This is a genomic window from Picosynechococcus sp. PCC 7117, from assembly GCF_001693275.1.
Classification (GTDB): Bacteria; Cyanobacteriota; Cyanobacteriia; order Cyanobacteriales; family MRBY01; genus MRBY01.
Window position 1 is genome coordinate 1,717,884 of record NZ_CP016477.1, and the last position, 56,254, is coordinate 1,774,137.

The window sequence follows — 56,254 nt, forward strand, 5'->3', positions numbered from 1 at the left end:
CAGAACTGGTTTTGTAGGGTTTGCGGTAGGTGGCGAGGTCGCTATCACCAATCACGAAGCCACTACCTTTTTCGAGGGTGCGGTCTACCAACAGCGGATCCTGGGTGAGCATCTCCCCAGCGAGGGGTAAGCCCCACTGCTGCATCACCCAGGGCAGTTTACTCCCCGGCAGGATCGGACTATTGAGAATCACCAGGCGATCGCAAATTTCTGGTTCGTTGAGGGCAAATAAAACCCCCACATGGCCGAGAAATCCCTGGGTGACAATGTGGCAACGCTCAATTTTTAAAGCAGCGAGAAAATCCTTTAACGCCCCTTGGAACGCCTCGGCTCGGTAGGAAAATTCCCGACTGCTGGGGTAGCTCGAAAAACCAGATCCAGGCCAATCCGGGGCAATACAGTGAAAATTTGCGGCCCCTAAACGTTCCAACACACCGCGCCAACCGTAACTGTGGGCGGGCAGTCCATGGAGAAAGAGGATCGGCAGGCGGCCATTGTCTTGTTTTTCGGTCTCGCGGTAGAACCAAGTGAGGTTGCCGACGGTAATTTTTTCTGTGGCGATCGCCATGGTTTGATTAGCCCCCATAACAGTTAAATGAAATTTTCACTGTGGCATACTCCTCGACCAAAACAAAGTCCCCTGGGTGAGGCGAGATAGAGCCAGGGAGATGCTATCTTTTTGGGGAGTTTGATCAACGCCAAATAACCCCGTGGAAAGCAAATCGTTACTGCCTCTCTTTTTTCAGAAACCCTCTGGCACCCAACTGCTAGGTCTCTTGAGCGTCCTGCTCGTGGGCCTTGCTGTGTTGATTAGCCATCAGCCCCAACTGAACCCTAGCAATATTTTGCCCCTGTGGATTCCGGTTTTGGTCTCGGCGATTGTGGCGGGGATCTTTGGGGTGTGGATCGTGCCCCTATTGCGGCGGCTGAAGACGGGTCAAATTATTCGCGAAGAAGGCCCCCAGGCTCACCTCAAAAAAGCAGGAACTCCCACCATGGGCGGCCTCATTTTCCTGCCCGTTGGTCTAATTGCTGGAGTAATCTTTGCGGGGTTCGATCCAGAGGCGATCGCCGTGGCCCTCGTGACCCTCGCCTATGGTGTCATCGGTTGGGTGGACGATTGGCAAGTGCTGCGTCTCAAGTCCAATAAAGGCATTTCCCCCCGGATGAAACTGATCCTGCAAATTGTGATCGCCGTGGTGTTTTGTATTTGGCTTGCCCTCACTGCTCCAGAACTGACGACAATTACCTTTTTTGCGGGACTGAGTTTACCCCTCGGTGTTTTCTTTTGGGCCTTGGCTGGCTTTGCCATGGTCGCCGAAAGTAATGCCACGAACCTCACCGACGGTGTCGATGGGCTGGCCGGGGGCACAGGGGCGATCGCCTTCCTGGGCGTGGGTGCCCTCGCTTTGCCCGCACATCCTGGCCTGAGCTTACTTTGTGCTTGCTTGAGTGGGGCTTGTCTCGGTTTTATTTACCACAACCGCAACCCCGCAAAAGTTTTCATGGGGGATACCGGTTCCCTTGCCCTGGGGGGAGGGTTGGCCGCAGCGGGAATCCTGAGCGGCAACATTTGGGGGCTGCTGATTATCAGTGGCATTTTTTGTATTGAAGCTGTCTCTGTCATTGCCCAGGTCACTTATTACAAAGCCACCAAAGACGAAACCGGTCAAGGGAAACGACTCCTCAAAATGGCCCCGATTCACCATCACCTAGAACTCAGTGGCTGGCCCGAAACCCAGATTGTTGGCGCTTTTTATCTGATCAACCTGGGCTTAGTCCTACTCAGTTTCGTCTTGACCTAAAAAGCCTAATGCGCACGCTAAAATTAGAATCAATTTCCCTTTTCTCCTAGGCACCCATGACCCTCATTTCTCCCCTTGCAAAAGCCTCACGCAAAGAATCGGGTCGCACCGTTGGCCGGGGTGTTCGTCCCTGGGGAATTATGTTTGCCGTTAGCTTGGCACTCCTGGGCGGCATTGGTTCCCGCTTGGCTTTTTTGCAACTCGTTAAGGGAGATGAACTGCGACAAACGGCCCGGAACAATAGCGTCCGCATTGCCCCCAAACCACCGATCCGGGGCAATATGTTTGACCGCCATGGCAAAGTACTAGCCACCACAAAGCTTGCCCATGCTGTCTATGTGTGGCCCGTAGCCCGCACGAGACCCGATTGGCCAAAAACAAAACAATTGCTCTCCCAGTTGGTAGGCATCGCCCCCGCCGAAATTGAAAAGCGCCTAGAATCCCAAGATATTTATGCCACTGAACCCTTGGCGATCGCCCGCAATTTGACCCTTGCCCAAGTCACTGCCATCGAAGAACATCACCAGACCCTTGCCGGAGTAGAGGTGATCATCGAACCGGTGCGTTATTATCCCGAAGGTGATACGGCCTCCCATGTCCTCGGTTACACGAGAGAATTAACCCCCGAAGAATTTGAGACCCGCCAAGCAGAAGGCTATCGCCTCCAGGATTACATCGGTAAATTAGGTCTAGAAGCGTCCCTAGAATCCCGTCTGCGTGGGGAATGGGGAGGCCAAGAAATTCAAGTGGACCGCGATGGCCGATTTGTGAAAATCCTGGGAGAAAAACCAGCCCAGGCCGGGGAAGATCTGCGTCTTACCCTAGACGCTGAACTTCAAAAGGTTGCCCAGAGGGTTTTGGGACGACGCAAAGGGGCGATCGTCGCTCTCGATCCGCGCAATGGCGATGTCTTGGCGATGGCGAGTTACCCCAACTTTGATCCGAATATCTTCTCTGATCGCATTTCCCCCGAAAAATGGGCCGCCGTCACTGCCCAGGGCGATCCTTTCATTAACCGTGCTATTCGTGGGTTTCCGCCAGCATCGACTTTTAAAGTTGTGACCGCCGCCGCCGGGATGGAATCCGGCAAATATCCAGCCAATACAGTGTTGAGCACCAGTCCTTACCTCGCCGCTGCCGGGGTTCGTTTCTATGAGTGGAACCGGGCTGGTTTTGGGGCCGCTGGCTACGTGAAAGCGATGGCCTGGAGTAGTAACACCTTTTTTGGCCAGGTGGGGCGGGGTGTTGGCGGTGAAACCCTGATTGATTGGTCGCGCCGCTTTGGGTTTGGTGCCCCCACTGGCATTGAACTCAACGAAGAAACCAGCGGTCTAATTCCGGATGATGATTGGACCCAAGAGCGCCTCGAGCGCCCCTGGAATGTGGGAGACACCGTAAATATGTCCATCGGTCAAGGCTTAACGTTGGCGACCCCCCTACAGGTGGCCCAGATGTTTGCGGTGACAGCGAATGGGGGCTATTTGGTGCAACCCCACCTCGTCCAAACCGATACTCCGGTGAAAACGTCCCTCAACATGGCCCCCAGTACCCTAGAAACTATTCGCCAAGGCTTGCGGGCCGTGGTCACTAACGGTACTGGTACAGTGCTCAATATTCCTGGGATTCCGACGGCAGCGGGAAAAAGTGGCACGGCTGAAGCTCCCCCCCGGGAAAACCATGCTTGGTTCGGTGCCTTTGCTCCCTATGACGAGGCAGAGATCGTTGTCGTCGCCTTTGCAGAACATTCCGGTGGTGGTGGTGGCTCTGTGGCTGGGCCGATGGTGCGCGATGTGATGGCGGCTTATTTTGAATTGAAGGAAAAGGCCGAAAATCCTGAAGCCACAACCGCAACCCCAGAATAGGCAGCTTATCGCTTGGCTGCATTCAATAGTCTCAGCAGAATATGGCACAATAGGCAGGTTTAAATTTCCACAATTGAGTTAACAAAATCCCCTGTGAATATGTCTGCGAATCTTGAGTGGCTAACCCGTGGCACCAGCGAAATTTTTCCGGATAATCCTGAAGAAAATTTAGCCCAGGTTCTCCAGACAGGCGATCGCCCCTTGAGGGTCAAATTAGGCATTGATCCGACGGGTTCAGATCTCCACCTCGGCCATAGTATTCCGTTCCGTAAACTGCGTGCATTCCAAGATGCGGGCCACACCGCAGTGGTGATTATTGGCGATTTTACCGCCCAGATTGGCGACCCCACCGGCAAATCAGAAGTGCGCAAACAGCTCACTGCTGCCGACGTGCAACAAAATGCCGAAACTTACCTAGAGCAACTGCGACCAATCCTCGATTTTGAGACCCCAGGCCGCCTCGAAATTCGCTATAATTCCGAATGGCTCAAGGATTTAGATTTAGCCAAGATCCAAGCACTGCTGGCGACAATGACGGTGCAGCAAATGCTAGCTAAAGAAGGCTTTGCCAAACGTTACCAAAGCGAAAACCCGATTTATATCCATGAATTTCTTTATCCCCTAATGCAGGGCTATGACTCGGTGGCCGTGGATGCAGATGTAGAACTTGGGGGCACTGACCAAAAATTTAATATTGCCGTGGGGCGGGATCTGCAAAGACACTTTGGGAAAAAGCCCCAATTCGGCCTATTGCTGCCTATCTTGATCGGTACCGATGGCAAAGAAAAAATGTCCAAAAGTCTCAATAACTATGTGGGCCTCAAGGACAATCACCACACCATGTACCAAAAGTTACAGAATACCCCCGATAGCTTGCTGAAGGACTATTTTGAACTGCTCACTAAACAAGACCTGCAAACCTTGCCGACAAACCCCCGTGACCAGCAGAAACTCCTGGCCTGGGACATTGTTACTCAGTTCCATGGGGCTGAAGCGGCGGTAGATGCGGAGAAAGCTGTACAGGATGTCGCCGCCGCCAATATTCCCGAATTTTCCCTGGGCGCAGTGGAATTCCCCTCGCCTCTGTTTTATATTTTGGGGGCTTCTGGCCTGTGTTCCAGCGGTGGGGATGGTCGTCGCCAAATTAAAGGAGGTGCAGTTCGCCTCGATGATGAGCGGATCACGGACATGAATCTCGCCTTTGAGAAGCCGGAGCAATTAGTAGATAAGGTGCTCCGGGTGGGGAAAAAGAAATTTGTCCGCCTCGTGCCCTAGGATTGGGACTCTGATTTTTGGGGATTTCGTGAACAGTTGTAACATTTCCGGTTGTTCTCAGAAAAAATTCTGCGATTAGGGACGGACAACGCGATACCCTAGTTTGAGTCAAAATTTTAAGATCATTTTTATAAATCCGAATTGATATGACCGCTGAGACCCCTTCGAAACGCACTGTGCGGATTGGCTCCCGCAAAAGCCAACTTGCTTTAGTCCAAACCTATTGGGTACGGGATGAGCTCCAAAAGGCTTACCCAGAGATCACCTTTGAAGTCCAAACCATGGAAACCCAAGGGGATAAGGTGCTGGATGTGGCCCTCTCGAAAATTGGCGATAAGGGGCTATTTACCCAAGAACTCGAAGACGGCATGCTCAAGGGAGAGACAGATTTTGCGGTGCATTCCCTGAAGGATTTGCCCACGAATTTGCCTGAGGGGTTGATGCTCGGCTGTGTCACGGAACGGGTTGACCCGGCGGATGCCCTGGTGGTTAACGAAAAGCATCGGGATAAAAAGCTAGAAACCCTCCCAAGCGGTTCGGTGATTGGCACTTCTTCGCTACGGCGTCTGGCCCAACTGCGGCACCACTTCCCCCATTTAGAATTTAAAGATATTCGCGGCAATGTGAATACACGTCTGGCGAAGTTAGACCGGGGCGAGTATGATGCGATTATTTTGGCGGCGGCGGGTCTCCAACGGCTTGATTTTGGCGATCGCATCCACCAGATTATTTCCAGTGATATTTCCCTCCATGCCGTGGGCCAAGGGGCCTTGGGTATCGAATGCCGGGATGGGGATAAGGAGATTTTGGGTCTGTTGCGGCCTGTACTCGAACATGCCGAGAGCCGCGATCGCTGTTATGCAGAACGCTCTTTCCTGCGTCAGTTGGAGGGGGGCTGCCAAGTACCGATTGGGGTCAACACAACCATTGAAGGCGATCGCCTAACTTTAGTGGGGATGGTTGCGAGCCTTGATGGCCAAACCTTAATCCGCGATGAGGTCAGTGGTAGCCGCGCCGATGCGGAGAAATTGGGCATTGAATTAGCCCAAAAGGCGATCGCCCAGGGAGCAGACAAGATTTTGGCTGAAATTAATGAGGCGAACCGCGCCTAATTCCGTAGTTGAGTGATCAATTGCCCCCTCCTCCAGGCGAGGGGGGATTTTTATTACAGCTTTATAACTGGGGTTCTGGTCGATCGGCGGGAATTTCTGGCGATCGCAGTCGATTGTGTTCGCCGTAGCCAAGCTGATTCAGGGTCTCGATATCCCCCTTGGGTGATGGAGACTTGGCAGCGGATGGATTTTGGGCGATCGCTTTACGCTGTTTTTTTAGTTTAGATTTTCGTCCCATGGTAAAGATTCCCTCACAATATGCAGTGCCGCTTTCAAACGTTCATTGAAGATGACATCGGCTTGCTTTCAGTTACTCAAACGCCCTTCATTCAAGACTTGTTTACCGATTGTCGGTGGGCATCATGATCAGAATGGTGGCCCACAAATTTAGAGCCTTGCAGATGATTGGCAAAATCTATCCCTCGACAAGCCATTCATAAAATTGGCACAATGGTTTGTGGTTTCAAGTTTTTCTAGAAAAATTTTACCCTTGTTTCCGGAGGCTTGGTGAATCCTCGTCTTTCTTCTGTTTGGAATATCCCGCAACTGTCCTCAGCCGATGTGGCCCTCAGCCAGAGTACCCTGAGTATTCGGCCTGCTACCCTGGAGGATGCCCGCGCCCTGGCAACGGTCTTGACCCATAGTTTCCACCACTACCAAGGCACTTGGGGCTGGCTGACGCCTCTCCTGCGCCTGGGGGTCTATGAAGATTTACACCATCGTCTCAAACAGACCAAAGAGCACCACGCTTGTTTTGTGGCAGCAATGCAAACGGCGACAGCCCAGGAAATTGTCGGCACAGTGGAAATCTCTGTACGTTATTTAAATGCGCTGGCGATCGCCCCCGCCAAAGCCCCCTATATTTCTAATTTGGCAGTAAATCCCCAATACCGTCGCTTGGGCATTGCTCGAAAACTTTTGGCCCGTTGTGAAACCCAAGTGCGTTACTGGCACTATGGCAGTGTGGCCCTCCATGTTTTGGAAAATAATGAAGCTGCCAAACAACTCTATCTCAGTTGTGGGTATGATATTAAATATGCAGAACGTCCCCTAAGTGCTTGGCTCCTGCGTCGGCCGCGCCGTCTCTTTGTCCAAAAGAGTTTATCTCCCTAAGTCTTTTTGTTTCTTAGTTCACCGCCGCTGATGTGGCGATCGCCACTGTTCTTTATCCTTTGCCATGGGCTCTACTCCCCCCTCAACGACAAATTCTCCCATAGACCATCTTGAAATTTTGGCTCAATTGAAGCAGGGAGAGCTTTTGATGGTGAACCCCCGCCGTAAAAATGGACTGATTTTGCGCAAAGCCTACCACGGCGATTTTGCTGGCCCAGGGGCGATCATTGGTGGCGTTTTTGATCAAGATGTAGAATCGGTAATTCCCGTGGGGGCTCTGTCCCTGTTGGTGCCAGCGCCCGGTACTGAGCGGGAAAAAGCCTACCTCATTCGGCGGCAGTGGGTCCGACTCCTGAAGCAGATCACCGACAAACCCGTACCAGAACAGCGGGCCCAAATTATTTTAAATCAGTTTGAAAATTGGTTTGACCTCGACACAGCCGCCCAACTGTCCGATGATGTTTTTGCTGAGTTGGTCGGGGTACTGCCCCAAACCATTGCTAAAGTGCGTAACCGTGTTAACCGCTCAGAAATTTGACAGCAAAATGTTCACCTTTAGATTGTTGTGAACCTCACCTTTAGGGGATGATAGAAACCAGTCACCAAGAGGAGAACAGTTGCTATGGGGGAGAGCATCCCAGAACAGCAGGCGATCGCCGAAACGATTGCCCTCTTAGAATATTATGGCTTTGAACTCAATGGTCAGACCGCTGCAGCCACCATTGAGCAATGGTGTGCCCATAGTCCCGTCGCCTGGGTTCGTCTAGCTGTCCTCGAAGCCCTATATCGGGGGCGCTATAAAAAAATTTCGGTCACGGCAATCCTGCGGGTTTGGCAGCGCTGGGAAAAGCCCCAAGTCCAGTTCAATCGAGAATTTGAAAGCCTGATCTGTGCCGAACTGCCGACCAAAGTCGCCCCCACTCCGCCTGTACAATCTCGCCCCGAAGCCTCTATCGCTTCAGCACTACCGTCCCCAAGTTTAGGCATTGCCACCTTTTCGCCACCACCGGAGTTAGCAAATTCCGATGCCTATCAAAAACTCAAGGCGATCGCCACCCAGCCAGACACTAAAAAACCCTAGGAATACACTAGGGCTGAGTGCAAAAGCCGGATGTTAAATGATGCCGTTGCTGTCTAGGAGTGCGTTGAAGTTCTTAAGAGAATTTTTTTAAAGTTCTTTATCAATCGCAGCAGCGAGGGTTGTTTTGGGCACAGCACCGACTACCATGCTGACCTTTTTGCCCCCTTTGAAAATCATCAAGGTCGGGATGCTCCGAATACCATATTCGCTGGCGACACCAGGGTTTTCGTCAGTATTGAGCTTAAACACCTTGATTTGATCTTGGTATTGTTCGGCGATCTCCTCCACGACGGGAGCAACCATACGACAGGGACCACACCAAGGAGCCCAGAAGTCGACGAGTACAGGGACGTCACTTTCGAGGACTTCTTCTTGAAAGGTTGCGTCTGTGACTGCGGCAGTTTTTGACATGCCTCTAAATTCCTAATTTATACAAGATTTTTCTAAGGATACCTAGGGATTCTAGCATAAAGGCTCCGACCCATCTGGAACTTTAGGCAAAATGATAGAAAATTTTGCGTTTGATGCTTTCTTGAAAACTGAAGGAAAACCAATGCTAGGATATAGCGAGCTTTTTCTATGCTCCATCGCTTAGGGGAATATGACAGCAGCAAACCCTACCAAGAAATGTGATTGATCCCAGGGAGAGTCGGCAACTTTGAGCGCAACAATCTGGTTAAATTACTGACAAAAAAAACGCCCGAATACTATGGCGATTCGGACGAAGTATGGTGTGAGGAGTGAACAAAAACTTTCATTCTTTGTCGCAAAAGTTTTTGCCCACCTCTATTGTAAAGGAAAAAAGAGCGTTTGTTCAGACCCACTCGGCGAGCTGTGAAATTTCTTTAAGGGATTAAATGAATGGGGAAAGAAAGGGTATTTTTGCAAGCGGTGAGGGAGATGGAATAATGCGCATCTTAGTACTCAGTTGGGAGTTTCCCCCCCGGGTTGTGGGTGGAATTGCTCGCCATGTGGGGGAACTGTATCCAGAAATTGTCCGCCTGGGCCATGAAGTGCATATGTTGACCTTGGCCACAGGGTTAGCACCAGCCTATGAAATTGTCGAGGGCATCCATGTGCATCGGGTCGTCGTGCCGGATCACCCTGATTTTTTCCAGTGGGTGGGGGCGATGAACCGGGAAATGCTGGCCTATGGTGCTGCTTTTTTAGAAAAAACAGGCTCCTGTGCATTGATCCATAGCCATGATTGGTTAGTCGCTGATGCGGCGATCGCCCTCAAACATCAGTTTAAAATTCCCCTATTGGCCACCATTCACGCCACGGAATATGGTCGCCACAATGGCATTCACACCGACACCCACCGCTACATCGCCCGCAAGGAAAAAATGCTGTCCCACGAGGCCTGGCGGGTGATCGTTTGCAGTCAATACATGCGCCACGAGCTGGAGCGGGCCTTGCAAACCCCCTGGCCGAAAATGGATGTGATTTTTAATGGGATTCGGCCAGAAAAAAAACAACATGCGGTTAGTTTTGACCGTCAGTCTTTTCGTCGTCAGTTTGCCCCCGATGACCATCGGATTGTCTATTATGTGGGACGTTTAACCTACGAAAAAGGAATTAATGTGCTCCTGAGTGCAGCGCCTCGGATTTTGGAGGTGATGCGGGGGAAAGTCCGGTTTGTGATTATTGGGGGGGGCAATGGCGATCGCCTCAAGGAACAGGCCTGGAATTTGGGCATCTGGGAACAGTGTAATTTCACGGGATTTATGTCCGACGAGGATTTAGATAAGTTCCAAACCATCGCCGATTGTGCTGTGTTCCCTAGTTTGTATGAGCCGTTTGGGATTGTTGCCCTCGAAAGTTTTGCGGCGAAAGTCCCGGTGGTGGTGTCCAATACGGGAGGCTTACCGGAGGTGGTCACCCACGGCGAAACGGGCATTGTCACCTATGCGAATGTGGCCAGTTCCCTCGCCTGGGGAATTTTGGAGGTCTTACAACACCCGGAATATGCCAAAATCCTCGTAGAAAATGCCTACGCGGATCTGCCCCGGCGTTTTAATTGGGCAAAATTGGCGATCGCCACGGAGCAGGTTTACCAACGTGTGGTTCAAGAGCGGGCTGCCGTGCTTTGGGAGTAGGACAAAACCTTAGCCCAAAAAGAGCTTGTAGGCGGGATTTTGATTTTCGTCCCAGTAACGATAACCGAGTTGGTCGAGAAACGTTTGCCAATCGTCCATTTCTGCCGGGGGCACCTGGACGGCTATCGCAATCCGTCCATAATCAGCACCATTATTGCGATAGTGGAACCCACTGATATTCCAATGGGGGCTCATGGTATCGACAAATTTCATCAACGCCCCTGGATATTCAGGAAATTCAAAGCGATAGAACAACTCATGGGTTGCCTTGGGACTGCGGCCACCAACCATGTGACGCAGGTGCAATTTCGTCAGTTCGTCATCGGTGAGATTGAGGGTTTTAAAGCCATTCGCTTCGAAGGTTTCGGCGAGGGTCTTAATTTCACTGCGGTCAGCAATTTGTACCCCCACAAAAATATGGGCTTCCTGTTCATCGGCAATGCGATAGTTGAATTCCGTTAAATTGCGATCGCCCATGCAACGGCAAAACTTTCGTAAACTGCCCGGTTGTTCCGGGATTGTCACGGCAAAAATTGCTTCTCGCCCTTCCCCTAATTCGGCTCGCTCGGCCACAAACCGCAGGCGATCAAAGTTCATATTGGCCCCACAGGCAACGGCCACTAAGGTTTCGTCCTGAATGCCTTCTCGCTCCACATAGGCTTTCATTCCGGCGATCGCCAATGCCCCAGCCGGCTCCAAAATAGAGCGGGTGTCCTCAAATACATCTTTAATGGCCGCACAGGTATCATCGGTGGAGACCAGAATAATTTCATCGACATATTCCTGGCACAGGCGAAATGTTTCTTCCCCGACATAGCGCACCGCCACCCCATCGGCAAACAACCCCACCTGGGATAACTGCACCCGTTCCCCTGTTTCAAGAGATTGTTTCATAGCATCGGCATCCACAGGTTCGACGCCAATAATTTTGATCTCCGGCCGCACCCGCTTCACATAGGCCGCAATGCCTGCAATTAATCCGCCGCCGCCGATCGCCACAAAAATTGCGTGGATGGGCTGTTGGCACTGGCGTAAAATCTCCATGCCGATGGTGCCCTGACCAGCGATGACATAGGGATCATCAAAGGGATGAATGAGCGTTAAGCCCTGTTCCTCCGAGAGTTTGCGGGCGTGGGCGTAGGCATCATCATAGGCATTTCCATGCAAGATCACCTCGCCACCCCTGGCTTTAACGGCATTGATCTTGACCTGGGGTGTCACCACAGGCATTACAATCACCGCCCTCGTGCCCAACTTTGTCGCGGCAAGGGCCACCCCCTGGGCATGGTTTCCGGCGGAGGCAGCGATCACGCCACATTGCAGTTGCTCTGGGGTTAGGTGCGCCATCTTGTTGTACGCGCCCCGCAGCTTAAAAGAAAAGACCGACTGCATATCCTCCCGCTTCAATAGCACATGGTTGTGCAGGCGGCGCGAAAGATTGGGGGCCATTTCGAGGGGAGTTTCTTGGGCTACGTCGTAAACGCGGGCATTTAAAATTTGGATCAAATAATCGCAATGCATAGGGCGATCGCCAACGGGAATTTTAGGACAGATAAAGTGTGAGGATTTTACTGTAACCCCATCCCGTCAATCCACGAAAGTCTAGTTCAACGAAAAGGTTAATTTCTTGAGGGGCGATCGCCAATCTCGCGTTGTTTTCTTGGGGAGAGGTGGGGCTTGGCATTCCGGTTGTACCACGGGGACTAGGTGCTGCTCTTCAACCACCAGTTGCCCATTATCTAAAGCTTGTCGCCATTGTTTGCCCTGTTTCCAAGCCTGATATTTGCGGACATTCCAACGGGGATTGCTGGGATAACCCGCAAAGCCAGACCGCAGCGCAGGATGACTTTCCCTAGGGATCGCAGTTTCGATGTAAATGCCTTCGGCCAATTCCACCAACCGTTGTACAGCATGGTTTGTCATCATCTGACTCTGCCTCCCTAATGTCAACGAATATTACAAGATCACATTACCCTTTACTAAATGCACCAAAAAACAAGACTGGCTTTTGGTATCAATGGTTGAGAAAAACGCCAGGCGAAATTTCTCACATTCACATATATAACGATGGACCGCCACAAAAAACAAGCCCAGTCCTTTTATTAACGAAAAAGTATTATTCCGGTATCTTCCCTTTAGTCTAGACGGAAAACGTTGTTTTTACAAATTTTTAAGATTGTGAACAATAAAAATATTAGATGGCAATCATTGGTGTGATTGTTGAAATTTTAGGAGGCGATTCTTGCCCCTAAATCAGCCTTGAGAGCCGTGAGGGTTGCTTGTAATTTTCCGGTTTTGACCCAGGTTTGGGCTAAATCTAAACCACTTTGGAGATCTTTGACTTGCCCACAATGCCACAAATAAAAGCCCCCATTCCACACAGCAGAATCGGTTAGCGGTGAAGGCTGTCCCTGGAGAAGCGCGGCGAGATCTTGGTAGTATTTCTCCGGGCTTTCTAGGTGAATGTCTTCACCCCCTAAACCGTAGTCATAGGGATTGGGCTTGAGATAGACAAATCCATCGGCGGATTCGGTTTGATTGGTGACTACAATGGTGGTCTGGGAAATCCGTAGATCGCCACTACCTTCTAAGCCCTTGATCAGGGTGTAGGGAGGGTTGCCCCGTTCTGTAAAAGTATCGCGAATAATCGCTTCGGTGGGGGGGTGTACATAACCCGCGATGGTGTGGGCTTGGCGATCGCCAGAGGGCGACCAGACCAATTCGAGGGTTGCCAGGGACGGGCGTTTGCCCAATTCTTCACGATAGGAAATCAGGGTTTGGCTAGCGGGCAGGAGCGTCGGCGTATAGCAGCAGGCAAAGTGGGTGCGCTGGAAGTAGCTTTGTAGTTGCGCAAAACTGAGGGCTTGGAAATCGAGGCCCAGGGCTTGCCAAATTTCTCCGAGGGGGAGGCCATATTTCGTCGGCAGGCGATCGCCACCATGCATGAGCACGGGCACCCCAGCGGTTTTAAGGATCAAAGCCGTGATTGGGGCAATGGGGGCTGTTTTGGTGCGGCCATCGTAGGGAATCCCTAGGATAAATACTTTTTCTCCGTTGGGGAGGGGGTCTAATTTTTGGCTGCGGCGGTCATAGGCATCGAGCATCCCTGCCAGTTCTACCCCGGTAGGCCGTTTAATCCGTTGGGAAATGAGGAAGGCCCCGATTTGGGCGGGAGTCGCGGTACCATCGAGCATCATGTCTAGGGCGATCGCCGCTTCGGCACGGGTCAAACTTTTGCTGGTGTGTTTACCGCTGCCAACTTTCTTCAGTAGCTCACGAAATTCGGTACTCATGGGGCCTTGCTGTGGGTGGGGAATGGATGTTCTCAGATTAAGAAATAATTAGCTTAACTGATTGGCTTCTAAAAATCAGCTAACTTCGGAACTTGCGGCGATGCCAATTTTTTTCAGGGCGGCGATCGCATGGAGTTGAATCGGTTTGTCGGGGCTTTGGCTAAAGACAGTTAGTAAAGCCTGGGCGCGGGGATCCTGGAGCTGGCCGAGGGCATAAATGAATGCTTGTTGAATCGACAGGGGTTGGGGCTGGGAAACCTTTTGCCAAAACTGCAGCAAAATTGTTGTTCCCTGCCCCCGCAGGTTCGGTTCGGTGATTCGGCCAAATGCCTTGAGGGTTTCTAAAACTACTGCGTCAGCCCCATGGTAAAGCAAGGGTTCGAGCCGGGTTAAACTTTCTGGAATGGCTAACCAACCGAGGGCTTGGATCAGGTTACATTGCAAGGGTTTGGGCGTATGGGGGGATTGCAGCACGGTGGCGATCGCCTCGGCAGCCTGGGGAATCGGGAAACGACTGAGGGTAAACCCGGCCTGGGCACAAACCTCCAGGTTGAAATCGTAGAGCAACGGCTGGACTTTTTCGCATAACAAAACCGGATCAACGGACTGGCCCCAAAAGCCCAAACCCTTAACTGCTTCCCGACGCACTGGGGCCGCCGTATCTGTGAGGGCAGACAACAGGGCGGTAAAAATTTCCGGTTGGCGAAATTGACTGAGGGTTTCAATGGCTAAGGAACGGATTTGCGGATCTGGATCATCAATGACCGTCAGCAGGGGATCAATAATTTGCGGATAGCGTAATTTACAAAGGGCGTTTACGGCGAGGCTACGACTTTCTGGCTTGGCCAACAGCGGCACTAGATAATCCACGGCCTTTCCTTCTAGCTGCACCAACGTTCTCATGATTTCTTCGAGGAGGAATTCTTCTGAACAATGGTCAATGAGCAAGATCAGACGGGCAATCGCCTCAGGATCTTGGTATTGTCCCAAGATACGAATCGCAAACCACCGTAATTCTATTTCGGCGGTGTGATCTTCAGCGATGCTCAGGAGAGGGGTGATCGCTGTTGGGCCTAATTTTGCAAAAACCTTAACCAGTCGCCAGCGTTCTTGAAATGTTCCTTCCCGGAGTAACTGAAAGGCCCAGGCTTGGGCGGTGGGTTCCTGGCGAAGATCCGCCGTTGTACATAACTGCAAAAATTCCTGGAGTGTTGGCTGTTGGGCAACATCAGACAGTGCTGTATTTCTTCGCCCCATGAATTCACTCCCCTTACCAAGACATAAAAAGTTGACAGACCTTCAAGGTAAGTTCCTCTCGCCGGAAAACTGGTATCACAATTTACAGGGTGCCTGAAATAGTTGCAGAAATTGCATGAACCCTATGTATTCAACAAATCTTTTGCTGCCAAATTACGGAAGGCGAGCATCTCTTTAGCCGGAGTGCGATCGCCGTTGCAGGCAATGCGTCGTGGGGCGCTTAAGGTCGTCACGGTAAAACCCAAACTTTGATACAGATCTAAAATTCTGGGCGTGGCTTGGTTAGAGGCAATTGTTGGCGCGGTTTGTGCTGCTAGCCAGGTGGCTAATCGCTCTTGATCGGCCCAACTAAACCCCCCGGCGGCATACTGACGAAACTCCACATCATAGGGCGGATCAGCATAAATAAAACTATGGTCAGCAACTGGAATTTTCTCAAAATCTCCCCATTGAAACTGCCAAGCTTGAAATAACTTTTTGTAGGCAAAAAAATCATCCCTATAGTTAATCGAACGATATCGCCCGAAAGGGACATTAAATTTTCCCTGGGAATTGAATCGACACAAGCCATTAAACCCAGTCCGGTTTAAATAATAAAATAAAATCGCGGCTTCTTGGGTCTCGCTCTGATTATTTTCAATTAATTCATTAAAACGGTCTCGGCATTGATAATATAAATCAGCATTATTTGCCATTAAAATACTACTTTTTAAACCTTTTTTGAGCTGCTGATAAAAATTAATTAAATGGAAATTAACGTCATTTAAAATTGCTTTTTGCGGAACCAAACCCAAGGCGATCGCCAAGCCACCACAGAACGGCTCAATTAATTGATAGTCTTGATAGTCTCGCCAAATTAACCGTAATTTAGGGACTAACCAACGCTTACCCCCAGCCCACTTTAGGGGCGGTTTTAACTGCTCTGAATTAATCATAGCCATAAAAAAGATGGGGCTTTTTGGTCATTGTTCCCCATCCATCGTCTGATTTCACTGTGCAATGGTCGATCGATACTAACGACTAACGGTTTAAAACATCATTGCGGTGCTGCACTGAACCCACAATGGTGACGACTTCATCGATTAAATCTTGGGACACATTTAATTCCTGGAGGGTCAATACTAAATTTTCGGCGATCGCATCGAAATGGACATCCGTTAGACCCGCATTTTTAACTAAGTCTTGATGGGCAACCCGCATCGAACGACCCGGAAATCGATCCGTGCCCCCAAAAGCATAGGTCATAAAATCCTTTTGGTGTTGCTTCTGTTTGGCCATGTCAGTTTTGACAAAAAAACGATTAACTCGTTCATCGGCCAGAACCTTACCGTAGAATTTCTCCACCGCCAGATCAACTGCCGCTGCGCCGCCTAACTTTTCATACAAACTAGCCATGGACGAATCTCCGTTTATTTGGCACCATTTCATTCATCGTAGCAACGAAAACCTAGAGGTCAGCAAAACCTTTTTTCTTTTTCACCTTTTTCTTTTTCTTCGGTGCGCCACCACGACCGGGACGTCCGCCCATCCCAGGCATTCCCCCACCGAACAGATCACCGAGTCCACCCATTCCAGGTAAGCCTCCCCCTTGACCCATTTGCTGCATCATTTTCCGCATCCGGGTAAAGTCAGCAATGAGTTTTGAGACATCTTTTTCTGATAACCCAGAGCCCTTGGCAATACGGGTACGACGCTTGGGTGTTTGGGCTAATACATCCGGATTTTTGCGCTCCTCCTTGGTCATGGAGTTGATCATGGTCTCCACGCGCTTCAGTTGCACTTCCCCCTGTTCGAGCATATTTTTATCAATTTTGTTACCCATGCCAGGGATGAGCTTCAGCATGCCGCCCAGGGAGCCCATATTTTTTAACAGGCGCATCTGTTTGAGAAAGTCATCAAAGTCAAAGCGGGCTTCGAGTAACTTGGCCTGCATTTCCTCGACGTCGGACAGATCAACGGCTTCCTGGGCCTTTTCAACGAGGGTGAGTACATCGCCCATGTTGAGGATACGGGACGCTAAACGGTCTGGATAGAATGGTTCTAGGGCTTCTACTTTTTCACCAACCCCAATAAATTTGATCGGTTGACCAGAGATCATCCGCACAGATAGGGCCGCACCACCTCTGGTATCCCCATCCATCTTGGTGAGAATGGCCCCGGTAACGCCAATTTCTTCGTGGAAGGTGCGGGTTAAACTAGCAGCCTCTTGGCCCGTCATCGAGTCAACGACTAGCAATGTATCGTCGGGATTGATGCTTTCTTTAATTTGCTTCAGTTCGGCCATCATGTCGGCATCGATCTGCAAGCGACCCGCCGTATCCACGAGGACGACATCAACACCGAGTTCTTTGGCTTTTTCAACCCCTTGTTTGGCAATGTCAACGGGATTAGCGTCACTGCCCAGGTCGAACACGGGCACGTCAATTTGTTCACCGAGGGTTTTCAGCTGATCGATCGCCGCTGGACGGTAAACGTCGGTTGCAACCATCAGGGCGGTTTTATTTTGCTTGCGGAGATAGAGGGAAAGCTTGGCGGTGGCAGTGGTTTTCCCGGTCCCCTGCAACCCGGCCATGAGAATTACGGAGGGCTTATTTTCTGCTTCGGCGAGGGGAACGTTGCTTTCCCCCATGATTTTGACGAGCTCGTCGTAGACAATTTTGATGAACTGTTGCCCTGGATTAACACCAGAAATAACTTCTGCACCGACTGCCGCTTTTTCCACATCAGAAATAAAGCCCTTGACCACCTGGAGGTTAACGTCGGCTTCGAGGAGGGCGCGACGGACTTCTTTTAGGGCTTCTTTGATGTTAGATTCGCTGATTTTGTCCTGGCCCCGTAGGGATTTCCAGGCATCTTCTAGGCGTTCGGCTAGGGCGTCAAACATAGGTCTTTTCTCTGGGTGGGCTGTTTAGTGACTGTCTAAATACTTTACCAAGTTGCGGACTGTAGCAGGTTCGGCAATCTCTCTTTATCAGGGGCGATCGCCTTTTTGTCAAGAAAGGCAAAATTTTGGACAATAGGGAAAGGTAAAGAATTGTAACGGATGTTTCGGGATGAGTAAGGGCAAGATTGCGGTCATTGGGGCGGGCATTGGCGGTTTAACGGCGGGGGCTTTGTTGGCGAAACGGGGCTACGATGTCACGGTTTATGAACAGGCGGCGATCGCCGGGGGCTGTGCGTCCACTTTTAAGCGTCGGGGTTTTACCTTCGATGTAGGGGCGACCCAGGTGGCGGGCTTAGAAGTAGGAGGGATTCACCAGCGTATTTTTCAAGAATTGGGCGTCGCTTTACCCGAAGCAACGGTTTGTGATCCGGCTTGTGCGGTGTTTTTACCGGGCGAAACAGAACCCATCAACGTTTGGCGTGATGCGGAAAAGTGGGAAGCTGAACGACTCAAACAGTTTCCCACGAGCAAAAATTTTTGGCATTTATTAAAAATTTTATTTGCGGCGAGTTGGCAATTTCAAGGCCGCGATCCGGTGGTGCCACCCCGTAATCCTTGGGATATTTTGCAGTTAATCAAGGCATTTCGTTTAAATACGTTGATCACAGTTCCCTTTGCTTTGATGACGGTTTTAGACGCGTTGAAATTATGTAATGTTGCCGCAGATCAAAGATTAAAAACTTTTTTGGATTTGCAGTTAAAGCTGTACTCCCAAGTTGATAGTTCCGAAACTGCACTACTCTACGGCGCGACGGCCCTCGCCGTTTCCCAAACGCCCCAAGGTTTATTTCATCTCCAGGGTAGTATGCAAGCCTTGAGCGATCGCCTGATCGAAGCCCTCGAAAAACATGGGGGGAAATTACTCACTCGCCACCGCATTAAGGAAATTAACTTGGGTCAAACCAAGCCTCAATTAACAGTCTTTGATCAGCGTCAAAATGAAATTGTTACACAAGCTTTTGATCATGTAGTCGCGAACACCACGGTTCAAGATTTAATTAAAATTTCAGAGCATCCGCCCAAATCAATTTTTAAAAAAATCTATCAAAAACGCATTGAAAATTTGCCAGATCCATCGGGAGCTTTTGTCATTTACTTAGGGGTTAAGGAAGCGGCAATTCCCAAAAATTGTCCACCTCACCTGCAATTTCTCTATGATTATGACCAAGCAATTGGCGAGAATAATTCCCTCTTTGTTTCGGTGAGTAAGCCGAATGATGGTCGCGCCCCAGAGGGTCACCGGACGATTATCGCCTCCTCTTTTGTCGATCCGGATCCCTGGTTTGGCGAAGGTTATGCCGAACTGAAAGAGCGTTACACCCAGGAGGCGATCGCCAAATTAAATCGCTATTTTGACCTTTCCCCAGAAAATATCATTGTTCAAGAAGCCGGAACGCCGCGCACCTTTGCTTTCTATACGGCCCGACACAAAGGCTTTGTTGGCGGTGTGGGACAGCGAATTTCCACCTTTGCGCCCTTTGGATTCGCCACCAGAACACCGTTTAAAAATGTTTGGCTCGTGGGAGATTCTGTCCATCCGGGAGAAGGTACAGCTGGGGTAAGTTATTCTGCCCTGACCGCTGTACGCCAAATTGAACAGGTCAGCTAAAAGGCGATCGCCATCGAAATTATCTCTTACTATGTACGGTAGTTCCGTACATTTATTTTTGAACACACACAAGTATGGATACAGTCAGCGTCAATCAATTTCGTGAAAACCTGAAATCTTTTGTGGAGACCGTAATTGCTGATCATCTTCCCCTTAAGGTGACTCGGCGGAATGGCAAAGATTTTATTGTGATCAGTGCTGAAGATTGGGAGAGAGAGCAGGAAACGCTTTACATATTGCAAAATAACGTTCTCATGCAACAAATTAAAGACTCCCTCGAAACCCACACGAAACAACAAGGCTATCAACCCAACGCGTAGGAAATGGATGAGATCCTTGGTTTTTGAGGGCAATACATGGGAAATCTACGAAAAATTGCGCCAGAAAAATCCAACCCTCCACAAATCACTACGTAAAGTACTAAAAGATATGTTGCGAGACGATCCAAGCATTGGCATCGGAAAACCAGAACCCCTTAAACACAACTTGTCGGGCTTTTGGTCAAGACGTATCAGTCAAAAAGATCGCCTAATTTACAAATTTGATGACCAAGCCGTCTACATCTTTGCGATTGGTGGGCATTATGAATCGTTCTAGTGCATTGGACTCAATGAAGAGGCGATCGCCCCTGACCACCCTTGCAGTACCATTTGGTTAAAGAGACGACATTTTTTAGGACAAGTAATCGTGAGCGAACAGCCCAACCCCAAAGTATTTTTTGACATCACCATCGGTGGCGAAAGTGCCGGACGCATTGTTTTTGAACTACGGGCCGACGTTGCCCCCAAAACCGCTGAAAATTTCCGCGCCCTCTGCACTGGTGAAAAAGGCATCGGCAAACGGGGCAAACCCCTCCATTTCAAAGGCTCCAAATTTCACCGGGTGATCCCTGAATTCATGTGCCAAGGGGGAGACTTTACCAATGGCAACGGCACCGGCGGTGAATCCATTTATGGAGACACTTTTGAAGACGAAAGCTTTGAACTGCGCCACAATGTCCCAGGTTTGCTGAGTATGGCGAACCGTGGCCCCAATACCAATGGCTCTCAGTTCTTTATCACCACAACCTTAACCCCTTGGCTCAACGGTAAGCACGTGGTCTTCGGTAAGGTTATCGAAGGTATGGATGTGGTCAAAGCTATGGAAGCCCAAGGTTCTGGTAGTGGTGCCCCGAAACAGGAAATTGCGATCGCCGATTGTGGTGAGCTCTAAATCTGGCAGCGCGGGACGCATTTAAAAAAATACTGCTGTTTTTGTTACGAAATGGGGGGAGAATTCCTGTCTATGATTAGGGAGCCAATATTCCCCCTTTTTGTTTTTCTGAAACCATGACCCAAGCTAACGATGCCCCAGTTCTGAATGTTTCTGATCTCAATGTCTATTACGGTGAAAGTCACATTTTGCGGAATGTGGATTTGAATGTGCCCCAAGGGGAGATGGTTTGTCTAATTGGTCGCAATGGCGTCGGCAAAACAACGCTTCTGAAAACAATTATGGGATTGTTGCCGCCCCGCACCGGAAAACTGCGTTTTATGGGCCAGGAAATTAATTCCCTCGCGACGGATCGCCGTGCCCGGTCTGGGATTGGCTATGTTCCCCAAGGACGAGAAATTATTCCCCGGGTTACGGTTAAGGAAAATCTCCTCCTCGGCCTAGAAGCTTTACCCAAGGGCCGTCGCAATAAGAGTAATATTCCCTCAGAAATTTTGAATTTATTCCCAATGCTTAAGGAGATGCTGCACCGGATGGGGGGCGATCTGAGTGGGGGTCAGCAGCAGCAGTTGGCGATCGCCCGCGCTTTAATGGGTCGACCAAAGTTACTAATCCTAGATGAACCCACCGAAGGAATCCAACCGTCGATCATTTTAGAAATTGAAGCGGCTGTGAAACAAATTATTGCGGAAACGGGGATTTCAGTGCTTTTAGTCGAGCAACATTTACATTTTGTGCGCCAAGCTGACCGTTACTACGCGATGCAGAAAGGGGGCATTGTTGCTTCTGGGAGTACCCATGAGTTAAGTCAGGCCGTGATTCAGGAATTTCTTGCCGTTTAATTCAGTAAATCAGTAAACATCCCGCGCCGCCCGATGGAGTAGGGAATGGCGGTATACAAGGTCATGGATATTTTTCGCATAGCCCCCACCAATCACACAGGCCACGGGATAGCCCGCCGCCAAGCAGGTACTCAACACCAGCCGTTCCCGCCGATACAGACCCGTGTTCGTCATCGCTAATTTGCCGAGGCGATCGCCCACATGGGTGTCCACCCCCGCATCGTAAAACACTAAATCCGGCTTCACCTGACTCAAAAGATCTTCTAGATGGTGCGCCAAAATTTGCAGGTAGCCATCGTCGTCCAATCCTTCCGGTAGGCCGAGGTCTAAATCACTGCGCTGCTTTTGGCTGGGAAAATTCACCTCGCAGTGCATCGAAAAGGTAAATACCGTCGGGTCATCTTGGAAAATAAACGCCGTGCCGTCCCCCTGGTGCACATCGAGATCGACGATTAAAATCCGCTGCGCCAAGCCCCGTTGCTGAATTGTCCGGGTGGCGATCGCCAAATCATTCAAAATACAAAATCCTGACCCATAGCCCGGAAAAGCATGGTGTGTCCCCCCTGCCGTATTACAGGCCAACCCATGCTCTAGGGCCAACTGCGCCGTCAAAATCGTTCCTCCCACCGCCGTCAAAGTCCGTTGGACGACCCCCGCACTCCAGGGCAAACCAATGCGCCGTTGGGCCTTTGAGGTCAAGGTTCCCTGGCAATAGGCCGTCACATAATCCGGCTCGTGGACAAGTTCTAGCCAGGCTCGATCTGGCAATTGCGGTTGGTAAACTTGCTCCGGTTGAATCACCCCATCCCCCAACAGCAACCCATGCAATAACCGGAACTTCGGCATCGGGAAACGATGCTCCTCCGGAATCGGCGTCACATAATCAGGATGATAAACAACCGGAAACCCCATACAATGCCCCCCAAATCAGCAACTTATCCTCCCAGGATTGTAAAGAATTTTTGCAGTGAGAGTCGTAGGATTAACTTTTCCCTGCCCAAGACCCTCAAAAATTGAAACATCTGATTAAAAATCAAATCGAGCAGCTATAATCAAACGTAACAAGATAAGGATTTGATCCAGTTAAGTAAGATTGTCTAAAGTTTTCCTGACTGCGTAGCTTTCCGAATCTCTGCCCTCTACGATTCTCCGATTCGGAAGAATATTCGTTAATTATGTCGATTTACATTGGAAATTTGTCCTATCAGGTTACTGATGAGGACCTAAAAGAAACCTTCGCCGAATATGGCAAGGTAAACCGTGTCCAAGTTCCCACTGACCGGGAAACTGGCAGACCGAGAGGATTCGCCTTTGTGGAAATGTCTAGCGAAGACGAAGAAAATGCGGCCATTGAAGCCCTAGATGGTGCTGAATGGATGGGTCGTGACCTCAAGGTTAACAAAGCAAAACCCCGTGAAGACCGTCGTCCGGCTTCCCGTGGGGGTGGCCGTAGCCGCTACTAAAGCATTTTTCGTAGCATTACTACTCGACACAGCCATTTAGTCTAGCTGTCGTCACAAATAAATTAATTTGTTTCCCACTACTATCGGCAGTGGGATTTTTTGTGGAGCTAGGTTGCCGTTTAGCAATCGTAATAAAGGGCAAATTCGTAGGGATGGGGCCGTAACCGGAGGGGATTCACTTCGGCGTCTAATTTGTACTCAATCCAATTCTCAATGAAATCTGTCGTAAAGACACCGCCCGCCGTTAAAAAATCATGATCCTGCTGGAGAGCTTCGAGGGCGGCTTCTAGGGAAGCGGGAGTTGAAGGAATTTTGCTCAGTTCCTCTGGGGTCAAATCGTAGATATCGACATCTAGGGGATCACCTGGATCAATGGCGTTTTTAATACCATCAATGCCCGCACAGAGCATCGCCGCAAAGGCTAGATAGGGGTTGGCCGTGGCATCAGGGCAACGGAATTCAAGGCGTTTGGCTTTGGGGTTTGGCCCAGACAGGGGAATGCGCACCGACGCCGAACGATTTCCTTGGGAATAGGCTAAATTCACCGGAGCCTCGAAGCCGGGAACAAGACGTTTGTATGAGTTGGTACTGGGATTAGAAAAAGCGAGCAGGGCTGGGGCGTGTTTGAGGATGCCACCAATGTAATGGAGTGCCAGTTGACTGAGATTGGCGTAGCGATCGCCCCAAAATAGTGGTTGACCTTCTTTCCAGAGGGATTGGTGGGTGTGCATCCCGGAGCCGTTGTCGTTAAACAGTGGTTTCGGCATAAATGTCACGGTGCGGCCATACTTACGGGCGACATTTTTGATCACATACTTATAGGTCATCAAATAATCTGCGGCCTTGAGGAGCGTTGCAAAGCGAAACCCTAATTCATTTTGGCCCCCGGTGGCGACTTCGTGGTGGTGCTTTTCGATGGGAACGCCGCATTTCGCCATGGTCAGCAGCATTTCTGTGCGCATATCCTGGAGGGTATCCGTTGGTGGTACGGGGAAATACCCCTGTTTGTAGCCCGGTTTGTGGGCGAGATTGCCCCCCGGTTCTTTGCGGCCTGAATTCCAGCGACCCTCGACGCTATCAACGTAATAAAACCCTTTATTCTCCGTCTGGTCAAAACGCGCATCATCAAACACGAAAAATTCTGCTTCGGGGCCAAAATAGGCAGTATCGCCCAGGCCAGAGGCTGTGAGATAGTCCACGGCTTTTTGGGCAATGCTGCGGGGATCACGACTGTACCACTCCCCCGTGCGGGGTTCTTTGATGGAACAAATGAGGCTGAGGGTTTTTTCTTTACAAAATGGATCGATCCAAGCGGTTGTGGGATCAGGCACCATCGCCATGTCAGACTCGTTAATCGCTTTCCAGCCTCGAATGCTTGAACCGTCAAAGGGCACCCCATCAACAAAGGAAGCTTCGTCCAGTTGATCTTGGTAAAACGAGCAATGTTGCCAAATGCCTGGCAGATCAACAAACTTGAGGTCAATAATTTGAATATTTTCCTCTTGGATCAGCCGTAAAACATCGGTTGCTGTCTGGGTCATGGTGGGGTGCCTCACAAACAATTCTTAATCTTCACTGGTAGGATCCGGCAAGCAATGGGATTCACGCCGACACAGTTCGCTTGATCCTAGAAAGAGTTATGGCAGTTCGTTGTAGTCTGGGTCACATCTCCACTGGTTGCGGCCCAGGAACTGTTTACTGTCAGGGTAGGTTAAATTTAAAGCTCCGGGTCAGGCGATCGCCAAAATTTCACCAAAATATTTACAGAAAGTCGCCCCATCTGGCATGAATAGCCACAGCCTCGGTACAGCTTGGGAAAAACAAAAATCGTCTTTTAGATCTCAGATTTAGAGCAGTTTTATTATTTTTTTTAAAGAAATGTAATCAATACGGCCCGAAACCTGGGATTATAAATGCCGTATAAAATTACGAAAGAAAACATCCTCTACTCCTTTGGGCGACGTAAAACAGGCTCGTCCTGGGGTCTTTACCCGAAGGAAAAACCATGTACTTCAGTCATGGGAGTATGTCAATATAAAACGAAGCTTCTCATCCCCCTGGGATGATCCTTTTCTAAACGCGCTTAATAAAACTGCTGTTCGGAGAAAATTTAATGCGGGACGCTGTTACAAGTCTGATCAGAAATTACGATACCACCGGGCGTTACTTTGACCGTGATGCCATCGAGAGCCTCAAAGACTACTTTGCTTCGGGGAATGACCGAATCACCGTTGCGGCGATGATCAATAGTCAATCTGCGGAGATCGTCAAGGCCGCGGCCAATAGTCTCTTTGAAGCGGTTCCTGAACTGCTCTTAGCTGGGGGCAATGCCTATACGACCCGTCGCTTTTCTGCTTGCTTGCGGGACATGGACTACTACCTCCGCTATGGCACCTATGCCTTAATTGCTGGGGATATGGACGTTCTCAACGAGCGGGTCCTACAGGGTTTGAGAGAAACCTATAATTCCCTAGGGGTGCCCATTGCACCAACGGTTCGGGGAATTCAATTCCTCAAGGATGCGATTAAGGAAATGGCGGCGGCGGCTGGCATTGCGAATACGGCTTTTATTGATGAACCGTTTGACCACATGACCCGTGAACTGAGCGAAGTGGATCTCTAAATTAGTTGACGGCAACTAACTTACACCAATGGTGGGCTGTCACCTCAGTTCCTTGCTCTGACCCTGGTCGGGGCAATTTTTTTATGGGTCTTTTTCTAAACCGAGACCTAGGCACTAAGGGTATCGAGGCGCGGTTGAGAAAGAAGTTGGGTAATGAGACTACAAAAATATTGAATTGGGGGAATCTCTAGGCGATCGCTAGTCGTGACGAGGACAACTTCCCGCATATCCATGGCATCGGGCAGAGGTTTGACCACAAGGGCAGAATCAGTGCGGGCTTCGACGAGGGCAGATTGGGGCAAAAGGGCAATCATATCACCCTGGCGTACCAGGCCACGGAAGGCATCGAGGCTATTGAGTTCAACGGTGGCCGTGGGGGCGAGGCCGTGGTTGGCGAGCTGATCTTGCACGTAGCGTTGCATACCGTAGCCGTCCTTAAAGACCACTTGAGGGTAGCTCGCGATATCGATCCAGCTTAATTTTTCCTTCTGGGCGAGGGGATGATGTCTACTGAGGAGGACTTCAACGCTTTCTTTGTAGAGGGGCATCACGACCATATCGGGACTGGCGGTGAGAAAGCGATTATTCATGACAATGGCCACATCCACAAGGCTATCCCGCAGCACTTTTAGGGCGCGATCGCTGCCGAGGGCGGTGACTCGCAGTTGGGTTTGGGGGTACATCCGACAAAATTGTTGGAGTACGGGCGGCAGATGGTAAGCACAGACGGAGTGAATGGCAGCGACGCAGAGTTCCGATTGATTGCCCGCGAGGAGATCGTTGATTTCGGCACGGGCATTGTCCCAACTGCTACAAATTTTGCGGGCGTAGGGCAGAAACCGTTCCCCCGCCAGGGTGAGTTTAACCTGGGCACTGCGGTGAAAAAGGGGCATCCCGACGGCGGCCTCAAGGCTTTGAATTTGGCGACTGACGGTGGATTGGGTGACGCCACATTGCTGGGCTGCTTGACCAAAATTTCCGGTGGCGGCGATCGCCAAAAATGCTTGCAATTGCTCCAGGCGCATGGGTCATCCCCTTGGTTAAATGTTTTCCTGTCATGTGCCCAATGAGTTTACTGCATTGATTTTGGGGCTTTTTGTTCCGGATGTTACAAACCTCAAGAAAGGAAAAGGGCCAGAACTCAATAATCTGACAAAAATCTGGCAAGTCCTGCGGAAGAATCTATCATGGGGACAATTTGCGCCTGTGTTCAATCCGTGGCCGAGTGATTTGCCTCGGTTGCATCCCTAACTATGCCCAATATGAATCGCTCTAATCCTGATCCCCTGGCTCCTCTCTCTGACTATTGGGCCACATCGTTCACTAATCAGTTAGCCACAGTGAAGGGTTTAGGGGCTTGGTTTGGGTCTGGGTTTGATCCGGCTCGACCACTGACCCGGACTGAGTTTGCCAGGGTGCTAGCCCAATGTTTTGATCTGCCACGACCCTGGGGCACTTTTGTGCCGGAATTTCCAGATGTTGCGCGCCAAGACCAAGCGGCGATCGCCCAAGCGGTCTCCATGGGATTTTTGACGGGTTATCCCGATGGCACCTTTCGCCCCCAGGCTGTGCTGAAACGGTTTGAAGTGCTAGAAGCGTTGGTACGGGGTTTAGGGTTGAGTCCAGGGAATCCAGCAGTATTACGGGCTTTTCGAGACTATGCCCAGATTCCTTCGACGGTGATGGGGGCGATCGCCGCTGCAACCCAACACCATTTGGTCGTGACCCAGCCCAAGGTTGATCTGCGACCCCTCCAGCGGATCACCTGGGGGGAAATGGCCGCTTTTTTGCACCAAGCCTTGGTTTTACAGGGGGAATTACCCGTTTTGGCTGCGCCTGGATTGGTCGATCCGCTGCCCTATTTGCCGACCTTTAGCGATGTGCAAAACCACTGGGCCAAACCCTTTATCCAGGCGATCGCCAATCTTGGCTACATTCACGGTTCAGCCCAGGGCCAATTTTTCCCCGATCAACCCCTCAATCGCGCCCAGTTTGCCCTGTGGATCCAGGCCATATTTCACCCTAGTCCCCGACGGCCCCGGAAACGATTTCTCGATGTGCCGTCCCATTTGCCTGTCGCCGAGGCCATTCAACAGGGATATCAAGGCTGTTTTTTCTCTGGTTTTCCTGACCATACTTTCCAACCCCAGCAACCCTTATGGCGCGTCCATCTCCTCGTGGCGATCGCCCAGGGTCTGCGTTTACCACCAGGGGACATTGCCCTGACAGAACACTACGCAGATCAGGAGGAAATTCCCCCCTATGCCCAGGCAGCGGTGGCGGCGGCTCTCCAGGCAAAAATTGGTGTGCTCCCCCAGGAAAAATTAATGCTCAAACCTCAGGCGATCGCCACCCGAGCCGAAGGCCTCGTTTATTGCCACCAGGCTTTGGTTTACGGCCAACGATTACTGCCCCTTACTGAGTGATTTGGGTTGGGCGCACGGGCACTTGATGCTGTTGGAGGTAGGTCTTAATTTCGGCGACGGTCAGTTGACCATAGTGGAGCAACGAGGCTAAAAGGGCGGCCTCTGCTTTCCCCGTCGTCAGGGCTTCGTAAATATGCTGGGTGTTGCCGGCTCCCCCAGAGGCAATAACTGGAATTTCGACGGCATTGGCGATCGCCTTGGTCAGTTCTAGGTCATAACCCGCTTGGGTACCATCAGCATCCATACTCGTCACAAGCAGTTCCCCAGCGCCCCGTTGGGCCATTTCCTTCGCCCAGCCCAGGGCATCAATGCCGGTATTTTCGCGGCCGCCCCGCACATAAACATCCCAACCCGGATTTGCCGGATCTGGCCGACGCCGGGCGTCAATCGCCACCACAATGCACTGATTGCCAAACCGTTCCGCCGCTTCATTGATAAAATCCGGGTTCCGCACCGCCGAAGAATTGATACTGACTTTATCGGCCCCGGCCCGCAGGAGGTTTCTAATCTGGGCCGTGGTACTGATGCCACCGCCGACGGTGAGGGGAATAAAGACCTGTTCTGCGGTTTGGTAGACCACATCGATAATGGTGTCGCGGTCTTCGTGGGTGGCAGTAATGTCGAGGAAAACCAATTCGTCAGCCCCCGCATCGTTATAAACCTTCGCCAACTCCACCGGATCGCCAGCATCCTTGAGATCGACAAAATTCACACCTTTGACAACCCGTCCAGCATTCACATCGAGGCAAGGCAAAATTCGTTTGGCGAGCATTTTAAAGGGGGTCTCCTAGGTCGGGGGGCAAGGTCATATTTTACCCCTTGCTCGCAACACCACAATTGCGATCGCCCCCAAGAAATTAGCAGAAATTTCACGAATCGTTTATTGCGGAAATTAACCGATGCAGCGGCTCGGCTTGACCTTGAGAATTTTGCGGTGATTTAAAATGGGCCTGTGCTGTGTTTTGCTGATCAGTTTCTATGCGTGTTGTAGCTCTCCAGGATGACATTCTCTGTATTCACCAAGATGATCTGCCCCCCTACAAAAAAGGCGGCTCGGTGGTGCGTAACAGTTATTTTTGGGCGTTGAAATCCATTGCTTGCTATACGCCACGCCAGGGAGATTGGGAATTTGATCGGGTGGTGTGGGTTGCTTTAGGGCGGATGTTGATGGCTTTTACCACCTCCGGGTACCTCGGCAGTTCGGAAACAACTTTAGAATTTCCTGAGGCGATCGCCATCCCTGACTCTTTACGCGCCGTTGCCACCTATCTCTAGGGGGTTTCTCGCCAAAAGACAATGGACTCATCCAAGGGTTGGAGGGTGGTGCCAGGATAGTAAAACTGGAGAATCCGCGCCGCTGACCAGCCCAAGTTAGCGAGATTGTAGGAGCCATATTGACTCATGCCGACCCCATGGCCGAACCCACCGCCCACAAAGGTATAGCCCGTGAGTTGATTTTGGGGATTGAGGTTGGGTTGTAGGTAAAACAGGGTACTGCGGGGCGGCCCCAGGGCACTGCGAATTTCATTTTTCAGGAGTTTGACAATGCCCCGGTCGGTGGTGACATCCAACTCCAGGACACGTCCCGAAGGCGATCGCCGCTTAATCTCTAGTTTTTGTACCGTTTGGATGCCCGCGAGGGGATTTTGGGTGCGCTCTAGATAGGTTTGTAGAGTCGTGGCTAATTCCTGGAGAGTGGCGGATCTTTCCCAGCGAAAGACAGTCCGCCCCGTTTCGTTAAAGCCTTGGTTGAGGGCGATAAATTTCCGAAAAGCCTGTTCATCGGCGAGGGAGTTGCCTTTTAGATCCCAAACCGGATTCGGAGAATCAATCACGGCTTTGAGATAAGGCCGCTCTGCCCCATCCCACACATCGCTAAAGGAAGCGGTTACGCCGCCAGTGGTAGAGGAATACAGGGCATCGACTAATTCGTTGTTGTAGGTGAGCACTAAACCTTTGGTGCGGGTGATCGCCTGGTCAATGCGGGGACTGGTGCCCTGGAGACCTTTATAAACCTGGCAATGGATCGTGGCACAGAGTTCGTAATCGTCAGCTTCAAAACGCCGTAAATTGCGCAGGGCGTAGGTGCGGGCAATGATTGTCTGGGCTTCGACGGCATTATCGGGGGCATTGGGGCCAATTTCGTGGGGCACAACACCTCGCAGATACACCTCAATATCGACGTCATTAACAAGGGTAAAAGTGCCGTAGGCGTTGGGCTGGAGCCTCAGTTCCCCGGCAAAGCGACTTTCTGGGCCGCCATCTTCTTGGACATTAAACAAACCGTTGCGCGAACGGATCGTCACATTGGCCCGATTGTACCGGTACCCCCCCACCACAAAGGAGGCGATCGCCTTTTCGGTACGCACCGTCGAACTGAGATAAGGGGTGGTGTAACCCTTCGCTTTTAATTCCTGGAGCAACAACCGCCGGAGGAGAGGCGTTTGGTAGACATCCCGTTTCGCCCACACTTGCCAGCGACCGGGTTGGGTAATTTCTACTTCAATGCCGAGGGAACGCCAAAATTTTGCGCTGTCCTCTGCCGTCTCAAAGGTACCCTGGTCACTGAGGACGATATATTCCGCTAATTCCGCCTGGGGCAAGGGTTGCTGGGCGACCTCTAGGGTGACTTGATTGGTCTGGAGCGTCTGTTGTTGGCCGCCGCTGATAATGTCCGCCTCAAGGCGATCGCCCGGCAGACTGGAGATGGTCAAAGTATCGTTTTGCTCTTCTCCGAATCGTTGGACAATGCCCACTTCGATCTCAACGGCATTACCGGGCAAAGCCCCCGGCCCCCATAGTCCAAGTCCGATCCATAGCCCCAATCCGAGCCACTGCCCCTGAAATTTAGCACTGCGCACCATGGCGAGTCCCCTGACACCTAAAACAATTGATGAAAATATAGACGGCGATCGCCAGCCCAAAGTTACGCCACCACCTTACCATTTTCGTCTAGTAAAATTTCCCCAGCCATTAACCGGGCCGCTGCTTCTAGCAAATGATCTTCCACATAGGGCTTTGTGAAATAGGCCTTTGCCCCCCGTGCCGCCGCAATTTTCCGGTGTCGTCCGGCCCCGCGCGAGGTCAACATCGCAATGGGAATATGGGCCAATTCAGGATATTGTTGAATTTCTTCGAGCAACGCTAAACCATCTAGGCGCGGCATCTCAATATCACAGAACACCAAACTAAAATCGGGATTTTCCAACAACTGCTCTAGAGCCTCTTCTCCATCCCGGGCCCGCTCCACATGGTAGCCTGCCTTTTGGAAGGTAATGGCTAACAATTCTCGCACCGTCACCGAATCATCCACAATCAAAATCCTTGGGGCCGTTATTTTTACCGACGCATCATCTAGGGGTTCAAAATCGCCCATCCCGTCCCCAGGCTCCGAGACCGTGGGCTGTTTCGTACTGCCTGGCAGTAACACGTCCCCTTGGCGCATTTTTTGGGCCGCATCCAACAGCACTTCTTCTAAATAGGGTTTCGTGAAATAGGCACTCGCCCCCAGTTCAGCGGCCATTTGTCGGTGGCGATCGGCCCCCCTTGATGTCAGCATGGCCACCGGAATTTTTTCTAAATTCGGGTCTTTTTGAATGCGAGATAATAGCTCCAGGCCATCCATGCGCGGCATCTCAATATCGCAAAAGACCAGTTCACAGGGTAAGCCTCCCCGCAGTTTTTCCCAAGCTTCCTGGCCGTCCCGGGCTTGCTCAACCCGATAGCCAGCCTTTGTGAAACTCATCGAGAGGAGTTCGCGCACCGTGATCGAATCATCCACAATCAACACAATGGGCTCCGTTTGTACCATCTCTGGCACTAGCAAGTGTAAGGCTGGATTATCTTGCCAGGTGGTAGCCTTGGCCCTGACCCGTCCCTGGGCCGCAAGTTCAATCAGCTCTAACACATCAACCACAGGCATAACTGTGCCATCCCCCAGGACTGTCGCTCCGGCGATCGCCGCTGGTTTCGGAATCGGCCCCTCGATCTGTTTAATCACGATTTCCTGTTCCCCTAGCACCTGATCCACTTGAATCGCCAGGAGATTGCCCGCACTGCGCAGGATCACAACGGGAATTTGGTCAGGATCCCCAACCCCTCCATAAATTGAGCCCCGCCCAATTTGTCGTTGGAGCGTCAATAGATTACTGAGGGGATAAACCCGCAATCGAGAATCTCGCCAGCGAATATAACGTCTGCGGCCTTCCTGTTCCACTTGGTCGAGGGTGTAGGTTTGCATATCTTCAACCCCATCCATAGGCAGAGCAATGCGGGCGTGGCGATTGAGACAAAATAAAGCGCGGCAGATATTGAGGGTGAGGGGTAGCCGGATGGTAAACGTTGTACCTTTACCCAGGGCGGAGTCAATGGTGATTGTGCCTCGAATACTCCCCAGGGCAGTGCGGACCACATCCATGCCAACCCCCCGACCAGAAAAGTCATCGGCCTGCGCCTTGGTGGTAAAGCCAGGATGAAAAATAAAATCATAAATATCCTGTTGACTGAGATCCGATAATTGATCAGGGGTAATCAGGTTTTTTTCGAGGGCTTTGTGGACGAGGGCTTCAGAATCCATCCCCGCACCATCATCGGCAATGGCAATCACAATTTGATTTCCCTGAATATAGGCTTTGAGGGAGACAACCCCCGCCGCAGGCTTACCTTTACTGAGGCGTACTTCCGGGGACTCGATCCCATGGGTAATGGCGTTGTTGATCAGGTGAGTCAGGGGATCATAGAGCTGCTCTAGGATCATTTTATCAATGAGCACTTCTCGACCTTCGACATTGAGGGAGGCTCGCTTATTGAGTTTGAGGGAAATTTCTCGGACGGGGCGCACCAGGCGATCGGCTGCTTGGGCGAAGGGAATCATCCGTGATTTAGTCAAGCCTTCCTGGAGCTGCGTACTGACCTGCCGGAGATTACGGGCAACTTGTTCATTGTCATCGACTAGAAATTCGATATCCGAAGAAGATTCTCGCACCCGCACAATCAGTTCAATCATCTCCTGGGAGAGGAGGTGAAAGCCGGTGAACTGATCCATTTCTAGGGGGTCATATTCTTGGGAACGATGACGACCGGGGGCATCCGCCTTATCGGTGAAACCTGGGGGAAAGTGATATTCACTACTTTGACCACGACTGGCCAGCAGGGAACGCTCCAGGAGAGAACGTTCATAAAGATCTTGCATCTGGCTACCAATGTCATTGAGCCGTTGCACTTGGCCCGTGAGATTATCGAGGAATTGCCGGAGTTTTTCTTGGCTTTGTTCGAGGGTATTGCGGTTGACAACGAGTTCTCCCATCAAGTTACTGAGGTTATCGAGTTGCTTGACGGGAATCCGCATGGTCTGCTCAAAGCTGTTGACCTTTTGGGAGCGTTGACGATTTGTACTAGGGCCGCTGGTGGTGGTAATGGGAGGCCCTCCCATGGTGTCTGCCTGTTGGAGCAGGGCTTCTAATTCACCAAAGTCCGTCTGTTTGGAAATAGTGATTTGGGGGCGTTTTTTGGGAGAGGGACTAGGGCTAGGAACACTCGGATTTTGTTCAATGAGTTGAGTGAGGGCTTGCCAGTCAACAGAGTTGGCCGACGAGCTTGGTGACACTTCTAGGTATTGACCGAGATCCTCTAGGGGAGGGTAGTAGGTGATCTGACCGTTGGTGACCGGGGAGATCTGGGAGGAAATGGCCTTGGGGCGTTTGAGGGGCGGGGAAACGGGATCTTCGAGGGGAAAATAAGGTTCGCTCTCGGTGGCGTAAGTTTCTGTGTCGGAGGGTTGGTTGGGATCAGTATCCTGGAGAAGAGCTTCTAAATCGGCTTCGAGGTCTGCTTCGTTTTGGGACGAGGCTTGCTGAGGCGTTTGGGACTGGGGGGAGGTCACTTCCTCGAAGGCTAAAAGTTCTTCAAAGTTATTTGCGAAGCTGATAAATGAAACTTTCGGATCGATCTCCTTGGGAAAATCGGTCGCTGGGGGGGCAGAGGTTTCTGCGTCGAGGTCTTCAAACAGTTCTAGGAGTTCGTCTTCAAACTCGGAATCTTGATAGTTATGCGCTTCATTATGACTGTTGTTGCTCACTGGTGCCCCCATCCAACGCTGGTCAAAAAATACAGGAATTGTCAATTACAATCAGGATAACCTAATCTTTCGGGTGGATTACCTAAGGTAAAGTTTTACTGACAGGTTCAAAATCTGCTGTGTATTGGTGGCCTGTTATGGTTTAAGAAGAAAGCAACAGTGATGATTTGATTTGAGCATTCACCATGGCTGGACATAGTAAGTGGGCAAATATTAAACGACAAAAGGCACGGGTTGATGCCAAGAAGGGGAAAACGTTTACTCAGTTATCCCGGGCGATCATTGTTGCGGCGCGCCATGGTCTCCCTGATCCGGCGGGGAATTTTCAACTCCGTACTGCCATTGAAAAGGCAAAGGCTGCGGGCATCCCCAATGAAAATATCGAACGGGCGATCGCCAAGGGAGCGGGTACCTACAATGATGGCGAAGCCAATTACGAAGAAATCCGTTACGAAGGCTATGGGGCCGGGGGCGTGGCGATTTTGATCGAAGCCCTCACCGACAACCGCAACCGCACAGCGGCGGATTTACGTTCTGCCTTTAGCAAAAATGGTGGCAATTTGGGAGAAACGGGTTGTGTGAGCTGGATGTTTAGCCACAAAGGTGTGGTGACTCTCACGGGCGACATTGATGAAGAGGCACTGCTGGAGGCATCTTTGATCGGCGAAGCAGAAGGCTATAGTGCCATCGAAGACAGCGATGAGGTGGAAGTCCTCAGTGCCGTTGAGAACCTAGAACACCTCAACCAAACCTTGCAGGATGCAGGCTTTACGGTAAAAGAGGCGGAGTTGCGCTGGTTCCCGGAGACAGAAATGAACCTCACCGACGAAGTACAGATCCAAACGATCCTCAAAATGATCGACACGATCGAAGCCCTTGATGATGTGCAAACGGTCACCAGTAATTTGGCGATCGCCCCAGCCTTTGCGACCCTCTAAAGGTCATTTGAAAGGTCATTTGAAAATTGAGCCAAAGTGATCCTCTAGCGACAGAGACTTGATTTGAGGACTCCTTTGAGGTTTCAGGGGCGCACAAGGGGCGCACAAAATATTTCTAGTTTGGGTACCTTGGAGAGAGAAAATAATCTTTTCACAGCAGTAAGGAAATCCTGAAGTGATGCGAACCCCCGAACCTTTGCCCCATGAAGCAGAACGTCTCAAATCATTGTTCCAACAGGATCTTTTAGATACCCCCCAGGAGCCTGAATTTAATCGCATTGTCAACCTCGCGGCGCGACTGTTTGGGGTCAAAATCGTTCTGATTTCCCTTGTGGATGATTGTCGGCAGTGGTTTAAGGCGAAGGTCGGCTTAACGGCAACGGAAACCCCCCGCAATGTTTCCTTCTGTGGCCATGCGATTCGAGAGGCAGACATTTTTGAAATCCCGGATACCTTGGCCGATGAACGCTTTTGGGACAATCCCCTTGTTACTGGAAAACCCTACATTCGTTTCTATGCGGGTCATCCCATCCGCTCTGGGGACGGCTATCCCCTGGGTACCCTGTGCTTAATTGATGAACAACCCCGTAAATTGACGGCCACTGAACGGGAACTGCTGCAAATGCTGGCGCACCAGGTAGAAGATTTGCTCCGTTTGCGCCGTCATCTAAAACGCAAGCAAAACAAAATTAAGCTGCTCACGGTGCAAGTACAATCCCTAGATCGAAGCAATAACCTCAAGGATCAACTGTTAGCGGTGTTGTCCCACGATCTGCGCAGTCCCCTGATTAGTTTCCGGTCGGTGATAGAACTCTTGGCCGCCCAGGCCCTAGAACCAGAGGAGCTAGAAATTTTAATTCCCGAAGTCTGCAACAAGTTTGACCAAACGGAAATGAAGGTGATGCAGATGTTGCAATGGGCGCAGCAGCAACTCCAGACAGAAGTGGTTCCCATTGAGATGATCAAAGTCGAGGCGATCGCCGACCATGTGTTGCCCTGGTGCCAGGACTGCGCCCAACGAAAAAATGTGACCTTACAAGTTGAAATGGAGCCCCAATTACAAGTCCTAGGCAATTTGGAGCTTATCGGGGTTGTGCTGCGTAATTTCCTGGGCAATGCGGTGAAATATTCCCGTCATGGTGAAACGATCACCTTGTTCGCGCGCCGGAGTGGTCAATATGTGGAATTGGGGGTCAGGGATACGGGGCTGGGAATGAAGCCCGAAACCCTTAAAAAAATTCGTAGCCATAGCTATCAACTGTCAGCCCCAGGCACCGACAATGAGAAAGGGACTGGCCTGGGGTTATTGCTCTGTCAGACTTACCTCAACCAGATGGGCACTGCCCTAGAGATTGAAAGCCGTTGGATGGAAGGATCGACGTTTTCGTTTCGCTTGCCGATCGCCCCAAGAGCCTAGAGGGTCACTTGACCCTGGAAGCTAATGGCTGCTGGCCCAGTCATATAGATGTGATTGTCTGCCGCTGACCATTCGATCTGGAGACAACCCCCCGGTAGTTCTACGGTACAAAGGCGATCGCAATGGCCCGTTAAGACCCCAGCCACCACCGACGCACAGGCCCCTGTCCCACAGGCAAGGGTAATCCCCGCGCCCCGTTCCCAGACCCGCATTTTGATGTAGTCGGGACGAACCACTTCAATAAATTCAGTATTAATCCGTTGAGGAAAAGCCGGGTGGTGCTCAAAATCTTTACCAATGGTCTCTAGGGCGATCGCCGCCACATCTTCGACAAAGGTAATACAGTGGGGATTCCCCATGCTCACACAGGTCACCGTCCAGGTTTTTCCGGCGACGTCGAGGGGTTGATTCACCGCCTGAGCGTTACTGTCTTTGAGGGTAGTGGGAATATCTGTTGCTGTGAGGATCGGTTCACCCATATCAACCCGCACCAGTTCGTCGGCTTCTAACCGGGGTCGAATCATGCCTGCTAGGGTATGGATGCTGTAGGTTTTACCGGACGGATTTCCCCCTTCTAGGTGGTCAATGAAGCGGGCTAGACAACGAATCCCATTGCCGCACATTTCCGGTTCAGAGCCGTCGGAATTAAAAATGCGCATGGTATAGTCGGCACCAGCCTGGCCTGGCAGAGCGAAAATCACACCGTCGGCACCAATGCCAAAATGGCGATCGCACAGTTGAATGGCTTGCTCCGGGGTAACGAGGGGCGTCGTTTGCTGGCGATTATCCAGCAGAATAAAATCATTACCCAGACCTTGATATTTCGTAAATTCCAGCACCATACTTGTCGGTTAAGCTAATCAATAAAAGTTAATTCGCCATTATGACAGAATTTAATACGGGCTATCCGAGTGTGCGTCGCATCCAGAGCTTCGTCAAAGTAAAGGGGGAAGTGGAGATTAAACTCCTTACCAATGATGTCATCATTGGCAAAATTTTATGGCAAGATCCCCACTGTCTCTGTGTCGTAGACCGCAGCTCCACTAGGGAATTTATGATTCCTCGCCAGGCGATCGCCTACGTCAAAGCTTAAACTGTCGGTAAACTTTTTCGTCTGCGATCCGTCCCTTTAATCTGTTGACCTAACGCAATTTACCATGACTGTTTCTTTCCCCCGTTTTCTCCCCCTCGTTGTCAGCCTTGCCCTAGTTGTGGGGTTTTCAGAATCAGCCACCAGCGAACCGCAACTCCAAGTCACAGTCAATCCCAGCAGTCCCAAACTTGGGGAGAGCATGGCCGTAATCATTGATCCCCCCGGCACCCTCGATCCCCAACAGGCCGATACTTTAACGGTGCGCTTTACTAAAAGTGGCGCGACCCAGGCCGATACTTACCCTGTTTTCCCTCTCGATCCGGCCGGCGATCGCTACCGAGCTTTAATTCCGACATCTCCCCTCGAACCCCACGGCAAAACCCTCCTCCAGGTGAGTGATGGCAACGAAACCCGCAACCTCGCCGTTTGGATCCAAGACCGCCGTTTCCCGACCCAACGCATTACCCTTTCTGGCAGTGGCTCTGGCCCTGCAACCCAATACGAACTTGACCGCGTCGCCGCCCTCAAAGCTATTGTCTCCCCCACAAAACATTGGAATGGCCCTTTCCTGCGGCCGAATAGTGGTCGCGTTTCAACGATTTTTGGCGTACGGCGCTACTACAATGGCGTTTTTGCCCAAGATTACTACCATCGCGGCATTGACTACGCAGCAGGCTATGGTTCTCCGGTGGTTGCGCCTGCCGCCGGTAAAGTGGCCCTGATTGACTTCGAGAAAAATGGTTTTAAAGTACACGGCAATACCGTCGGTATTGACCATGGCCAGGGCGTCATTAGCGTTTTCCTACACCTCAACAGTATTCCCAGCAACCTCAAGGAAGGAGATTTTGTCCAAGCAGGTCAAGCGATCGGCACCGTCGGTTCTAGTGGTGCTTCCACCGGGCCTCACCTCCACTGGGGACTCTATGTCAATGGCGTGGCGATCGATCCGGAACTTTGGCGTAACCAAACGGTTCAATAACCCGATGGTGATTTAGGTCATTTAGCTGAGGACACTGCGTTACTCATCCATGGCTTAAGCGCTCCTGTAAACCGCTCTATCGCCCTTAGATCGCTGAAAAACTAAGACAAACTAGCCTTTGAACCTTCTTTAGTTCAAGGGTTTTTTGTTGCGAAAGTGAGGCCTTTGGTGATCGAGGTCTGGACTACCTGGGTCTAGGTTACAAAAAATTTCACTGATTTAGCGGTATGCAAAAATATTATAAAGTGGTAAATGCAAATATTTTTTATTATTCTCTTCAAAATTAAATCCGCTAAGAGGACAAACAGCATGACCCTTTTAGACTTGGCTGTTGGGCAAATCGCGCTAGTTCGTGAAATTTCTGATAGTAAATATGGTCAAAGTTTAATTACACGCCTAGAAGCACTAGGAATTATTCCTGATAAACCCATTCAGGTTTTACGGAAGGCGGCTCTTGGGGGGCCACTCCATTTACGGATTGGTAGTACGACGGAAGTTGCCATGCGACGGGATGAAGCCCAGCATATTTCTGTGAGCATCGCTGAGGTGTAGTTGATGGTTCACCATTGCCATGCAACCCCGATCAACTCGCAACGGAAAGATGTGACGCGACGAATTGCCTTCGTGGGGCATCCGAATACGGGGAAATCGACGTTTTTTAATCGGATCACTAAAGCCAATGCGGCGATCGCCAACTGGCCGGGTTTGACGGTGGACTTATTTCGGGCGGTGATCAAGCTCGATCAAGAGATCGTCGAATGTATTGATTTGCCGGGAATTTATGACCTTAATGGTTATTCCGATGACGAGCAGGTGGTACGGCGGTTTTTAGAGGAGTATGCGGTCAATTTGGTGGTGGTGGTGCTGAATGCGGCACAGATTGATCGCCAGTTACGGCTCCTGTTGCAAATAAAATCCCTCGGTCTGCCGGCGATCGCCGTGTTAAATCTGGCCGACGAAGCGAAACGCTATGGGGTCAAATTTGATGCCACCACAATCAGCGAACGGGTCAATGTTCCCGTGTATGCCATTAGTGCCAAATATGGTGAAGGCTGTCCCCGTGTTCTGCAATGCATTACCCGCACGGTTCATGAACAGGCAGAAGCCTATCGTATTAAGGATTTAAGGCAATCGCTCCATGACCACTACGTCCACAGCGAGGAAGTAGACGCCATCCTTGAAGGGGTATTGCAGATGCCCTCGCCCACTATCCGCACCTTTACCAATGTACTGGATGGCATTTTGTTGCATTCCGTCTGGGGATTACCGATCTTTTTCACCTCAATGTTTGGGGTCTTTTGGCTCATCTGGACAGTCGGTTTACCCAGTGCTGATCCGGTGGATGCCGTCACGAGTTGGCTGCAGAAGATCATTTTAGAACCGCTCCTGTCTCCCTTGCCGACGCTACTCCATGACTTACTACTAGATGGGGTTTGGGCCGGTTTTGCCGCCTTGTTATCATTTGTGCCGTTGGTGGCCATCTTTTTTATCGTGATGAGTTTCCTCGAAGGCAGTGGCTATCTGTCCAGAGCAGCCTATTTAATGGATTCTCTCATGGGGCGTTTGGGCCTTGATGGTCGCACCTTTGTGCTGCAAATGATGGGCTTTGGCTGTAATGTCCCGGCGATTATGGGCACAAGGGTGATGCGGAGTCGGGGGATGCGCCTCTTGGCGATGCTGGTGATTCCTTTCTCCCTCTGTTCAGCGCGGTTGCAGGTGTTTGTGTTTATTCTCGCAGCGGTAATGCCGGGCTACCAAGGGGCGATCGCCTTATTTGTGTTGTACCTCATGAGTTTTGTTACCGCCTTTATCGTGGCCGCTTGTTTGAGTCGTTTTAAGTATTTTGCCGTGCGGGATCCCTTTGTTTTAGAACTGCCTCCCTATCGTCTCCCCACCCTCACCCAAGTCGCCCTGAGAGTATGGGGAGAGATGAAAGAATTTGTAGTACGTCTCTCAACTTTCATGATTATTGGCAGTAGTCTGATTTGGCTGCTTACGAGCTTTCCAGAAGGCAGTACTGGGCTCGACACCTACGCCGGACAAATTGGCGGCTTATTTCAGCCCATAATGGCCCCCCTCGGTTTTAATCCATTTTTGACGATTTCCGTGTTGTTTGGCTTTGTTGCCAAAGAAGTCCAAGTTGCAGCCCTGGCTGTTCTCTATGGCCTAAGTGAAGTCGCCACAGCCCAAGAATTGAGCAATAGTATTACCTTTGCCCAGGGTTTTAGTTACTGTTTATTTAGTCTTATTTATATGCCCTGTTTGACGACCCTCGGTGCTATTTGGGGTGAGGCAAAGTCAGTGCGTTATTTACTTATTTCAATCATCCTTCCCTTTGTTACAGCTTGGATCTTTAGTTTTGTTGTTTACCAAAGTTTTCTGTTATTAAATATTGGCACTTAAAATATTTTTTGCGAAATAAAATCAACAAATTGAGTGTATATAAATTCCTGTAAACAACACCAAAAAACTTTTTAAATTCACAGTAAAAATTAATAAAGGTAAAACTTAGGCCATGCCATAATAAAGACAAGAGCATCAAGCCTCAAAGTAGTTGACCGAAAACGCGGAAATTCTGGAGAAAATCAATGTTAGAACAAGTCAAAAGTGCCTACAATCAAACCTTAACTCGTCACGGCACCCTCAAAACCGTCGCCCTTGTTGCAGGGGCTGTGGTATTAGCCCCCGCCGTTGCGTCGATCCTGAAGCCAGTGGCGAAAGCCTCCATTAAAACAGGGGTGGTTCTCTATCAAAAAACGAAAGGGGCGATCGCCGAAGCTGGAGAACAAGTTGGCGATCTTGTCGCCGAAGCCAAGGCAGAAGTTTTAGCGGAACAGGCTGCTAAGCAAGAACTTCCTGCCATCGAAGCCGTACAGGATCACAATGCTTAAGACTGAAATTTCAGTCTCAATGTTAATTATTGCCATGAAAAGGATAGTGCCATGGTCAGCACAATTACCTCTGTAGAAAATACATCTCAAACCAGCCCCGATTCAGAAGTGACTCAACTGGCAAATTTTGTCAAAGAGCATGAAGAAATCGAAATGATTTTGCCTGTTTTGTTAGGGTTATTTATTACCAGTCGCCTCCAGTTGCGGGGGGCAAATGCGCTGTTGGTAAATCTAGGGATTGCCACTGTTTTGCGGCAGGTTTTTAAAGAGTTAAAACATCCCACAGTAAGCCCAGAGAAAAAAACAACAGCTCCAGAAATGGATCACAGTGATGTCTTTGGGGATGGGGTAAAAATTGTTCATTCTGTGCCCGGTCGAATTCGTCTCCGGATTGATCAAATTGCCGGCGATCGCCTTTTTGCGAAACATTTAGAACGGCTGCTGCGGGATGATGACCATGTGCTGGGGGTGCGTTTTAATGCCTCGGCGAGTTCGGTGGCGATCCAATATGATGCCGGCTCCTTCTCGGATATGGAATTGGGGCTCCGTCTGATGGATATTCTCAATAAAGCCCGCCTCGGTGAGGCGATCGCCTAAGTCAAGCAATCGAAAATTAATGACCTCTCTCCAGCTTAGTTCGCAATTCACCTGGGATTTTCCCTTTGACTATAAGATTGTCCACCAACTTGTAGGGCGGCTTCGTTTAAAGTTAATCGCCTTTCCAGAGAACGGTTACAGTCGCTTATCAGCCTATTTCGCCACACTACCTTGGGTCGAAACCTTTCGGATTAATCCTTGGGCCGCATCGGTGGTGATTTACTACAGACCCGAACAGTTGCGGGCAGCACCTCTAACCCAAATAACGGCCAGTCCGCCCCCAAAAATCGCTGCTTTGTCCCTCTGGACACAAGTGCGGCAATCTAGTTTAACGCTACCCCTCTTTGCAACAGCACTAGGTCTAGCAAGTAATCAGTGGGAAAGTTTGTTGCTCACAAGTTTGGCGCGATTAACTTTATTGGGGGCTGGTTTTCCGGTGGCACAGCGGGCGCTCGCCAGCCTTTGGCAAGACCATAAACTTAATATCGACTGCCTAGATTTACTTGCCCTGATTTTTAGCGGCTGGCAGGGCAAACTCGTCACCCCTGCCTTGGTAATTACCCTCCATGAACTGGGGGATTTAATTCGTGAACAAACCGCCCGCGCCACGGAACGCACCACCGCCAATTTGATGGATACCATCGGGCGTTGGGCTTGGGTCGAGCGAGAGGGAGAAATTATTCAAATTGAGAGTGATCGGGTCCAAGTCGGCGAAACGGTCATCGTCTATCCAGGGGAACGGATTCCTGTCGATGGTGTGGTCATTGGTGGCGAAGCGACCGTCGATCAACAGCAACTGACGGGTGAATCGATGCCCATCGTCGCCCAGGTGGATACAGAAGTCTATGCCGCCACCCTCCTCCGTTCAGGAAAATTACGGATTCGCTGCGAGCGGGTCGGTCACAATACCAGAGCCGCCCTCAGTGTGGAATTGCTTGAAAAAGCCCCCGTCCACGATACTCGCATGGCAAACTACGCTGCCCAGCTGGCCGATAAACTGATTTTGCCGTCCCTTGTCCTTGCCAGCGTGGTGTATGGCACGACCCAAGATCCAACCCGGGCTGCCTCGATCCTGACCCTTGATTTTGTCACGGGAGTCCGGGTATCGATGCCGACAGCCTTTTTAGGGGCGTTAAACCATACCACCCGCCACGGCATTCTCGTCCGCAGTGGGCGCACCCTGGAACTGTTGGCGGAAATTGACACGATTGTCTTTGATAAGACGGGGACCCTCACCCAAGGAAAAATCGCCATTGAATCGGTAACACCATGGGGGACTTGGGGCGATCGCCTTTCCCCAGAACGACTCTTGCAACTGGCAGCCTCTGCCGAGCAACGGATCACCCACCCCGTCGCCGAAGCCATTGTCCACCACGCTCAACAACAGGGTATTGAACTCCTCCCCCGTCAAGGTTGGGACTATCAGGTGGGATTTGGGATCAAAGCCACCATTGAGGGGCAAACGATTCTCGTCGGTAGTGCAACTTTCCTTGAACAAGAGGGCATTTGTCCCCTCGTCGATCAGCGAGAAACTAATAATTTTGCGGCATCAGCGATTTATGTCGCCTCTGACCAAGCGTTACTCGGTTGGCTGGCCTATACCGATCCGTTACGTCCCGAAAGTGCGTCTTTGATTGCGACGCTGCAACATGAGCATCAAATGGCGGTGCATGTGTTGACTGGAGATAGTCACCAACGGGCGCATCAGGTGGCTCTCGCCCTAAAAATTCCCGCGCACCATGTCCATGCGGAAGCCTTCCCAGAGGATAAGGCGCGGATTGTGCGCAACTTACGGCGGTCTGGTCGGGTAGTTGCCTTTGTGGGGGATGGTCTGAATGATTCGGTCGCCCTCGCCTATGCGGATGTCTCGATTTCCTTTGCCGATGGTTCGGACATTGCCCGGGAAACGGCGGATGTAGTCCTAATGAATAATGACTTGGGGACATTACTGGAGGCGATCGCCATTGCGAAGGAAACTCAAGCCCTCATCGAACAAAATACCCTGCTGGTGGTCGCCCCCAATATGATCGGCTTGGGACTGGCAGCCACGGTGGGGCTGAATCCCCTCTGGGCAACGGTGATCCACAACGGTACGGCGATCGCCGCTGGTTTGAATAGTCTCCGTCCCCTGCTCCAACACCAATTGGAAACTATGTCCTAATCGTCTCCAGCGGTTGGGTTGCACAATCAATGGTTATATTCTGACACCAACTTAACTTATCTTTGCTTTTTTAAAATGTTCAAAAATCTAGAAATTGCCCTGAACGAAGCCCTCCAAGACGAATACAAAGCCTGCGAAACCTACCGTGTTGTCATTGAAAAATTTGGAGCAGTGCGCCCTTTTATCAACATTATCGAAGCTGAAAAACGACATATCCGCGCCCTTTTACCCCTTTTTCGTAAATATCAACTGCCCATCCCCATTAACCCTTGGGTAAACAAAATCCCTGCCCCCGCAACCCTCCATGAGGCCTGTTTAGCGGGAGTACAAGCGGAAATTGAAAATGGCGAAATGTACAAAAAACTCCTTGCTCTCAGCGAAGGCTATGACGATGTGCAACGGGTCTTTCGCAATCTGCAACGGGCTTCCCAACAAAATCACCTCCGCACCTTCCAACGGGCCGCAGGATTACCGATCAATACCTCACCCCTCGACCCCGAACAGGCAACATTCTATGGACAACGAGGCACAGGGGGAAGGAAAGGGCGGGGCTTTCGACATGGTCAACGCAGAAGAACTCTGTCTGGCCACTGTGGGACGAGCTGTCGTTAATGTTTCGGGGGGCGATCGCCTTTGGCTAGCAGTGAAATTTTGGAGCTTGAGCCTCTACATTCACTGCCGCCAGGTCAACACCACCCATCTCCAAGGGCTGACCCGCACGGCAACGGTTACCCTGCCCGGTCATGCCTCGATGACCCATTCCACCACGCCCTCGATGGGGGCCCGATCAAGAACGGTCCGAATTTCTGCAATCAGTTGACGAACCGGTTCCCATGCTTCACCGGGATTGGTGTCGCACTGGGCTTGATAATTTACCAAGATATCCTCGAGTTGGTTGAGGGTTTGCCCCGTGAGAACAGCCTGCCCGCGATCTAAATGCTTTCCCAAGGTTAATAGCTCCTCTTCAATCGCTGCGGGGACGCGAATCGTTTTCGTTGCGCCACTCTGCCATGCACTCTTACGACCTGCACCGGGACGCATTCCGCCTCTACCTCTCATTATCTTTCCTCCTGAAAAATGTGGGAAATCTATTACTTTATCTACCTTCAAGATAGCTCTCTGTTGATTTCGTGTCAATATCTAAAAGTCTTTAGGGCAAGGGTTTATAGATTTCGTCACAGAATAAAAGTCGCCACTGTTGCCATCTCCAGCCTAATACATTAAATTTCCCTATAAGAGATGCTTCAATTGCAAAAACTATGCAATAATAAACCCAGGTTTACCTTGCAAAACTTTCAATGAGGTTCAAATTTAGCCATGTCTTTGATTCACTGGAATAAGTCCGTCCTCAGTTTGCATCTCAGGGAAATTTTTGAGGATTATCATCGGGGTGATTCAACGGCGCTAACTAGTCTCGGGACGGTGATGTTGGGGGCGATCGCCTTATCGACCACCTTCAAATTGGGAAAACCGCTACTAAAACAAGCCATCAAGACCACCCTGACTCTTTCTACAAATCCCCCTTCTTCCCCCGTCTCACTCCGGGCCAATCTCGAATCATCCCAGCGTCATCTCCCAAATACTCGTTCCGAATAGAACATAGATTTTCCTGAAGACGTTACAGAAAAAAGCATCCTTAGCTTCAAATCATCGCCAAAAACAAGGGTTGTATCTGGTTCATTTGTTTAAGAAAGATTTTTATTTATCTATGATTACACTAGCCGTTCACCATCGATCTTTCACTTTTGTCGGTACAGCCAGCAACTTTAAACTGGGCAAACACCAGCGGATTCGACATTTTGACCTCCAGACGGACCATGGCTCCTACCGATTTAAGATTCCGAGCAAACTCCACAAACGGCTCCATTTTCAGCTCGAACTCCATAGCAAGCTAGAGGTGCGGGGCATCATTTGGCGTCATCCCAAAAAATCCAAAGAGAAGTTAGAAATCCAGCACATCGCTCTCTTGTCAGAGTCTCAAGGCGCAACACCTAATGAGTCCTTTGGCGATCGCCCCCTAGAAACTGCCGATTCAACGGGTAACGAAGATACCAACATCGCAGAAAATCCCTGCGCAAAAACCAATGGCCCTCAGAAAATTGTTCTTTGCAAAAAACCCACCTGTTGGAAACGGGGCGGCCAACTCATCTATGACCGTCTCCAACAAGCGATCCGTGACCAAGACATCGCTGACCAAGTTAGCATCGAAACCACTGGTTGCATGGGCCGCTGTAAAAAAGCGCCTAATCTGATGGTGATGCCCGACAAACAAAAGTACAGTAACTTTCCTCCCAATGCCGCGGCCGATCTCATCCACCACCATTTTCAAAAACACTTAGATCCACAATTTCTTGCCTCCGATCAAATTATTTGAGTGGATACCAAGATAAAAATAATAAACATTAATCCCAGACTTCGATGAGTTTATGAATGCCACTAACTCTTTATTCTCAAAACGTCTAGGGTAACCAATGATTTTGATCGAGCATTATTATTTACAGCTATTTCAATGTCTTTTTGTTTGCTTTGACTGATAGCAATTATTTAAAAGAACAAGTATGAAATAACTTAGATCAGCACAGTAAAAGATAAGTGGCTTTAGAGAGTTTTTGACACAGGCGATATCATATAGACCTGCCTTATTTTTGGCTTACCAAGTCCTTAACCTCTTGACTCATTCGGCCATCCAACTATCACGAAAAAAAGCCAGAATTAAAGAATTTTTTTCTTTGGCCACTGTGGAATTTTCCGAAACGACTAACGTATAGTAGAGACCAAGCTAATTCTACATCGGGTGTTCCATGGTTTTTTCTCTGACCCAGAGCAGTTCACGCCAGCGGGAAATTATTGAAATTGTTTTCAGTAATGGTTGGGACTTCATGAAGAGTCTCCTGACTGGTGGTAAAGCCGATAAACCACAGATCCCCCCCCCTGAAGTTTTTCGCAATATTCTGGTGGAGCTAGGGCCTTTTTATGTCAAGCTCGGACAGCTTCTGAGCACTAGGCCCGATCTTCTACCCCCGAAATACATTGAGGCCCTCACTGCCCTCCAAGCCAAAGTCCCCACGGTGCCTTGGTTTGAAATTGAGCAAACCATTCGTCAGCAACTTTCTCAACCCCTCGAAGACGTTTTTCAAGAAATTAACCCCAACCCCATTGCAGCGGGTTCCATTGCCCAAATCCATCGGGCGGTTCTGCGGAATGGTCAAGCTGTCGCCCTGAAGGTACAACGGCCAGGCATCGATCAAATCGTCGCCCAGGACATTGCCCTTATTAAAGGAATTGCAGAACTCGCTGCTCTCACAGAATTTGGCCAAGATTATGATGTGATTGCCCTCGCGAAAGAGTTTACAAAAGCTGTCCAGGCGGAGCTCGATTTTCGTACTGAAGCAGGTTATACCGATCAGCTCCGGCGCAATTTAGCGAAAAGCAGTTGGTTCGATCAACAAAAACTGACGATTCCAGAAATTTATTGGGAGCTGACCACCGAAAAGCTGCTGGTCATGGAATGGCTCGACGGAAAACCCCTCCTTGAAGCGGAGGTCACTTCAGAAAAACAACGTCAAGCAATCACGACAATTTTGTTTCGGGCCTTTTTCCAGCAAATTTTTGTGGATGGTTTTTTCCATGCTGATCCTCACCCCGGTAATATTTTCTACCTCGATAGTCAGACGGTGGCGTTAATTGATTGTGGGATGATTGGCCGCCTTGATCCGCGCACCCAGAAGCTACTGACAGAGATGCTACTGGCCATTGTGGATATGGATGCCCAGAGCTGTGCTCAGTTGACCCTAGAACTATCCGAAGGGGCGCACACGACGAACTTAGCCCGCCTAGAAGCTAACTATGATCGCCTGCTGCGTAAATATTACGACCGGAGCTTAACACAATTGAATTTTAGTGAGGTGTTCTATGAAATTTTGCAGGTAGCCCGCAACAATAAGGTTAAACTGCCGGGAAATTTGGGTTTGTATGCCAAAAGTCTCGCCAATTTGGAGGGGGTCGCCCGCAGTTTTAATCCAGAGGTTAATTTACTCGATGAAATTAAACCCCTGATTACTGATATTTTCCGGCGGCAATTGGTGGGAGACACCCCGTTTCAGACCATGTTCCGCACGGTTCTCGATCTGAAAACCATTTCTTTGCGATCGCCGCGCCAGATTGACGTGATTCTCGACCGCCTCAGCTCAGAAACCCTCCAGTGGAATTTAAACCTGCGGGAACTCGACGGCCTGCGCCGCAGCATTGACGACTCCGCTAATCGCCTATCCTTCAGTATTGTGGTGGGGTCGTTAATCATGGGAGCCGCGATCATTACCATTTCGCCGAACCGTCAGTTAATGATTGTGAATGAAATTTTGTTTGCGGCAGCCAGTCTTTTAGGATTGTGGCTAATCATTAGTATTTTGCGGTCAGGACGCCTAAAGTAAATATCCCCTGGGTGATGAAATCTAAAAAATTGCCCCAGGCAGAACAACCAAAGGATACTATAGAAAATGGCCTTGACCTTTGGCATGAATTATCGCTCTGATTAGAATTCATTATGCTCTCCACTCTCTTCGCCGACTTCCGCATTATTTTTGAACGAGATCCCGCTGCGCGTAACTGGCTTGAAGTTCTATTTTGCTATCCGGGCCTCCAAGCGCTGTTGTTTCATCGCGTCTCCCATGCCCTCTATCGCTCTGGTCTGCCGTTTATCCCCCGGTTTCTCTCCCATATCGCCCGCTTTTTAACGGGAATTGAAATTCACCCAGGTGCCCGCATTGGCCACGGAGTTTTTATTGACCATGGTATGGGCGTTGTTATTGGTGAAACGGCTATTGTTGGTGACTATTGCTTGATCTACCAAGGCGTCACCCTCGGCGGTACAGGGAAAGAGATTGGAAAACGCCACCCGACCCTCGGTGAAAATGTCGTCGTTGGTGGGGGAGCTAAGGTACTCGGCAATATTGAAATTGGGAATAATGTGCGCATTGGGGCGGGATCAGTGGTTTTACGCCATGTGCCTTCGGATTGCACAGTAGTCGGCATTCCGGGGCGGATCGTCTATCGTTCTGGGGTCAAGGTCAATCCTTTGGAACACGGCAGCCTACCCGATTCGGAAGCAACGGTGATTCGTACCCTCTTAGACCGCATTGAAGCCCTAGAAGAGCAAGTCCAAACTCTCCAAGGTCAACAGCAGCCGGATCTCGTAACAGCCCACCGTCGTCAGAATCACAAAGATAGCTGTCGCTTGTCTGACCGGGAAATTCAACAATATTTAGATGGTGCGGGAATTTAATTTAGCTGAGATCATTTAAAAAGTCGTCGTCTAGTTCGTAGCCTAATAATTGGGCGATCGCCTTTACCCGTGATTGGGGCTGAATGCCGAATTTCGGTAAAGTTTCGCTGAGACAAAACACTTTATTCATCACAAAAATTTCGAGGGCTTCGGGGTTATATTGAATCCCTTCGGTGCGATGAAATTGATGGGGCACGAGCATCGCCGTATAACGGCCTAATTCCCCTGCTTTCCAGTCGAGGAGGAACGGAAACCAAGGAAAAATCGCATCGAGACGCACAAACCAGAGACGAATTTCTGGGATTTCTGAAAGTTCACGGGGATCATTCGCTTCCTGGGGAAAATCGATCTTTAACTGAAACTTTTGCTCATGGTCTGCGAGGGCCTCATCGAGCAGGATCGATTGCACCAGGGTTTTCAGGGGGGCCAAATTAAGACTAAGGATGTCGCGTTGGGGAATTTTGATCTCTGCCATGGTTGCTTTGGTCAACAGTTTTCCCATTGTAAAGCTTGGAGATGGGCGCTGAGTGCTCCAAGGCTCATGAATTGCATTTGGCGATCGCCCTGGGACAAAAGCCAGCGAGTCGGCTGTTCCTGGAGATCGAGGCGCAATGGACAAGGCGTTTGTACCGCTTCAAAACCCAGACGCGTTAAAGCACGTTCTGTCCAAGTGGCTGCCAAACCTTGACCGATGAATTGGATCGGCGATCGCCGCTGGTACTGTAACTGAAACTGACCACTCATTTGATCAAAGTAAAAGCGATCGCTACTAAAGGTTGTCCCCAAATATCCCTCTAGGGCCAACTCCTCCGGTGTCCCCACCACTAACCTTTGACTGGGGGTAATCAGCCAGAGCTGATCCGCACTCCGCAGAGCCAAATCGAGGTCATGGGTCGACATCAAAACGGTGCGTCCTTGTTGGTGCGCCAAAAACCGTAGCAGTTGCATCACTTCCACCCGACGGGGCACATCGAGATAGGCCGTCGGTTCATCCAGCAACATCAAATCCGTCGCCTGGGCCAAGGCCCGCGCAATCATCGCTTTTTGTCGTTCCCCGTCGCTAATATTGTTCAGGGGTTGGGCCTGGAGATTTGTCAAACCCACGGCGGCGATCGCCTCCCGGACAATCTGTCGATCCGTTGGCCCCAAACGCCCTTGCCAGTCGGTGTAGGGATAGCGCCCCAAGGCAACTAATTCCGTAACCGACATCCAGGCGAGATCAACCCGCTCCGTTAAAACCAAGCTGAGGCGTTGGGCGCGCTGGGCCGCATTGAGTGCCGTCAGTGGTGTACCGTTCAGCCAAACTTGACCCGCTTGGGGAGCTTCAAGACCTGCCAATGTCCGAATCAAGGTTGATTTGCCTGATCCATTCGCGCCCACTAAACAAACAAACTGACCCTGGGCGATCGCCAGATTCAAATCCTGAAGCAAGGCACGCCGTTGGTAACCCACCGTTAAATTTTCTGTGACCAACAAAGGCGCTTGGGGTTGCAATGTTACCGTCAAAGGCGATCGCCTCGATTAATGGAGGTGGGTTTGGGCTTTTTCCCGCGAACAGACCCAATCGTGGGGGAGTGCCGAGGGCCAACCCATCAAGCGAGCCTCCGGACAAATGGTGGTGATCGTTAACTGGCAATCGAGTAACTCGAACCCCTGCTGTTGGCATTGGGCGATGCTGTGTTTGTTGATCGCGACATCCTCAAACTCAATGGTTTTATTGCACTGGACACAGACTAAATGGTGGTGGTGCGCCTGGGACTGGTTCAGTTCATAATGCTTATGGCCTTCTGCTAGCTCCAGTTCCCGCAAAATGCCCATGCGAGTCATGAGTTTTACGCTACGGTACACCGTCGAGAGACTAATTTTTTCCTGTTGCTCCAATAGCTCATTGTGCAAATCTTCAGCGCTGAGGTGTTCACCCTTCGGCAAATTTAGAAAGGTGCGGAGAATTTTTTCCCGCTGGGGCGTTAACCGCCACCCTTTAGCATTGAGTTCGGTCTTGAGGGCGCTTACGTCGTAGGAAGGTACCAGCATATTTTTCAACAAGTTCAGCTTATTGACAATAATAAACGCCCTTTTCTACTTTTGCAACAATCTGGCCTTATTGCGAATAAATACTAACATTCAGGTCACCATCGGCCCCAAAAGGCGATCGCCTGCTGTAATCTACGCCAACAAAAATATTGCCCGTTTTTTTATCAACCGAGGACGATTAATCGGCACCCTCTAATAAAATCGTCGGATCAACATATTGCTCAAGGTGATTGGCGAGGGCTTCGAGGATTGCTTCTTGCCGTTCGTTGAAATTAGCAATACCTGTCGGTAGAGAAGAGAGGCCCCGTTTTTGGCGGAGGGCATTGAGCCAAAAGCGACACCAGGGGCCATTATTAAACAAACCTTGCAAGTAGACGGCCCAGATGTTTTGACTTTGGTTCACGAGACCCAGGTTTGGGGTTTCAAAGAGTTGGGTATAACCGCTACTGGGAGCATAGTTCAGGATGTCACAGGGGAGGGTCATGCCGCTCAGGGGAAGATTTGGAAAGGGGAAGCGCGAAAATGTTTCGGCGGGGAAGAGGGCGGCCTTGGTATGGGGTTGGCTATCAAAGGGCGTTAAACCGAGGGCTGGTTGAAAATCACCACTAGGGAGGGCAATTTTTTTGCTGAGGAGATTGGCACCATTGCCGATCCCTAACACCGTGCCGCCTGCATTGACATATTGCTGTAGCTGTTGGGGATAGCCATATTTGTGGAGATAGTCGAGGTCGGCGATCGCCTGGCTGGTGTGGGGCACAATCACCGCATCGGGATAACCCAGGGTCTCGGTCGGATTAATAAATTCCAACTGTACCGAAGCCTCACCCATCAGGGCATCAAAGTCTGCATAGGGACAGAGGTGGGGGAGCTGGATTACCTGCAAGCGCAGTTTATTTTGGGGTAAATTGACAGGGTTATGGGCAGCGGTCGTACAGAGGCTTTCGGGGTCAAAAGCCAGATTTTGGAGGGGCCGAATATAGCCGAGGACGGGTCGTTTGAGATGTGTTTTGACCCACTGACTGGTTTGGGTTTCTTGGGGGCGATCGCCTTGCCACTGATTGAAGATTACCCCCCGAATTAGTTGACGATTTTCTGGGGAAAGCCGTTGCCAGAGGCCCCAGAGCTGATTAATGGCCCCTTCATGGGTGCAGTCGATCAAAATAATACCCGTGACGGGCGTCTCTAAACCCTTGAGAATCTCAAAATTTTGGTCGGTATCGCTGGTGAGGGGATGGTAAAGACTGTCGCGATAACTATCGAATAGCAGCACATCGTATTTCGGCGGCAATGCCATCAAACATTCTCGAATCAGCGGTCGCGCAATATCGTAATAACTATCGTAGTAAGCCGTTCGTTTGACAGTACCAATCCCCCGCCCTTGAATCAGCAGTTGAAATTTGGGCTTTGATTCACCAGGGGGGCTACAGGCTTTTAGTAAAACTGGGTTGAGATGGGTTGTTGGTTGAATTTTTGCGGCCCACGCTTGCCAAGCCGCTGATTGACTGACTTCTGCGTCGGCACTGACCCGATAACCTTTTGTGATTTCCGTTTGACTTTGGAAAGGAACAACTCGCAACCCTTGCCGAGTTAGGGAACGGGCCAGCGCCGTAATTAACCATGATTTTCCAGACCGACGACTAGGGCTAAAAATGGCGATCGCCCGCATGAAGCTTCCTCACATTAAACCGAAAGATAGATGCATAGATTTAGATTGTACAGTCTAGACCGAAAACCGACTCAGCCAACGTTGTAAAGCATTTTGGCACCGAGCCAGCCACGACACCTTTACCGCCTGGGGTGCCGATTGCCATTGGGCCAGCACCTGACGACCCAGGGGCGTTAAGCGAAAACTATCTGTCAAACCTTGACCATCAACCTCCCGCCGGAGCAATCCCACTTGAATCAGCCACATCATCAACTCTTCCACGGCCCCTTCCGGCAGCGATCGCCCACTATAACCCGCCCGGAGTCCAGCTTCTCCAGCAATATCAGGGAGCGCCACACTCTGATCTTTCATCGCTGCCAGTAGTTCCCACCGGAGCGGTGTGCAAGCAAAAGCCACCAGTGCCCGCTGTATCGTTTTGGGAGCGTATTGAATGGGTTTTGGTGTAAAAACTTGGGTCATGGCTGGGAGCAGAGACAATTGCAATCGAACGAAATTCATTAATAAGGTGCATTGTATATCCTTCCCCAAAGTTCTTGACGGCGAATCATCATCGAGGCAAAGCTTGAAATTCGTTGAAAGAAACAGACGATGACCCTTTATTCATAGAAATATCCCTTGAAATGAAACCATTTTCTTTGCGAGATACATCGTTTTATTGACTTTTGTTTTCTTCTCCGAGAACCCGAAAATCATTTGCGAAAATGACACTGACTGAGATCACTTTTGATCACAAACCAGTTTTTTTTGGGAGTAAAAATACCTATGAAACTTGCCTATTGGATGTATGCAGGCCCAGCCCACATCGGCACATTACGCATTGCCAGTTCTTTTAAAAATGTCCATGCGATTATGCACGCTCCCCTAGGCGACGATTACTTTAATGTGATGCGTTCGATGTTAGAACGGGAACGCAATTTCACCCCTGTCACCGCCAGCATTGTGGATCGGAATGTTCTGGCGCGGGGCTCCCAAGAAAAAGTTGTTGATAATATTGTCCGCAAGGATCAAGAGGAACGACCCGATCTAATTGTCTTGACCCCCACTTGCACTTCAAGCATTCTCCAGGAAGACCTCGAAAATTTCGTCGCTCGCGCCCAATTGGATGCCCAGGGTGATGTCATCTTGGCGGATGTGAACCACTACCGGGTCAATGAACTCCAGGCTGGCGATCGCACCCTCCAGCAAATTGTCCAGTTTTATATCAATAAAGCAAGAAAAAAAGGTGACTTAGCCACGGAGAAAACCCCGCAACCGTCGGTGAATATTATTGGGATTTCGACCCTTGGTTTCCACAACAACCACGACATCCGCGAACTGAAGACTTTGATGGCCGAGTTGGGGATTAGTGTGAATTTAGTAATTCCTGATAAGGCTTCTGTCCATGATTTGAAAAAATTGCCCCAGGCCTGGTTTAACCTCGTGCCCTACCGGGAATTGGGCCTGCCCACGGCAAAATATTTAAAACAAGAATTTGACCAACCCTATGTGGACATTACACCGATGGGCGTTGTGGAAACGGCCCGTTGCATCCGCGCGATCCAGAAGGTGATTAATGACCAGGGAGCCACGGCAGATTATGAAGCCTTTATCGAAGAACAAACCCTCCATGTGTCCCAGGCCGCTTGGTTTAGTCGTTCCATTGATTGCCAAAATTTAACGGGCAAAAAGGCGATCGTCTTTGGGGATAATACCCACGCTGTGGCAATGACGAAAATTCTAGCGCGGGAAATGGGTATCCATGTGGTGCTGGCGGGAACCTATTGTAAATATGATGCTGACTGGTTCCGTCAAGAGGTGAGCGAATACTGTGATGAGATCTTAATTAGCGAAGATCACGGCGAAATTGCTGATGCGATCGCCCGCCTAGAACCCGCTGCCATTTTCGGCACCCAGATGGAACGCCACGTGGGTAAGCGGCTGAATATTCCCTGTGGCGTAATCGCCGCCCCGATCCACATCCAAAACTTCCCCATTGGTTATCGGCCTTTCGTGGGTTATGAGGGCACTAACCAAATCGCGGATCTGGTTTATAACTCCTTTACCCTAGGCATGGAAGACCATTTGCTCGAAATTTTCGGCGGCCACGATACCAAGGAAGTCATTACCACAACCATGTCGGCCAGTTCTGATCTGAATTGGACAACGGAAGCCCAGGGACAACTGAACAAAGTCCCCGGATTTGTGCGGGGCAAGGTAAAACGCAACACCGAAAAATATGCCCGCACCCAGGGACTGAGTGAAATTTCCCTGGAAGTGCTCTACGCCGCTAAGGAGTCTGTCGGTGCTTAATTAACGAGGCCCCCCTGCCCCCAGTTTGGGGGAGATTTAGGGGCAGTTCAAAAGACCGATGAGGTTTGCATAATCGCTAAGGTCGGGGGAGATCTGCGCTAAAGTGAAAGGCTGATCGCACGCTTGGTTGCTCTTTTTCCCATGCTTAAAGTTGTCTTTTTCGGTACGCCTCAGTTTGCAGTGCCCTACCTAGAAGCCCTTTTGAATCACCCGGACATTGAAGTGCTGGGGGTCGTTACCCAACCGGATAAGCGGCGGGGTCGGGGTAGTCAACTGATTCCGTCGGCGGTAAAAAAGGTGGCGATCGCCCATGATCTTCCCGTCTGGCAACCGAAGCGCATTAAAAAAGATCCTGAAACCTTAGCGATTCTCAAAAACCTTCAGGCCGATGTGTTTGCGGTGGTCGCCTATGGCCAGTTGCTCTCGCCGCAAATTCTCCAGATGCCCCGACTCGGCTGTGTCAATGGCCATGGTTCTCTGTTGCCGAAATATCGGGGAGCCGCGCCGATCCAGTGGAGCTTAGTCCAGGGAGAAACGGTGACGGGGATGACCACCATGCTCATGGATGAGGGGATGGATACCGGGGCAATGCTCCTCAAGGCTGAAACGCCCATTGATCTTTGGGATAATGCCCATGATTTGGCGGTGAAGTTGGCGACCTCTGGGGCGGCTTTACTGACGGAAACCTTAATTCAACTGGCCCAGGGAAACGTCACCCCCATCCCCCAGGAGTCAGACCAAGCAACCTATGCGCCGTTGATTCAGAAAGAAGATTTTCAGCTAGATTGGCAAAAAGGGGCGATCGCCTTACATAAC

General features: G+C 50.4%; 56 protein-coding genes (2 of these 56 only partly in view). 33 read left to right on the top strand and 23 right to left on the bottom strand.

Going from position 1 to position 56,254, the window contains the following annotated elements; genetic code table 11:
- Positions 1-586, bottom strand: the 5' portion of a protein-coding gene (locus tag AWQ22_RS08275; protein WP_065710768.1) for an alpha/beta fold hydrolase. It extends 266 nt beyond the left edge of the window; only the first 586 of its 852 coding nucleotides appear in the window; its start codon is at positions 584-586; its stop codon lies off the left edge, out of view.
- A gap of 124 nt (positions 587-710) precedes the next feature.
- Here AWQ22_RS08275 and mraY point away from each other — a divergent pair, with 124 nt between their 5' ends.
- The 4 genes from mraY (at position 711) to hemC (ending at position 6,054) form a co-directional block, all read left to right on the top strand.
- Positions 711-1,805: a phospho-N-acetylmuramoyl-pentapeptide-transferase gene (gene mraY / locus AWQ22_RS08280; RefSeq protein WP_065710769.1), complete on the top strand. Its 1,095-nt coding sequence runs from the start codon at positions 711-713 to the stop codon at positions 1,803-1,805.
- Positions 1,806-1,861: 56 nt separating this feature from the next.
- On the top strand, positions 1,862-3,667 hold the full coding sequence (mrdA, locus tag AWQ22_RS08285) for a penicillin-binding protein 2 (RefSeq protein ID WP_065710770.1): 1,806 nt from the start codon (positions 1,862-1,864) through the stop codon (positions 3,665-3,667).
- Between the two features lie 93 nt (positions 3,668-3,760).
- Positions 3,761-4,942: a tyrosine--tRNA ligase gene (gene tyrS / locus AWQ22_RS08290; RefSeq protein ID WP_315862408.1), complete on the top strand. Its 1,182-nt coding sequence runs from the start codon at positions 3,761-3,763 to the stop codon at positions 4,940-4,942.
- 146 nt (positions 4,943-5,088) lie between these two features.
- Positions 5,089-6,054 carry a hydroxymethylbilane synthase gene (gene hemC, locus AWQ22_RS08295; protein WP_065710772.1) on the top strand — a complete coding sequence of 322 codons (966 nt, stop codon included), beginning with the start codon at positions 5,089-5,091 and terminating at the stop codon, positions 6,052-6,054.
- A gap of 61 nt (positions 6,055-6,115) precedes the next feature.
- On the opposite strand, the gene AWQ22_RS16720 is transcribed toward hemC, so the two are convergent.
- Positions 6,116-6,292, bottom strand: coding sequence for a hypothetical protein (locus AWQ22_RS16720; RefSeq protein WP_156785471.1), 177 nt, complete (start codon positions 6,290-6,292; stop codon positions 6,116-6,118).
- Positions 6,293-6,561: 269 nt separating this feature from the next.
- Here AWQ22_RS16720 and AWQ22_RS08300 point away from each other — a divergent pair, with 269 nt between their 5' ends.
- The 3 genes from AWQ22_RS08300 (at position 6,562) to AWQ22_RS08310 (ending at position 8,248) form a co-directional block, all read left to right on the top strand.
- On the top strand, positions 6,562-7,167 hold the full coding sequence (locus tag AWQ22_RS08300) for a GNAT family N-acetyltransferase (protein ID WP_157094600.1): 606 nt from the start codon (positions 6,562-6,564) through the stop codon (positions 7,165-7,167).
- Between the two features lie 64 nt (positions 7,168-7,231).
- A complete protein-coding gene (locus AWQ22_RS08305; RefSeq protein WP_030006998.1) occupies positions 7,232-7,705 on the top strand; it encodes a hypothetical protein in 474 nt (157 codons plus the stop codon).
- A gap of 84 nt (positions 7,706-7,789) precedes the next feature.
- Positions 7,790-8,248, top strand: a complete 459-nt coding sequence (locus tag AWQ22_RS08310) for a hypothetical protein (RefSeq protein ID WP_065710774.1) — start codon at positions 7,790-7,792, stop codon at positions 8,246-8,248.
- A gap of 87 nt (positions 8,249-8,335) precedes the next feature.
- Here the strand turns inward: AWQ22_RS08310 and trxA are convergent, their stop codons facing one another.
- A complete protein-coding gene (gene trxA / locus AWQ22_RS08315) occupies positions 8,336-8,659 on the bottom strand; it encodes a thioredoxin (protein WP_012307227.1) in 324 nt (107 codons plus the stop codon).
- 497 nt (positions 8,660-9,156) lie between these two features.
- On the opposite strand from trxA, the gene AWQ22_RS08320 reads away from it, so the two are divergent.
- The gene (locus AWQ22_RS08320; RefSeq protein WP_065710775.1) at positions 9,157-10,347 is read left to right on the top strand and encodes a glycosyltransferase family 4 protein; all 1,191 of its coding nucleotides are present in this window, start codon (positions 9,157-9,159) and stop codon (positions 10,345-10,347) included.
- A gap of 9 nt (positions 10,348-10,356) precedes the next feature.
- Here AWQ22_RS08320 and ilvA read toward each other — a convergent pair whose 3' ends face one another.
- The 7 genes from ilvA to ffh all read right to left on the bottom strand — a co-directional run bounded on the left by ilvA (position 10,357) and on the right by ffh (position 17,781).
- Positions 10,357-11,868 (bottom strand): threonine ammonia-lyase, biosynthetic, encoded by a 1,512-nt coding sequence (gene ilvA, locus AWQ22_RS08325; RefSeq protein WP_065710776.1) that lies wholly within the window; start codon positions 11,866-11,868, stop codon positions 10,357-10,359.
- An 81-nt stretch (positions 11,869-11,949) separates the two neighbouring features.
- A complete protein-coding gene (locus AWQ22_RS08330) occupies positions 11,950-12,273 on the bottom strand; it encodes a hypothetical protein (RefSeq protein WP_012307230.1) in 324 nt (107 codons plus the stop codon).
- Positions 12,274-12,575: 302 nt separating this feature from the next.
- The gene (locus AWQ22_RS08335; RefSeq protein ID WP_065710777.1) at positions 12,576-13,640 is read right to left on the bottom strand and encodes an anthranilate phosphoribosyltransferase family protein; all 1,065 of its coding nucleotides are present in this window, start codon (positions 13,638-13,640) and stop codon (positions 12,576-12,578) included.
- Between the two features lie 75 nt (positions 13,641-13,715).
- The gene (locus AWQ22_RS08340) at positions 13,716-14,897 is read right to left on the bottom strand and encodes a HEAT repeat domain-containing protein (RefSeq protein ID WP_065710778.1); all 1,182 of its coding nucleotides are present in this window, start codon (positions 14,895-14,897) and stop codon (positions 13,716-13,718) included.
- 122 nt (positions 14,898-15,019) lie between these two features.
- A complete protein-coding gene (locus AWQ22_RS08345; protein WP_084448978.1) occupies positions 15,020-15,838 on the bottom strand; it encodes a Dam family site-specific DNA-(adenine-N6)-methyltransferase in 819 nt (272 codons plus the stop codon).
- Between the two features lie 79 nt (positions 15,839-15,917).
- On the bottom strand, positions 15,918-16,292 hold the full coding sequence (locus tag AWQ22_RS08350) for a group 1 truncated hemoglobin (RefSeq protein WP_065710779.1): 375 nt from the start codon (positions 16,290-16,292) through the stop codon (positions 15,918-15,920).
- A gap of 52 nt (positions 16,293-16,344) precedes the next feature.
- Positions 16,345-17,781: a signal recognition particle protein gene (gene ffh, locus AWQ22_RS08355; RefSeq protein WP_012307235.1), complete on the bottom strand. Its 1,437-nt coding sequence runs from the start codon at positions 17,779-17,781 to the stop codon at positions 16,345-16,347.
- A 169-nt stretch (positions 17,782-17,950) separates the two neighbouring features.
- Between ffh and crtD the strand changes: the two genes are divergently transcribed.
- The 5 genes from crtD (at position 17,951) to urtE (ending at position 21,504) form a co-directional block, all read left to right on the top strand.
- Positions 17,951-19,450, top strand: coding sequence for a C-3',4' desaturase CrtD (crtD, locus tag AWQ22_RS08360; protein WP_065710780.1), 1,500 nt, complete (start codon positions 17,951-17,953; stop codon positions 19,448-19,450).
- Positions 19,451-19,524: 74 nt separating this feature from the next.
- A complete protein-coding gene (locus tag AWQ22_RS08365; RefSeq protein ID WP_065710781.1) occupies positions 19,525-19,770 on the top strand; it encodes a type II toxin-antitoxin system Phd/YefM family antitoxin in 246 nt (81 codons plus the stop codon).
- 7 nt (positions 19,771-19,777) lie between these two features.
- Complete coding sequence (locus tag AWQ22_RS08370; RefSeq protein ID WP_062434333.1) at positions 19,778-20,047, top strand: Txe/YoeB family addiction module toxin; 270 nt, start codon at positions 19,778-19,780, stop codon at positions 20,045-20,047.
- Between the two features lie 90 nt (positions 20,048-20,137).
- Entirely contained in the window at positions 20,138-20,662 is a 525-nt protein-coding gene (locus AWQ22_RS08375; protein ID WP_012307239.1) for a peptidylprolyl isomerase, read from the top strand.
- A gap of 116 nt (positions 20,663-20,778) precedes the next feature.
- Entirely contained in the window at positions 20,779-21,504 is a 726-nt protein-coding gene (gene urtE, locus AWQ22_RS08380) for an urea ABC transporter ATP-binding subunit UrtE (protein ID WP_030006985.1), read from the top strand.
- 9 nt (positions 21,505-21,513) lie between these two features.
- Here the strand turns inward: urtE and AWQ22_RS08385 are convergent, their stop codons facing one another.
- Positions 21,514-22,416, bottom strand: a complete 903-nt coding sequence (locus tag AWQ22_RS08385; protein WP_065710782.1) for a histone deacetylase — start codon at positions 22,414-22,416, stop codon at positions 21,514-21,516.
- Positions 22,417-22,679: 263 nt separating this feature from the next.
- Between AWQ22_RS08385 and AWQ22_RS08390 the strand changes: the two genes are divergently transcribed.
- Entirely contained in the window at positions 22,680-22,967 is a 288-nt protein-coding gene (locus AWQ22_RS08390; RefSeq protein WP_012307242.1) for an RNA-binding protein, read from the top strand.
- Positions 22,968-23,086: 119 nt separating this feature from the next.
- Here AWQ22_RS08390 and glnA read toward each other — a convergent pair whose 3' ends face one another.
- Positions 23,087-24,508 carry a type I glutamate--ammonia ligase gene (glnA, locus tag AWQ22_RS08395; RefSeq protein WP_065710783.1) on the bottom strand — a complete coding sequence of 474 codons (1,422 nt, stop codon included), beginning with the start codon at positions 24,506-24,508 and terminating at the stop codon, positions 23,087-23,089.
- A gap of 572 nt (positions 24,509-25,080) precedes the next feature.
- On the opposite strand from glnA, the gene apcB reads away from it, so the two are divergent.
- Positions 25,081-25,590, top strand: coding sequence for an allophycocyanin subunit beta (gene apcB / locus AWQ22_RS08400; protein ID WP_012307244.1), 510 nt, complete (start codon positions 25,081-25,083; stop codon positions 25,588-25,590).
- A gap of 107 nt (positions 25,591-25,697) precedes the next feature.
- Here apcB and AWQ22_RS08405 read toward each other — a convergent pair whose 3' ends face one another.
- A complete protein-coding gene (locus AWQ22_RS08405) occupies positions 25,698-26,615 on the bottom strand; it encodes a LysR family transcriptional regulator (RefSeq protein ID WP_012307245.1) in 918 nt (305 codons plus the stop codon).
- 228 nt (positions 26,616-26,843) lie between these two features.
- Here AWQ22_RS08405 and AWQ22_RS08415 point away from each other — a divergent pair, with 228 nt between their 5' ends.
- Positions 26,844-28,016 carry an S-layer homology domain-containing protein gene (locus AWQ22_RS08415; protein ID WP_065710784.1) on the top strand — a complete coding sequence of 391 codons (1,173 nt, stop codon included), beginning with the start codon at positions 26,844-26,846 and terminating at the stop codon, positions 28,014-28,016.
- On the opposite strand, the gene hisF is transcribed toward AWQ22_RS08415, so the two are convergent.
- The gene (gene hisF / locus AWQ22_RS08420; protein WP_012307249.1) at positions 28,006-28,788 is read right to left on the bottom strand and encodes an imidazole glycerol phosphate synthase subunit HisF; all 783 of its coding nucleotides are present in this window, start codon (positions 28,786-28,788) and stop codon (positions 28,006-28,008) included. The two genes, AWQ22_RS08415 and hisF, sit on opposite strands and share 11 nt — an antisense overlap.
- A gap of 206 nt (positions 28,789-28,994) precedes the next feature.
- Between hisF and AWQ22_RS08425 the strand changes: the two genes are divergently transcribed.
- Positions 28,995-29,291 (top strand): hypothetical protein, encoded by a 297-nt coding sequence (locus tag AWQ22_RS08425; RefSeq protein ID WP_030006981.1) that lies wholly within the window; start codon positions 28,995-28,997, stop codon positions 29,289-29,291.
- Here the strand turns inward: AWQ22_RS08425 and AWQ22_RS08430 are convergent.
- Positions 29,288-30,880 (bottom strand): SpoIID/LytB domain-containing protein, encoded by a 1,593-nt coding sequence (locus AWQ22_RS08430; protein ID WP_065710785.1) that lies wholly within the window; start codon positions 30,878-30,880, stop codon positions 29,288-29,290. The two genes, AWQ22_RS08425 and AWQ22_RS08430, sit on opposite strands and share 4 nt — an antisense overlap.
- Before the next feature lie 62 nt (positions 30,881-30,942).
- On the bottom strand, positions 30,943-34,104 hold the full coding sequence (locus tag AWQ22_RS08435) for a hybrid sensor histidine kinase/response regulator (protein WP_232321552.1): 3,162 nt from the start codon (positions 34,102-34,104) through the stop codon (positions 30,943-30,945).
- A 173-nt stretch (positions 34,105-34,277) separates the two neighbouring features.
- Between AWQ22_RS08435 and AWQ22_RS08440 the strand changes: the two genes are divergently transcribed.
- Both AWQ22_RS08440 and AWQ22_RS08445 read left to right on the top strand, forming a co-directional pair.
- Positions 34,278-35,030: a YebC/PmpR family DNA-binding transcriptional regulator gene (locus tag AWQ22_RS08440; protein WP_065710786.1), complete on the top strand. Its 753-nt coding sequence runs from the start codon at positions 34,278-34,280 to the stop codon at positions 35,028-35,030.
- A gap of 178 nt (positions 35,031-35,208) precedes the next feature.
- A complete protein-coding gene (locus AWQ22_RS08445; protein WP_065710787.1) occupies positions 35,209-36,447 on the top strand; it encodes a GAF domain-containing sensor histidine kinase in 1,239 nt (412 codons plus the stop codon).
- Here the strand turns inward: AWQ22_RS08445 and dapF are convergent.
- The gene (gene dapF, locus AWQ22_RS08450) at positions 36,444-37,289 is read right to left on the bottom strand and encodes a diaminopimelate epimerase (protein ID WP_065710788.1); all 846 of its coding nucleotides are present in this window, start codon (positions 37,287-37,289) and stop codon (positions 36,444-36,446) included. The two genes, AWQ22_RS08445 and dapF, sit on opposite strands and share 4 nt — an antisense overlap.
- A 41-nt stretch (positions 37,290-37,330) precedes the next feature.
- Between dapF and AWQ22_RS08455 the strand changes: the two genes are divergently transcribed.
- From AWQ22_RS08455 to AWQ22_RS08490, 8 genes are all read left to right on the top strand, one after another.
- Positions 37,331-37,540, top strand: coding sequence for an Hfq-related RNA-binding protein (locus AWQ22_RS08455; RefSeq protein ID WP_062434363.1), 210 nt, complete (start codon positions 37,331-37,333; stop codon positions 37,538-37,540).
- A gap of 64 nt (positions 37,541-37,604) precedes the next feature.
- Positions 37,605-38,519 (top strand): M23 family metallopeptidase, encoded by a 915-nt coding sequence (locus tag AWQ22_RS08460; RefSeq protein ID WP_065710789.1) that lies wholly within the window; start codon positions 37,605-37,607, stop codon positions 38,517-38,519.
- Positions 38,520-38,828: 309 nt separating this feature from the next.
- Positions 38,829-39,071 carry a FeoA family protein gene (locus AWQ22_RS08465; RefSeq protein ID WP_065710790.1) on the top strand — a complete coding sequence of 81 codons (243 nt, stop codon included), beginning with the start codon at positions 38,829-38,831 and terminating at the stop codon, positions 39,069-39,071.
- Positions 39,072-39,074: 3 nt separating this feature from the next.
- Positions 39,075-40,922 carry a ferrous iron transport protein B gene (gene feoB, locus AWQ22_RS08470; RefSeq protein ID WP_065710791.1) on the top strand — a complete coding sequence of 616 codons (1,848 nt, stop codon included), beginning with the start codon at positions 39,075-39,077 and terminating at the stop codon, positions 40,920-40,922.
- 185 nt (positions 40,923-41,107) lie between these two features.
- The gene (locus AWQ22_RS08475) at positions 41,108-41,410 is read left to right on the top strand and encodes a DUF5132 domain-containing protein (protein WP_065710792.1); all 303 of its coding nucleotides are present in this window, start codon (positions 41,108-41,110) and stop codon (positions 41,408-41,410) included.
- Positions 41,411-41,461: 51 nt separating this feature from the next.
- Positions 41,462-42,007 (top strand): HMA2 domain-containing protein, encoded by a 546-nt coding sequence (locus AWQ22_RS08480; RefSeq protein WP_065710793.1) that lies wholly within the window; start codon positions 41,462-41,464, stop codon positions 42,005-42,007.
- A 19-nt stretch (positions 42,008-42,026) separates the two neighbouring features.
- On the top strand, positions 42,027-44,168 hold the full coding sequence (locus AWQ22_RS08485; protein ID WP_065710794.1) for a heavy metal translocating P-type ATPase: 2,142 nt from the start codon (positions 42,027-42,029) through the stop codon (positions 44,166-44,168).
- Between the two features lie 75 nt (positions 44,169-44,243).
- Positions 44,244-44,780 (top strand): hypothetical protein, encoded by a 537-nt coding sequence (locus tag AWQ22_RS08490; RefSeq protein WP_065710795.1) that lies wholly within the window; start codon positions 44,244-44,246, stop codon positions 44,778-44,780.
- 129 nt (positions 44,781-44,909) lie between these two features.
- On the opposite strand, the gene AWQ22_RS08495 is transcribed toward AWQ22_RS08490, so the two are convergent.
- Positions 44,910-45,227 (bottom strand): hypothetical protein, encoded by a 318-nt coding sequence (locus tag AWQ22_RS08495; RefSeq protein WP_157094601.1) that lies wholly within the window; start codon positions 45,225-45,227, stop codon positions 44,910-44,912.
- 258 nt (positions 45,228-45,485) lie between these two features.
- Between AWQ22_RS08495 and AWQ22_RS08500 the strand changes: the two genes are divergently transcribed.
- The 4 genes from AWQ22_RS08500 to cysE all read left to right on the top strand — a co-directional run bounded on the left by AWQ22_RS08500 (position 45,486) and on the right by cysE (position 49,449).
- Positions 45,486-45,764, top strand: a complete 279-nt coding sequence (locus AWQ22_RS08500) for a hypothetical protein (RefSeq protein WP_065710797.1) — start codon at positions 45,486-45,488, stop codon at positions 45,762-45,764.
- A gap of 112 nt (positions 45,765-45,876) precedes the next feature.
- On the top strand, positions 45,877-46,542 hold the full coding sequence (locus AWQ22_RS08505) for a (2Fe-2S) ferredoxin domain-containing protein (protein ID WP_065710798.1): 666 nt from the start codon (positions 45,877-45,879) through the stop codon (positions 46,540-46,542).
- A 427-nt stretch (positions 46,543-46,969) separates the two neighbouring features.
- Positions 46,970-48,598 (top strand): AarF/ABC1/UbiB kinase family protein, encoded by a 1,629-nt coding sequence (locus AWQ22_RS08510; RefSeq protein ID WP_012307258.1) that lies wholly within the window; start codon positions 46,970-46,972, stop codon positions 48,596-48,598.
- Between the two features lie 113 nt (positions 48,599-48,711).
- Positions 48,712-49,449: a serine O-acetyltransferase gene (gene cysE / locus AWQ22_RS08515; RefSeq protein ID WP_065710799.1), complete on the top strand. Its 738-nt coding sequence runs from the start codon at positions 48,712-48,714 to the stop codon at positions 49,447-49,449.
- Between the two features lies 1 nt (position 49,450).
- Here the strand turns inward: cysE and AWQ22_RS08520 are convergent, their stop codons facing one another.
- The 5 genes from AWQ22_RS08520 to AWQ22_RS08540 all read right to left on the bottom strand — a co-directional run bounded on the left by AWQ22_RS08520 (position 49,451) and on the right by AWQ22_RS08540 (position 53,608).
- The gene (locus tag AWQ22_RS08520) at positions 49,451-49,924 is read right to left on the bottom strand and encodes a CRR6 family NdhI maturation factor (RefSeq protein ID WP_065711690.1); all 474 of its coding nucleotides are present in this window, start codon (positions 49,922-49,924) and stop codon (positions 49,451-49,453) included.
- An 11-nt stretch (positions 49,925-49,935) separates the two neighbouring features.
- Positions 49,936-50,955 (bottom strand): ABC transporter ATP-binding protein, encoded by a 1,020-nt coding sequence (locus AWQ22_RS08525; RefSeq protein WP_065710800.1) that lies wholly within the window; start codon positions 50,953-50,955, stop codon positions 49,936-49,938.
- 15 nt (positions 50,956-50,970) lie between these two features.
- Positions 50,971-51,483 (bottom strand): Fur family transcriptional regulator, encoded by a 513-nt coding sequence (locus AWQ22_RS08530; RefSeq protein ID WP_030006969.1) that lies wholly within the window; start codon positions 51,481-51,483, stop codon positions 50,971-50,973.
- Positions 51,484-51,661: 178 nt separating this feature from the next.
- A complete protein-coding gene (locus AWQ22_RS08535; RefSeq protein ID WP_065710801.1) occupies positions 51,662-53,149 on the bottom strand; it encodes an AAA family ATPase in 1,488 nt (495 codons plus the stop codon).
- 54 nt (positions 53,150-53,203) lie between these two features.
- On the bottom strand, positions 53,204-53,608 hold the full coding sequence (locus AWQ22_RS08540; RefSeq protein WP_065710802.1) for an Npun_F0494 family protein: 405 nt from the start codon (positions 53,606-53,608) through the stop codon (positions 53,204-53,206).
- Between the two features lie 303 nt (positions 53,609-53,911).
- Here AWQ22_RS08540 and bchB point away from each other — a divergent pair, with 303 nt between their 5' ends.
- A complete protein-coding gene (gene bchB, locus AWQ22_RS08545; RefSeq protein WP_065710803.1) occupies positions 53,912-55,438 on the top strand; it encodes a ferredoxin:protochlorophyllide reductase (ATP-dependent) subunit B in 1,527 nt (508 codons plus the stop codon).
- Between the two features lie 141 nt (positions 55,439-55,579).
- A protein-coding gene (fmt, locus tag AWQ22_RS08550) for a methionyl-tRNA formyltransferase (protein ID WP_065710804.1) crosses the window boundary here: on the top strand, positions 55,580-56,254 show its 5' portion. It continues 312 nt past the right edge of the window; 675 of the gene's 987 nt are visible here — the first part of the coding sequence; its start codon is at positions 55,580-55,582; its stop codon lies off the right edge, out of view.

Excerpts from the sequence above, each read along its gene's own strand:
- mrdA (WP_065710770.1), top strand. The coding sequence starts at position 1,862 with ATGACCCTCATTTCTCCCCTTGCAAAAGCCTCACGCAAAGAATCGGGT.
- hemC (WP_065710772.1), top strand. The coding sequence starts at position 5,089 with ATGACCGCTGAGACCCCTTCGAAACGCACTGTGCGGATTGGCTCCCGC.
- AWQ22_RS16720 (WP_156785471.1), bottom strand. The coding sequence starts at position 6,292 with ATGGGACGAAAATCTAAACTAAAAAAACAGCGTAAAGCGATCGCCCAA.
- AWQ22_RS08305 (WP_030006998.1), top strand. The coding sequence starts at position 7,232 with ATGGGCTCTACTCCCCCCTCAACGACAAATTCTCCCATAGACCATCTT.
- AWQ22_RS08310 (WP_065710774.1), top strand. The coding sequence starts at position 7,790 with ATGGGGGAGAGCATCCCAGAACAGCAGGCGATCGCCGAAACGATTGCC.
- trxA (WP_012307227.1), bottom strand. The coding sequence starts at position 8,659 with ATGTCAAAAACTGCCGCAGTCACAGACGCAACCTTTCAAGAAGAAGTC.
- AWQ22_RS08320 (WP_065710775.1), top strand. The coding sequence starts at position 9,157 with ATGCGCATCTTAGTACTCAGTTGGGAGTTTCCCCCCCGGGTTGTGGGT.
- ilvA (WP_065710776.1), bottom strand. The coding sequence starts at position 11,868 with ATGCATTGCGATTATTTGATCCAAATTTTAAATGCCCGCGTTTACGAC.
- AWQ22_RS08330 (WP_012307230.1), bottom strand. The coding sequence starts at position 12,273 with ATGATGACAAACCATGCTGTACAACGGTTGGTGGAATTGGCCGAAGGC.
- AWQ22_RS08335 (WP_065710777.1), bottom strand. The coding sequence starts at position 13,640 with ATGAGTACCGAATTTCGTGAGCTACTGAAGAAAGTTGGCAGCGGTAAA.
- AWQ22_RS08340 (WP_065710778.1), bottom strand. The coding sequence starts at position 14,897 with ATGGGGCGAAGAAATACAGCACTGTCTGATGTTGCCCAACAGCCAACA.
- AWQ22_RS08345 (WP_084448978.1), bottom strand. The coding sequence starts at position 15,838 with ATGGCTATGATTAATTCAGAGCAGTTAAAACCGCCCCTAAAGTGGGCT.
- AWQ22_RS08350 (WP_065710779.1), bottom strand. The coding sequence starts at position 16,292 with ATGGCTAGTTTGTATGAAAAGTTAGGCGGCGCAGCGGCAGTTGATCTG.
- ffh (WP_012307235.1), bottom strand. The coding sequence starts at position 17,781 with ATGTTTGACGCCCTAGCCGAACGCCTAGAAGATGCCTGGAAATCCCTA.
- crtD (WP_065710780.1), top strand. The coding sequence starts at position 17,951 with ATGAGTAAGGGCAAGATTGCGGTCATTGGGGCGGGCATTGGCGGTTTA.
- AWQ22_RS08365 (WP_065710781.1), top strand. The coding sequence starts at position 19,525 with ATGGATACAGTCAGCGTCAATCAATTTCGTGAAAACCTGAAATCTTTT.
- AWQ22_RS08370 (WP_062434333.1), top strand. The coding sequence starts at position 19,778 with ATGAGATCCTTGGTTTTTGAGGGCAATACATGGGAAATCTACGAAAAA.
- urtE (WP_030006985.1), top strand. The coding sequence starts at position 20,779 with ATGACCCAAGCTAACGATGCCCCAGTTCTGAATGTTTCTGATCTCAAT.
- AWQ22_RS08385 (WP_065710782.1), bottom strand. The coding sequence starts at position 22,416 with ATGGGGTTTCCGGTTGTTTATCATCCTGATTATGTGACGCCGATTCCG.
- AWQ22_RS08390 (WP_012307242.1), top strand. The coding sequence starts at position 22,680 with ATGTCGATTTACATTGGAAATTTGTCCTATCAGGTTACTGATGAGGAC.
- glnA (WP_065710783.1), bottom strand. The coding sequence starts at position 24,508 with ATGACCCAGACAGCAACCGATGTTTTACGGCTGATCCAAGAGGAAAAT.
- apcB (WP_012307244.1), top strand. The coding sequence starts at position 25,081 with ATGCGGGACGCTGTTACAAGTCTGATCAGAAATTACGATACCACCGGG.
- AWQ22_RS08405 (WP_012307245.1), bottom strand. The coding sequence starts at position 26,615 with ATGCGCCTGGAGCAATTGCAAGCATTTTTGGCGATCGCCGCCACCGGA.
- AWQ22_RS08415 (WP_065710784.1), top strand. The coding sequence starts at position 26,844 with ATGCCCAATATGAATCGCTCTAATCCTGATCCCCTGGCTCCTCTCTCT.
- hisF (WP_012307249.1), bottom strand. The coding sequence starts at position 28,788 with ATGCTCGCCAAACGAATTTTGCCTTGCCTCGATGTGAATGCTGGACGG.
- AWQ22_RS08425 (WP_030006981.1), top strand. The coding sequence starts at position 28,995 with ATGCGTGTTGTAGCTCTCCAGGATGACATTCTCTGTATTCACCAAGAT.
- AWQ22_RS08430 (WP_065710785.1), bottom strand. The coding sequence starts at position 30,880 with ATGGTGCGCAGTGCTAAATTTCAGGGGCAGTGGCTCGGATTGGGGCTA.
- AWQ22_RS08435 (WP_232321552.1), bottom strand. The coding sequence starts at position 34,104 with ATGGGGGCACCAGTGAGCAACAACAGTCATAATGAAGCGCATAACTAT.
- AWQ22_RS08440 (WP_065710786.1), top strand. The coding sequence starts at position 34,278 with ATGGCTGGACATAGTAAGTGGGCAAATATTAAACGACAAAAGGCACGG.
- AWQ22_RS08445 (WP_065710787.1), top strand. The coding sequence starts at position 35,209 with ATGCGAACCCCCGAACCTTTGCCCCATGAAGCAGAACGTCTCAAATCA.
- dapF (WP_065710788.1), bottom strand. The coding sequence starts at position 37,289 with ATGGTGCTGGAATTTACGAAATATCAAGGTCTGGGTAATGATTTTATT.
- AWQ22_RS08455 (WP_062434363.1), top strand. The coding sequence starts at position 37,331 with ATGACAGAATTTAATACGGGCTATCCGAGTGTGCGTCGCATCCAGAGC.
- AWQ22_RS08460 (WP_065710789.1), top strand. The coding sequence starts at position 37,605 with ATGACTGTTTCTTTCCCCCGTTTTCTCCCCCTCGTTGTCAGCCTTGCC.
- AWQ22_RS08465 (WP_065710790.1), top strand. The coding sequence starts at position 38,829 with ATGACCCTTTTAGACTTGGCTGTTGGGCAAATCGCGCTAGTTCGTGAA.
- feoB (WP_065710791.1), top strand. The coding sequence starts at position 39,075 with ATGGTTCACCATTGCCATGCAACCCCGATCAACTCGCAACGGAAAGAT.
- AWQ22_RS08475 (WP_065710792.1), top strand. The coding sequence starts at position 41,108 with ATGTTAGAACAAGTCAAAAGTGCCTACAATCAAACCTTAACTCGTCAC.
- AWQ22_RS08480 (WP_065710793.1), top strand. The coding sequence starts at position 41,462 with ATGGTCAGCACAATTACCTCTGTAGAAAATACATCTCAAACCAGCCCC.
- AWQ22_RS08485 (WP_065710794.1), top strand. The coding sequence starts at position 42,027 with ATGACCTCTCTCCAGCTTAGTTCGCAATTCACCTGGGATTTTCCCTTT.
- AWQ22_RS08490 (WP_065710795.1), top strand. The coding sequence starts at position 44,244 with ATGTTCAAAAATCTAGAAATTGCCCTGAACGAAGCCCTCCAAGACGAA.
- AWQ22_RS08495 (WP_157094601.1), bottom strand. The coding sequence starts at position 45,227 with ATGAGAGGTAGAGGCGGAATGCGTCCCGGTGCAGGTCGTAAGAGTGCA.
- AWQ22_RS08500 (WP_065710797.1), top strand. The coding sequence starts at position 45,486 with ATGTCTTTGATTCACTGGAATAAGTCCGTCCTCAGTTTGCATCTCAGG.
- AWQ22_RS08505 (WP_065710798.1), top strand. The coding sequence starts at position 45,877 with ATGATTACACTAGCCGTTCACCATCGATCTTTCACTTTTGTCGGTACA.
- AWQ22_RS08510 (WP_012307258.1), top strand. The coding sequence starts at position 46,970 with ATGGTTTTTTCTCTGACCCAGAGCAGTTCACGCCAGCGGGAAATTATT.
- cysE (WP_065710799.1), top strand. The coding sequence starts at position 48,712 with ATGCTCTCCACTCTCTTCGCCGACTTCCGCATTATTTTTGAACGAGAT.
- AWQ22_RS08520 (WP_065711690.1), bottom strand. The coding sequence starts at position 49,924 with ATGGCAGAGATCAAAATTCCCCAACGCGACATCCTTAGTCTTAATTTG.
- AWQ22_RS08530 (WP_030006969.1), bottom strand. The coding sequence starts at position 51,483 with ATGCTGGTACCTTCCTACGACGTAAGCGCCCTCAAGACCGAACTCAAT.
- AWQ22_RS08535 (WP_065710801.1), bottom strand. The coding sequence starts at position 53,149 with ATGCGGGCGATCGCCATTTTTAGCCCTAGTCGTCGGTCTGGAAAATCA.
- AWQ22_RS08540 (WP_065710802.1), bottom strand. The coding sequence starts at position 53,608 with ATGACCCAAGTTTTTACACCAAAACCCATTCAATACGCTCCCAAAACG.
- bchB (WP_065710803.1), top strand. The coding sequence starts at position 53,912 with ATGAAACTTGCCTATTGGATGTATGCAGGCCCAGCCCACATCGGCACA.